The 57671-nt window shown below is 69.3% G+C and carries 42 protein-coding genes and 1 pseudogene (1 of these 43 running past the window's edge); 24 read left to right on the forward strand and 19 right to left on the reverse strand.

Annotated features, from left to right (window positions below):
* Window positions 1–123 precede the first annotated feature (123 nt).
* Window positions 124–552, reverse strand: a complete 429-nt coding sequence (locus ACG00X_RS13870) for an alpha/beta hydrolase family protein (RefSeq protein WP_394488780.1) — start codon at window positions 550–552, stop codon at window positions 124–126.
* Window positions 553–774: 222 nt separating this feature from the next.
* On the opposite strand from ACG00X_RS13870, the gene ACG00X_RS13875 reads away from it, so the two are divergent.
* The 3 genes from ACG00X_RS13875 to ACG00X_RS13885 all read left to right on the forward strand — a co-directional run bounded on the left by ACG00X_RS13875 (window position 775) and on the right by ACG00X_RS13885 (window position 5884).
* Complete coding sequence (locus ACG00X_RS13875; RefSeq protein WP_394488781.1) at window positions 775–3459, forward strand: TonB-dependent receptor; 2685 nt, start codon at window positions 775–777, stop codon at window positions 3457–3459.
* Window positions 3460–3744: 285 nt separating this feature from the next.
* The gene (locus tag ACG00X_RS13880; RefSeq protein WP_394488782.1) at window positions 3745–3987 is read left to right on the forward strand and encodes a hypothetical protein; all 243 of its coding nucleotides are present in this window, start codon (window positions 3745–3747) and stop codon (window positions 3985–3987) included.
* Window positions 3980–5884 (forward strand): AAA family ATPase, encoded by a 1905-nt coding sequence (locus ACG00X_RS13885; RefSeq protein ID WP_394488783.1) that lies wholly within the window; start codon window positions 3980–3982, stop codon window positions 5882–5884. The genes ACG00X_RS13880 and ACG00X_RS13885 overlap by 8 nt, the downstream gene beginning before the upstream one ends.
* A 45-nt stretch (window positions 5885–5929) precedes the next feature.
* Here ACG00X_RS13885 and ACG00X_RS13890 read toward each other — a convergent pair whose 3' ends face one another.
* The 6 genes from ACG00X_RS13890 to ACG00X_RS13915 form a co-directional block, all read right to left on the reverse strand.
* Complete coding sequence (locus ACG00X_RS13890) at window positions 5930–6763, reverse strand: metallophosphoesterase (RefSeq protein WP_394488784.1); 834 nt, start codon at window positions 6761–6763, stop codon at window positions 5930–5932.
* A 200-nt stretch (window positions 6764–6963) separates the two neighbouring features.
* Window positions 6964–7884, reverse strand: a complete 921-nt coding sequence (gene rocF / locus ACG00X_RS13895; protein ID WP_394488785.1) for an arginase — start codon at window positions 7882–7884, stop codon at window positions 6964–6966.
* Entirely contained in the window at window positions 7881–8759 is an 879-nt protein-coding gene (locus ACG00X_RS13900) for an LOG family protein (protein ID WP_394488786.1), read from the reverse strand. The genes rocF and ACG00X_RS13900 overlap by 4 nt, the downstream gene beginning before the upstream one ends.
* A gap of 33 nt (window positions 8760–8792) precedes the next feature.
* The gene (locus ACG00X_RS13905; RefSeq protein WP_394488787.1) at window positions 8793–9776 is read right to left on the reverse strand and encodes a GGDEF domain-containing response regulator; all 984 of its coding nucleotides are present in this window, start codon (window positions 9774–9776) and stop codon (window positions 8793–8795) included.
* 26 nt (window positions 9777–9802) lie between these two features.
* A complete protein-coding gene (locus ACG00X_RS13910) occupies window positions 9803–10561 on the reverse strand; it encodes a HesA/MoeB/ThiF family protein (protein WP_394488788.1) in 759 nt (252 codons plus the stop codon).
* Window positions 10558–11478, reverse strand: coding sequence for a LysR family transcriptional regulator (locus ACG00X_RS13915; RefSeq protein ID WP_394488789.1), 921 nt, complete (start codon window positions 11476–11478; stop codon window positions 10558–10560). Before ACG00X_RS13915 ends, ACG00X_RS13910 begins: the two co-directional genes overlap by 4 nt.
* A 72-nt stretch (window positions 11479–11550) precedes the next feature.
* Between ACG00X_RS13915 and ACG00X_RS13920 the strand changes: the two genes are divergently transcribed.
* The gene (locus ACG00X_RS13920; protein WP_394488790.1) at window positions 11551–12744 is read left to right on the forward strand and encodes an MFS transporter; all 1194 of its coding nucleotides are present in this window, start codon (window positions 11551–11553) and stop codon (window positions 12742–12744) included.
* A gap of 670 nt (window positions 12745–13414) precedes the next feature.
* Here ACG00X_RS13920 and ACG00X_RS13925 read toward each other — a convergent pair.
* A complete protein-coding gene (locus ACG00X_RS13925) occupies window positions 13415–14851 on the reverse strand; it encodes a S41 family peptidase (RefSeq protein WP_394488791.1) in 1437 nt (478 codons plus the stop codon).
* A 177-nt stretch (window positions 14852–15028) separates the two neighbouring features.
* Window positions 15029–16417: a metallophosphoesterase gene (locus ACG00X_RS13930; RefSeq protein ID WP_394488792.1), complete on the reverse strand. Its 1389-nt coding sequence runs from the start codon at window positions 16415–16417 to the stop codon at window positions 15029–15031.
* Window positions 16418–16511: 94 nt separating this feature from the next.
* Between ACG00X_RS13930 and pelA the strand changes: the two genes are divergently transcribed.
* Entirely contained in the window at window positions 16512–17816 is a 1305-nt protein-coding gene (gene pelA / locus ACG00X_RS13935; RefSeq protein ID WP_394488793.1) for a pectate lyase, read from the forward strand.
* On the opposite strand, the gene ACG00X_RS13940 is transcribed toward pelA, so the two are convergent.
* The 6 genes from ACG00X_RS13940 to ACG00X_RS13965 all read right to left on the reverse strand — a co-directional run bounded on the left by ACG00X_RS13940 (window position 17800) and on the right by ACG00X_RS13965 (window position 25094).
* Entirely contained in the window at window positions 17800–19164 is a 1365-nt protein-coding gene (locus tag ACG00X_RS13940; protein ID WP_394488794.1) for an MFS transporter, read from the reverse strand. The two genes, pelA and ACG00X_RS13940, sit on opposite strands and share 17 nt — an antisense overlap.
* 62 nt (window positions 19165–19226) lie before the next feature.
* On the reverse strand, window positions 19227–20666 hold the full coding sequence (locus tag ACG00X_RS13945; protein WP_394488795.1) for an aldehyde dehydrogenase family protein: 1440 nt from the start codon (window positions 20664–20666) through the stop codon (window positions 19227–19229).
* Between the two features lie 136 nt (window positions 20667–20802).
* Window positions 20803–22131: a glucarate dehydratase gene (gudD, locus tag ACG00X_RS13950; protein WP_394488796.1), complete on the reverse strand. Its 1329-nt coding sequence runs from the start codon at window positions 22129–22131 to the stop codon at window positions 20803–20805.
* Window positions 22132–22243: 112 nt separating this feature from the next.
* On the reverse strand, window positions 22244–23209 hold the full coding sequence (locus ACG00X_RS13955) for a Bug family tripartite tricarboxylate transporter substrate binding protein (RefSeq protein WP_394488797.1): 966 nt from the start codon (window positions 23207–23209) through the stop codon (window positions 22244–22246).
* Window positions 23210–23261: 52 nt separating this feature from the next.
* Window positions 23262–24173: a 5-dehydro-4-deoxyglucarate dehydratase gene (kdgD, locus tag ACG00X_RS13960; RefSeq protein ID WP_394488798.1), complete on the reverse strand. Its 912-nt coding sequence runs from the start codon at window positions 24171–24173 to the stop codon at window positions 23262–23264.
* Window positions 24174–24362: 189 nt separating this feature from the next.
* The gene (locus ACG00X_RS13965; RefSeq protein ID WP_394488799.1) at window positions 24363–25094 is read right to left on the reverse strand and encodes a FadR/GntR family transcriptional regulator; all 732 of its coding nucleotides are present in this window, start codon (window positions 25092–25094) and stop codon (window positions 24363–24365) included.
* Between the two features lie 156 nt (window positions 25095–25250).
* Between ACG00X_RS13965 and garD the strand changes: the two genes are divergently transcribed.
* Both garD and ACG00X_RS13975 read left to right on the forward strand, forming a co-directional pair.
* Window positions 25251–26801: a galactarate dehydratase gene (gene garD, locus ACG00X_RS13970; RefSeq protein ID WP_394488800.1), complete on the forward strand. Its 1551-nt coding sequence runs from the start codon at window positions 25251–25253 to the stop codon at window positions 26799–26801.
* Window positions 26802–27053: 252 nt separating this feature from the next.
* A complete protein-coding gene (locus ACG00X_RS13975; RefSeq protein WP_394488801.1) occupies window positions 27054–27863 on the forward strand; it encodes a glycosyl transferase in 810 nt (269 codons plus the stop codon).
* A gap of 6 nt (window positions 27864–27869) precedes the next feature.
* On the opposite strand, the gene ACG00X_RS13980 is transcribed toward ACG00X_RS13975, so the two are convergent.
* Complete coding sequence (locus ACG00X_RS13980) at window positions 27870–29240, reverse strand: ROK family transcriptional regulator (protein ID WP_394488802.1); 1371 nt, start codon at window positions 29238–29240, stop codon at window positions 27870–27872.
* A 98-nt stretch (window positions 29241–29338) separates the two neighbouring features.
* Between ACG00X_RS13980 and ACG00X_RS13985 the strand changes: the two genes are divergently transcribed.
* The 3 genes from ACG00X_RS13985 to ACG00X_RS13995 all read left to right on the forward strand — a co-directional run bounded on the left by ACG00X_RS13985 (window position 29339) and on the right by ACG00X_RS13995 (window position 37535).
* Window positions 29339–33100 carry a glycosyl hydrolase family 8 gene (locus tag ACG00X_RS13985; protein ID WP_394488803.1) on the forward strand — a complete coding sequence of 1254 codons (3762 nt, stop codon included), beginning with the start codon at window positions 29339–29341 and terminating at the stop codon, window positions 33098–33100.
* A 121-nt stretch (window positions 33101–33221) separates the two neighbouring features.
* Window positions 33222–35816, forward strand: coding sequence for a zinc-dependent metalloprotease (locus ACG00X_RS13990; protein WP_394488804.1), 2595 nt, complete (start codon window positions 33222–33224; stop codon window positions 35814–35816).
* 126 nt (window positions 35817–35942) lie between these two features.
* Entirely contained in the window at window positions 35943–37535 is a 1593-nt protein-coding gene (locus ACG00X_RS13995) for a TonB C-terminal domain-containing protein (RefSeq protein ID WP_394488805.1), read from the forward strand.
* A 362-nt stretch (window positions 37536–37897) separates the two neighbouring features.
* On the opposite strand, the pseudogene ACG00X_RS14000 reads toward ACG00X_RS13995, so the two are convergent.
* Both ACG00X_RS14000 and ACG00X_RS14005 read right to left on the reverse strand, forming a co-directional pair.
* Window positions 37898–38358, reverse strand: a pseudogene (locus tag ACG00X_RS14000) (IS3 family transposase); the annotation flags it as partial.
* Between the two features lie 92 nt (window positions 38359–38450).
* On the reverse strand, window positions 38451–40478 hold the full coding sequence (locus ACG00X_RS14005; RefSeq protein ID WP_394488806.1) for a DEAD/DEAH box helicase: 2028 nt from the start codon (window positions 40476–40478) through the stop codon (window positions 38451–38453).
* Between the two features lie 201 nt (window positions 40479–40679).
* Here ACG00X_RS14005 and ACG00X_RS14010 point away from each other — a divergent pair, with 201 nt between their 5' ends.
* Window positions 40680–42101 (forward strand): aminotransferase-like domain-containing protein, encoded by a 1422-nt coding sequence (locus ACG00X_RS14010; RefSeq protein WP_394488807.1) that lies wholly within the window; start codon window positions 40680–40682, stop codon window positions 42099–42101.
* Window positions 42102–42122: 21 nt separating this feature from the next.
* Here the strand turns inward: ACG00X_RS14010 and ACG00X_RS14015 are convergent, their stop codons facing one another.
* Complete coding sequence (locus ACG00X_RS14015; protein WP_394488808.1) at window positions 42123–43238, reverse strand: nitroreductase family protein; 1116 nt, start codon at window positions 43236–43238, stop codon at window positions 42123–42125.
* Between the two features lie 112 nt (window positions 43239–43350).
* Between ACG00X_RS14015 and ACG00X_RS14020 the strand changes: the two genes are divergently transcribed.
* The 13 genes from ACG00X_RS14020 to ACG00X_RS14080 all read left to right on the forward strand — a co-directional run.
* Complete coding sequence (locus tag ACG00X_RS14020; RefSeq protein ID WP_394488809.1) at window positions 43351–44232, forward strand: ThiF family adenylyltransferase; 882 nt, start codon at window positions 43351–43353, stop codon at window positions 44230–44232.
* 271 nt (window positions 44233–44503) lie between these two features.
* Window positions 44504–45112 (forward strand): XrtA/PEP-CTERM system exopolysaccharide export protein, encoded by a 609-nt coding sequence (locus tag ACG00X_RS14025; protein ID WP_394488970.1) that lies wholly within the window; start codon window positions 44504–44506, stop codon window positions 45110–45112.
* Window positions 45113–45175: 63 nt separating this feature from the next.
* On the forward strand, window positions 45176–46765 hold the full coding sequence (locus tag ACG00X_RS14030) for an XrtA system polysaccharide chain length determinant (protein ID WP_394488810.1): 1590 nt from the start codon (window positions 45176–45178) through the stop codon (window positions 46763–46765).
* 1 nt (window position 46766) lies between these two features.
* A complete protein-coding gene (locus ACG00X_RS14035; RefSeq protein ID WP_394488811.1) occupies window positions 46767–47747 on the forward strand; it encodes an XrtA-associated tyrosine autokinase in 981 nt (326 codons plus the stop codon).
* A 13-nt stretch (window positions 47748–47760) separates the two neighbouring features.
* Entirely contained in the window at window positions 47761–49284 is a 1524-nt protein-coding gene (locus tag ACG00X_RS14040) for a TIGR03016 family PEP-CTERM system-associated outer membrane protein (protein WP_394488812.1), read from the forward strand.
* A 26-nt stretch (window positions 49285–49310) separates the two neighbouring features.
* On the forward strand, window positions 49311–50408 hold the full coding sequence (locus tag ACG00X_RS14045) for an XrtA/PEP-CTERM system-associated ATPase (RefSeq protein WP_394488813.1): 1098 nt from the start codon (window positions 49311–49313) through the stop codon (window positions 50406–50408).
* A gap of 17 nt (window positions 50409–50425) precedes the next feature.
* A complete protein-coding gene (locus ACG00X_RS14050; protein WP_394488814.1) occupies window positions 50426–51319 on the forward strand; it encodes an XrtA system polysaccharide deacetylase in 894 nt (297 codons plus the stop codon).
* Window positions 51320–52369 carry a FemAB family XrtA/PEP-CTERM system-associated protein gene (locus ACG00X_RS14055; protein ID WP_394488815.1) on the forward strand — a complete coding sequence of 350 codons (1050 nt, stop codon included), beginning with the start codon at window positions 51320–51322 and terminating at the stop codon, window positions 52367–52369.
* A 7-nt stretch (window positions 52370–52376) separates the two neighbouring features.
* Window positions 52377–53576, forward strand: a complete 1200-nt coding sequence (locus tag ACG00X_RS14060; protein ID WP_394488816.1) for a TIGR03087 family PEP-CTERM/XrtA system glycosyltransferase — start codon at window positions 52377–52379, stop codon at window positions 53574–53576.
* On the forward strand, window positions 53570–55141 hold the full coding sequence (xrtA, locus tag ACG00X_RS14065; protein ID WP_394488817.1) for an exosortase A: 1572 nt from the start codon (window positions 53570–53572) through the stop codon (window positions 55139–55141). The genes ACG00X_RS14060 and xrtA overlap by 7 nt, the downstream gene beginning before the upstream one ends.
* Before the next feature lie 43 nt (window positions 55142–55184).
* A complete protein-coding gene (locus ACG00X_RS14070) occupies window positions 55185–56465 on the forward strand; it encodes a nucleotide sugar dehydrogenase (RefSeq protein ID WP_394488818.1) in 1281 nt (426 codons plus the stop codon).
* An 11-nt stretch (window positions 56466–56476) separates the two neighbouring features.
* A complete protein-coding gene (locus ACG00X_RS14075; protein ID WP_394488819.1) occupies window positions 56477–57607 on the forward strand; it encodes an acyltransferase family protein in 1131 nt (376 codons plus the stop codon).
* A protein-coding gene (locus ACG00X_RS14080) for a TIGR03088 family PEP-CTERM/XrtA system glycosyltransferase (RefSeq protein WP_394488820.1) crosses the window boundary here: on the forward strand, window positions 57604–57671 show its 5' end (the start). 1060 nt of this gene lie beyond the right edge of the window; 68 of the gene's 1128 nt are visible here — the first part of the coding sequence; its start codon is at window positions 57604–57606; its stop codon lies off the right edge, out of view. The genes ACG00X_RS14075 and ACG00X_RS14080 overlap by 4 nt, the downstream gene beginning before the upstream one ends.

Here is a 57671-nt window from a genome sequence, read left to right on the forward strand (position 1 = left end):
TTCCGCACCTCGGGCAACAGCGGCTGTATCCGCGACCACAGTGCTGCGCTGACTTCCTTCTTGACTGCCATCTTCCTCAGCGGTTCTTGAACTGAGGCAGATGATAAGTTTCGTTAGCGGCTCTTAGCAGGCCCGAAGCCTAATGCGCTGACTGTCGATGTCCGGGCGCGACCGCAGGTAGGTCACAGCGGCCATGATGTCGCGTGAGACGAGCGGCAGCGATTCGTCGAAGGTGCCGGTGGACGCGCCGAAGCCGCGCTTGTCGTAGCTGAGTGTTGCGATGCCTGCCGTGTGCAGCCGCTGTCGCAGCGCGCCATAACCGCCGCGCCCCCACGGTCCGGCGCCCACGGCGAGCACGACGACCGGCACCCGGGCGGCCACCGGCCCGGCGGCCTGGGGCAGCTCCAGCGTGGCGGCGATACGCACACCGGGCTCGGAGTCGTACGACACCTCCTGCGTCACGATGGCCCAGGCCAGCTGGCTCCACAGCCACAGCAAGGCCGCGATCCCCAGGCGGAGCGGGCTAACGCAGCAACGGGTCGCAGTGTGCATGGAGTCTCCGGGCGCGGCGAGTTTGCCGCATGGGGCGCGCATCATCGCCGCGCAGGCGCTGCTGCGGGGGCGGTGTTACCCCCGAGTCGGCACGACGGCGGCCAGGGGAGGGCGGCTTCAGAATGAGGCGCGTTTTTTGCTGAGTCGGGGAATCGCGCCATTCCCTAGTCCACCGATTTCACTGATCTGCTGGACTGGCATCCATCTCGAGGTGACCTCACTGTGACAACCGCCGCCCGCTCGCCCCTGTTGCCGCTTGCCGCCGCTCTGTTGTGCTGTTTCGCGCCCGCGCTATGGGCGCAGTCGGCCGCCGGGGACGGTGCGGCGGGCGAAGGCGGGGCGGAGAAGGCCTCGCTCGGGCGGGTCACCGTCACCGGCTCCAACCTGCGCCGCAGTGATGGCGAGACCCCCAGCCCGGTGCAGAAGCTCACTGCGGCCGACATCGCCCGCACGGGCTACAGCACGCTGGGCGAGGTGCTGCAGCATCTGTCGGCCAACAACATGGGCTCGCTGGGCCAGGCCACGCCGGGCGCTTTCGGTGCCGGTGGCAGCGGCATCTCGCTGCGCGGCATGACGGTGGGCGCCACGCTGGTGCTGATCGACGGGCACCGCATGGCGCCCTATCCGCTGCCGGACGACGGCCAGCGCGACTTCGTCGACATCGCTTCCATCCCGGTGGAGGCGGTGGAACGCGTGGAGGTGCTGAAGGATGGCGCGTCGGCCATCTACGGCTCCGACGCGATGGCCGGGGTCGTCAACGTCATCCTCAAGCGCAGCCACGAAGGCACGCTGTTGCAGGGCGAGATCGGCAGCGCGTCGCGCGGGGACGGGCGCATGGCCAAGGTGTCGGGCATCCGCGGCTTCGGCAACCTGGACCGCGATGGCGTCGCCGGCTATCTCGCGGCCGGCTTTCGGCGCCAGGGCGCCGTGCGCTTGAGCGACCGCGCGGCGCTGGGCGGGTCGGACTGGACGCGCTATGGCGGCGAGGACCTGGGCCTGGTGGCCAACCCCGAGCTGCAGGTGGCGCCCGAGACGCGCAGCTACAGCCTGCTGGGCAAGCTGACCGCGCTGCTGCCGCAGGACTGGACGCTGTCGGCGGCGGCCTCCGTGCTGGGCAGCCGCGCGACGCAGGTGGGGCTGCTGAATTGGGTATCGCCGGAGGGCGGCATCACGACCTTCGACTTCGGCCCCGGCCATCCCTCGCCGCTGCCCACCGCGTTGAACGGCACCAACGTCATCGACCCGGCCACCGGCGCCCCGGTGGACTACGAATTCGGCGAGCTGCCGGCGCAGCGCTCGCGCACGTCGACGCAGTCGCAGCGCGTGGTGGCCGAACTCTCCGGCGGCCTGGCCGGCTGGGACGTGCAGGCCGCGCTGGGGCTGACGCGCGTGGCCACGCAGCTGACGCTGAAGAACTTCGTCAGCCTGCCGGCATTGCAGGCGGCGCTGGACGGCGGGCGTTACGTCATCGGCGGCAGCAACAGCGCCGAGGCGCTGGCCAGCCTGACGCCCGAGGGCCGCTCGACGTCCACCAACACGCTGAACTTCCTGTCGCTGCGCGCCAGCCGCGACCTCGCCCGGCTCGACGGCGGCGCGCTGGCGCTGGGCCTGGGGCTGGACTACATGAAGCGCTCGCTGGATGAGCACTTTCCCGATGGCTTCGCCAGTGGCGCGCAGGCCAGCAACATCTACGCCTTCGGCGTCGGCAAGCAGACCATCACGGCGGCCTACGTCGAGCTGGCCGCGCCGTTGACCCGGCAGCTTGAAGTGGACGCCGCCGCGCGGGTGGACCATTACGACACCTACGGCTCCTCGGTGACGCCCAAGGTCGGCGTGAAGTACGTGCCCGTCAAGGCGCTGACATTGCGCGGCACCTATGCCGGCGGCTTTCGCGCGCCCAACCCGGTGGAGAGCGGCGTCTCGGGCTCCAGCGCCGGCTACCTGCCGCCACTGGTGGACACGGCGCTGTGCACCCTCGTGAAGCCCGGCCAGCCCTGCGACATCGGCGTGGGCGGCACGCAGCTGCAGCTGCCGGGCAAGGACCTGCGGCCCGAGAAATCGCGTTCGATGACGCTGGGCTTCGTGTTCGAGCCGTTGCCGGCGATGAACGTGTCGCTGGACTACTACGACATCAAGATCCGCAACCAGATCGTGTCCGTCGGGCTGTTCGGGCAGGGGCAGATCAACGACCCCGCCGCCTACGGCACCAAGCTCTACCGCGTGAACAGCCCGACCACGCCCAACGCCGCGCCCACCAGCGCCGACGACACCATCCTGTACGGCACCTATCCGTTCATCAACCTGGGTAGCGCCCGCACCAGCGGGTTGGACCTGGATCTGCGCCTGGCGCTGGACGGCGGGGCCTGGGGCCGCTTCACGCCGCAGCTGCAGTGGACGCACATGATCCGCTACACCATCGACCGCGGCCCGGGCCAGGTCTACGAGCTGGCCGGCACGCATGGCCCCAGCTTCGTCTCCACCAATACCGGCACGCCGCGTGAGCGCGGCGCGCTGTCGCTGAACTGGGCACGCGGCCCCGTCGAGCTGACCGGCACGCTGAACTACCTCAGCGGCCTGCGCGTGGAAGACGCCAGCTACAACCTGCCGGACTGCGCGTCTGCGCTCTCCACGGTGTTCCCGAACGGGCTGCCGGCAGGCGGCTCGCCGTTGTGCCGCGTGCCGTCGTTCACGACCGTCAACCTCAGCGGCAGCTGGCAGGTCGGCCCGGGCCTGAGCCTGCGGGCGGCGGTGACCAACGTGTTCGACCGCCGCGCGCCCGTTGACGCCTTCGCGTCGGGCTCCACGGGCGGGGGCGTGTCGTCGGGTGGTGCGCACTACAACCCGTCGCTGCATCAGGAGGGGGCCGTCGGCCGCTACCTGACGCTCGGGTTGAGCTACCGGTTCTGAGCGCCGCCGCGCCGGTGAGCGTTGGCGCGCGACAACGCGGCGCGCGCGTTGGGCTTGCGCGCGTTCGCTAACGCCCTCATCATTCGCGCCCTTGCTGAAGGCGCCCACGACAGCGCCCGCAAATCGGAGATCCCTGCTATGTCCTCCCTGTTCATATCGACCATCGACTGAACACGGTTCCCGAGCCCCGGCTGAACCGTGTCTGTTCCCAGATACGGCCTCAGACCGCGTGGCGTGCAAAGCCCCGCTGCCCATGAGCCGGGGCTTTTGCTTTTCGGAAACCGAATGAGTGACCAACTCCGTTCCCGCGCCCTCCAGGAGGGGCGGGTCAAGGCCTTGCGCCGCATGAAACAGCCGATGACCCTGGTGATCGAAGCCAGCGTCGGTGCGCGCGACCCTGTGGCCAGGGCGCTCGCCCATCGCGGCTCGCGCGGCGCCGGCCAACATATCCAGAGCCGCGGTGCCCAGCGCCGCGCTGACCGCATGGCGCTGCAGGCGCTGATGCGACGAAAGGATTGGGATGAGTGATTCCCAGACAAACCTGCGCGACCAGTTGGCGCAGAAAAACCAGCAGCTGCAGAACGTGGCCGCCCAGCTCAAGACCGAGCTGTTCGGCATCGACGCCATCATCGACCGCGCCATCGACGCCGTGCGGGCCTGGTATGTGCTGCCGGAGCTGGTGACGCGCCCGGTCATCGTCTGCCTGTGGGGCCTGACCGGCACCGGCAAGACCCAGCTCGTGCGGCGCCTGGCGCAGCTGCTGGGCTTCTACGATCGATTCGTGGAAGTGCAGATGGACGGCTTCTCCAACGGCGCGGGCTGGCGCGGCGCGCAGAGCATCTCGGGCATGCTGGCCGAGTCGGGCGTGCGCGAGGGCGAGCCGGGCATCCTCGCGCTGGACGAGTTCCAGCGTTTTCGCACCATCGACGTCAAGCGCAGCGAGCTGCGCGTCGAGCGCTACCAGGACGTCTGGGCCTTGTTGTCCGATGGCCGCCTGCCGCCGGCGCTCTCGCTGCTGGGTGACATCGAGGCCTCCATCGCCGAGGCGGCCTTTGACGCCGAGCGCGCCGACGCCGACGAGGTCAAGCGCCGCTTCAAGCTGCGGCCGTGGGAGGCGCAGGAGCTGCAGCGCAACCTCAAGCTCGATGAACCCTTGCTGGAGATCATGGCGTGGACGCCGGAGCAGATCCAGCAGCGGCTGCGCGCCTTCCGCGAGGAGGGCCAGCAGCAGTGGGACACCGACTACACCCGGCTGCTCGTCTTCGTCTGCGGCAACCTCGACGAGATGTACGAGGACCTCGCCACCAGCGTGGACGACTGCGACAGTGACGCCGACATCTTCCATGCGCTGACGGCCAAGCTCAGCGTCATCGATGTGAAGCAGGCGCTCAACAAGCGGTTCAAGCCCGAGCAGGTGGCGCGCCTGGGCAACGAGCACATCGTCTACCCGTCGCTGTCGCGGCAGGCCTATGAGCAGCTCATCGCGCAGGGCAGCGCCCGCTACGTGCGCGAGACCGAAGCCCGCTGCGGGCTGCGCTTCGAGCTGGCGGCCAGCGTGCGCGAGCAGATCTACGCCAACGCCGTGTTCCCCGCGCAAGGTACGCGCCCGCTGTTCTCGTCACTGCACGGCATCCTGGGCGCGGGCCTGGCCAAGGCGGCGCTATGGGCGCTGGCGCAGGGGGCCGACCCGGGCGACCTGGTGGGCCTGGCGGCCGATGGCCGCAGCCTCGTCGCCCACTGGCGCGGGCAGTCGCAGGCCATCGCCGTGCCGTTCGAGATCAGCCGGCTGCGCCAGCGCAACAACGCCGACTTCCGCGCGCTGCTGGCCGTGCACGAGGCCGGCCACGGGCTGGTGCACGCACTCCTGTTCGGGCGGGCGCCGCGGGAGATCAAGATCCACGTCGCGAGCTTCGAGGGGGGCTACAACACCTACACGTCGCGCAAGGTGTGGTCGCGCCAGAACCTGGAGGACGCCATCTGCACCAGCCTCGCCGGCCGGGCGGCGGAGCTGCTGGTGTTCGGGCCTGCGATGAGCTCCAGCGGCGCCGAGAGCGACTTGCGCAAGGCCACCGAGACGGCCGCGCGCATGTGGCGGCACACCGGGCACGGCGAACGCATCGGGCGCTGCGACGTGTCGTCCGAGAGCGGCGAACACCTGCTGACCGATGTCGAGGCCACCAACGCGCCCGTCGAGGCGCTGCTGCAGGCCGAGCACGGCCGCGCGACGCGCCTGCTGGCGGATCACCGTGATGCGCTGCTGGCGCTGGTGGACGAGCTCATGGCTCAAGGCCAGGTCACGCCGACGCGTTTCGCCCAGGTGACCGGACTGACGCTGGACCGGCCGGCGGAGGCGCTGGATGCCTATGCGCAGCGACTCGCCGAGTTCCGTGACGCCGACAACGCGGTGGCGCGGTTGAGGGCGTAGCCGGTGGCGTGGAAGGCGGCCAGCGCTGGGCTGGTCATGCGGGTGTCAGAGCTCAGGCAGGGGCGGATGATCGCCCGCGTGCGCCAGGTGGCTGACCAGCGGCAGCCCGGGCCCCCAGGCGTGGATCAACCAGCCCGCAGGCTCCTGCGTGATGGCCAGCGGGGCGTCGGTGGCCAGCTCCAGCGCCACCTGGTGTGCCGGTGACGGTGCGCTCAGCGCCGCCGCATGGGCCACCTGGCCGAGCGTGAGCCGGTGCAGATGGCCGCAGGCGACACGGCGCACGTGGGGGTGGCGGGCGATCAGCGCCTCGAAGCCGGCGAGGCCGTGCTGCAGCGACATGTGATCCATGACGGCCAGGCCCGTGGCATGCGGCGGGTGGTGCAGGGCCACGAGCGTGGGCACGTCGGGCCGCGCGGCGAGCAGGGCGTCGGCCTGGGAAAGGCGGGCCTCGTCGAAGCCACCCTCGGGGCGGCCCGGCAGCACGCTGTCCAGCACCACCAGGCGCAGCGGGCCGGGCAGGTCCAGCGCGTACTGGATGGCCGTCGCGCCGGGCTCGCCGCAGTGCACCTGGGGCAGCCCGGCGAAGGCGGCCTGCAGCGGCGCGCGCGCGTCGTGGTTGCCGGGGACGAGCGCCAGCGGCAGGCCGGCGTCGATCAGCGGCTGCAGCAGCTCGCGCAGTTGCGCGTACTCGGCCGGGTGGCCGGCGTCGACGAGGTCGCCGGTGATGAGCACGGCCACCGGCCGGGGGCGCAGCTGCAGCACGCGCTCGACGGCGTGGCGCAGGGCGGCGGCGGTGTCCACCCGGCCCGAGATCAGCCGGCCGGGGTGGGTGATGTGGGTGTCGCTGAGCTGGACCAGCAGATAGGGCGTCGCGTCCATGGGGCGCGACTCTAACGTCGTGTTCGCGGGTTTCGGCGCGCGGGAAGCGGGAAAACTTACTTCCTCATCAAGCGGCCCCTGCCGCCAGGGGCAGCAGGGCAAGCTCATTTCCTCATCAAGGTGCTCTTGCCGTCTGCGTCAGCAGGGCAAGCTCATTTCCTCATCAAGGTGCTCTTGCCGTCTGCGTCAGCAGGGCAAGCTCATTTCCTCATCAAGGTGCTCTTGCCAAACAGCGACTCGATGAGGTCCACCGCCACGAGGGCGGTCTTGTTGCGCTCGTCCAGCGCCGGGTTCAGCTCCATGACGTCCAGCGACGCCAGTCGGCCTGTGTCGTGGATCATCTCCATGCACAGATGGGCTTCGCGGTAGGTCGGGCCGCCCGGCACGGTGGTGCCGACGCCGGGCGCCATGACGGGGTCGAGGAAGTCGACGTCGAAGCTGACGTGCAGGTGGGTGTTGTCGTCCAGCGTCGCGAGCGCCAGCTCCATCGTGTGGCGCATGCCCATCTCGTCGATGAAGCGCATGTCGAAGACCTCCAGGTCCTGCTCATGCACGAAACGGCGCTCGCCTTCGTCCACGCTGCGGATGCCGATCTGGCGCACCCACTTCGCTTGAATGGCCGGCACATGGCCGCCGATCTCGATGAGCTCCTGGGGGCCGAAGCCGCACAGGCAGGCCACCGGCATGCCGTGGATGTTGCCGCTGGGGGTCAGCGCGCTGGTGTTGAAGTCGGCATGGGCGTCGAGCCACAGCACGCGCAGCTTCTTGCCGACATCGCGGCAATGGTGGGCCACGGCGGCGATGGAGCCCAGGCCCAGGCAGTGGTCGCCACCCAGCAGGATGGGCATGCGGCCGGTCTTGAGCTCGCTGTAGACGGCGTCATGCACGGCCCGGTTCCAGGCGACGACTTCGTCGAGGTGGCGGTAGCCATCCACCGGCGGCAGCCAGGGGTTGGACGGGCCGGCAAGGTTGCCGCGGTCCAGCACGTCGACGCCGCGGCCGCGCAGCGCTTCGCGCAGGCCGGCGACGCGGATGGCCTCGGGGCCCATGCCGGCGCCGCGCGCGCCAGCGCCGACGTCGGTGGGCGCGCCGATCAGGGAAACATTGCGCAGTGAGGTCATGGGGTATGGATGCTCGAAAGCTCAGGTTCGGATTCGAGCACGGCCCAGGCCTCTTCGGCCGTCTCGACGTAATGGAACAACTGCTCGTCGCCCGGGCTGATCATGCCGGTCTCCAGCAGCAGGTCGACGTTGATGACGCGCGTCCAGAAGTCGCGCCCGAACAGCAGGATGGGGCGGCGGCGGCTCTTGCCGGTCTGGATCAGCGTCAGCGTCTCGAAGAGTTCATCCAGCGTGCCGTAGCCGCCGGGGAAGCACACCAGCGCGATGGAGCGCATCAGGAAGTGCATCTTGCGCAGGCCGAAGTAGTGGAAGCGAAAGCACAGCTCCGGCGTGATGTAGGGGTTGGGGTACTGCTCGTGCGGCAGCACGATGTTCAGCCCCACGCTCTTGCCTCCCATCTCGTGGGCGCCGCGGTTGCCGGCCTCCATGATGCCGGGGCCGCCGCCGGTGGCGATGACCACGGGCCTTCCGCGCTCGGCACAGCCGGTGGTGACGATCTGCGCGAAGCGGCGTGCCTCCTCGTAGTAGCGGCTCATGGCCAGCTTGCTGCGCGCGATGCGCAGCTGGGCGGCGTCGCCGCTGGCTTCGGCCGCGGTGACGAGGGCCTGGGCGGCATCGGCCGACAGGATGCGCGCGCTGCCGAAGATGACGATGGTGGACGTGACGCCCTGTTCGTTCAGCAGCAGTTCGGGCTTCATCAGCTCGAGCTGCATGCGCACCGAGCGCATGTCCTGGCGCAGCAGGAAGGCTTCGTCCTTGAATGCCAGCTCGTAGGCGCTGCCGGGTGCGTCGTAAGTGGGGTGGGGGGTGAGCGATTCGCACTCGTCCCTGGCCGTCGGGAAGTTGCGGGTGGTGAGGTCGATGCGGCGGTTCATGGATGGACGGAGACGGACGGGCGTCGGGTGGCCCTAGAGATTGACGAAACGGTTGCGTCCCTGCGCTTTCGCACGATACAGCGCTTCATCGGCCAGCTTCAGCAGCACATCGGCGGTGACGTCGTCACCGGGCTCGCAGGTCGTGAAGCCGCCCGACAGCGTGATGTGCGGCGCCGTGGCGGAGTCGGGGTGCGGCAGCGCCGCGCTGGCGAAGACCCGCGTGATGGCGTTGGCCAGCGTGCGCGCGCCGGCACGCGGCGTGTCGGGCAGCACGAGGGCGAACTCCTCGCCACCGTAGCGGGCCACGGAGTCCAGCGGCCGGCGCGCGAGCTGGCGCAGCATGGCCGCCACCTGGCGCAGGCAGTCGTCGCCAGACTGGTGGCCCAGCGCGTCGTTGTAGCGCTTGAAGTGGTCGACGTCGCAGAGCATCACCGTCAGCGGCGTCTTGAGCCGCCGGCACAGCAGGATGGACTCCTGCAGCTGCTCGTTGAAGCCGCGGCGGTTCAGCAGCCCGGTCAGCGCGTCGTGCGCGGCCTGGCGTTGCAGCTCGACGTTGGCGCGCTGCAGCTCCTGCGACATCGCCTGCAGCTGGCGCTGCATGTTGCGCAGCCGTTGCATCGCGTGCAGCTTGGCTTCGAGCACGACCGGGTGGACGGGCTTGGTGAGGTAGTCGTCGCCGCCGCAGGAGATGCCGTCCGCGACGCTGGTCGCCTCCGACATCGCGGACAGGAAGATCACCGGTGTCCACTCGCCGGAGAGGGCCTCGCGCTGGCGCACCTGCCGGGCCAGCCAGTAGCCGTCGTGCTCGGGCATGACGACGTCGCTCAGGATGAGGTCGGGCTGGTGACGGTCGAACAGCTCCAGCGCCCAGGCGGCGCCGGAGGCTTCGATGATCTGGTGGCCGAGGCGGTCCAGGTGGTAGGCCAGGCTGCCCCGGACGCTTTCGTCGTCGTCCACGACCAGGATGCGCAGCGGCGGGACGGGCAGCGTGGGCTGCACGAGCAGAGGATCGGTCATCGGCAGGGACGGTGGACGCCAGGGCATCATGCGGGGTGGTGATGGCCGCATACGCTGCAGCCGGGGTCGCGCTGGAGGCCGATTTCGCTCCACTGCATGCGGCGGCCGTCCAGCATCAGCAGCCGGCCGGCGAGCGGCTCGCCGATGCCGGCCAGCAGCTTCAGCGCCTCGGCCGCCTGCAGGCTGCCGACGATGCCCACGAGCGGCGCGAACACGCCCATGGTCGAGCAAGCCACATCCTCGAAGCCGGATTCCGGTGGGAACAGGCAGGCATAACAGGGCTGCGTGCCGGTGCGGCTGTCGTAGACGCTGATCTGGCCGTCGAAGCCGATCGCCGCGCCCGACACCAGTGGCCGGGCGTGGCGCACACAGGCGGCGTTGACGAGGTGGCGCGTGGCGAAGTTGTCGGTGCAGTCGATGACGACGTCTGCCAGCGGCACTTCGGCATCGAGCAGCGCGGCGTCGGCCTGTTGTGGCAGCGCACGCACGCGCACGGCGGGGTTCAGGGCGGCCATGCGGGCGGCGGCCGAGGCGACCTTGGGCTGGCCCAGGCTGGCCATGTCGTGGGCGATCTGGCGCTGCAGGTTGGTCAGCGACACGGTGTCGTGATCGAGCAGCGTGATGGTGCCCACGCCGGCCGACGCAAGGTACAGCGCCACCGGCGAGCCCAGCCCGCCCGCGCCGATCACCAGCGCCCGGCTGTCGAGCAGCCGCTGCTGGCCCTCGATGCCGATTTCGTCCAGCAGCAGGTGGCGGGAGTAGCGCAACAGGTCGTCGTCGGTCATGGCGTCAGCATATCGGGCCACAGCGGTGCCGCCATGCTGCGGCGCATGGCTTCGATGAAGTAGCGCAGCCGCGCGGGCGGCGCCGGCGGGTTGGGGTAGAGCAGGCGCACCGGCAGCGCCTCGCCGCGCCAGCGCGGCAGCAGGTGCACCAGGCGGCCCTGGGCGATGTCGTCGCGCACGGCCCAGCCCGACAGCAGCGCCGCCCCCAGGCCCAGCCGGGCCGCCTCGCGCGTTGCGTAGAGGCTGTCGGTCGCGAAGACGGGGCGGATGGGGATGCGCGTGGCCTCGCCGTCGTCGCGGTGCAGGCGCAGCTCCTGGCGGTAGAAGGTCGCAATCGCCAGCCAGGGCAGCGCGGCGAGGTCATCGGGCGTTCTCACGCGGCGCCCGCGCAGCAGTGACGGTGCGGCCACCAGCACGCGGGGCACGCTGGCCAGCGGAATGGCCACGACGGCGCCCTCGGGCCGGCCGCCGACGCGGATGGCGCAGTCCAGCCCCTGCTCGACGAAGTTGGGCGACGCGTCGTTCAGCAGCCATTCCACGCGCAGGGCCGGTGCGGCCTGCAGCGCCTGCACGAGCGGCTCGATCAGATGCTCCTGGCCGAAGGCATGCGGCACCTGCACGCGCAGCAGGCCCTCCGGCAGGCCGGGTTCCGCACGCAGCGTTTCCTCGAAGCCCTCCCACTCGGCGGCCAGCGCCTTGGCGCGCTCGTAGGCGCGCTGGCCGGTGTCGGTCAGGCGCAGCGCATGGGTGGAGCGCTGCACGAGGGGCTGGCCCAGCTGGCGCTCCAGCGATTGCAGCCGGCGGCTGACGGTGGGCTGCGTGGTGCCCAGCTGCCGGGCCGCGGCCGACAGGCTGCCCGCCTCGACGATGCGAATGAAGGTCTGCATCAGCTGCAGCCGGTCGGCGGTCTTGCTCATGCGTGCAGCGTATGACAGTCCTGCGTGCTCTGCGTCTAGCGGGGTATTGGGCCCTTCGTCACACTGCCGCCCATGCAATCGACCCCCGCTCCCTCCGCCGCGCTGGCGCCCTCGCTCAGTCCCTCCCTCAGCCCCGCGCTGACCCTGCTGCTGGCCACGGCCACCGGCCTGGCCGTCGCATCCATCTACTACGTGCAGCCGCTGCTGGGCTTGCTGGCCTCGGAGTTCGGCGTGGGCAGTGCCACGGTGGGCCTGCTGCCCACGCTGACCCAACTCGGCTACGGTGCCGCCATCCTGCTGCTGTCGCCGCTGGGCGACCGCTTCGATCGCCGGCGCATCATCGTCACCAAGGCGGCCGCCCTGGTGGCTGCCTTGCTGTTCGCGGCCGCAGCGCCGGGCTTCGCGGCGCTGTGCGCTGCGAGCGTGGCCATCGGCCTGGCCGGCACGCTGGCCCAGGATCTCGTGCCCGCCGCGGCCACACTGGCCCCCGAGGCCCAGCGCGGCAAGCGGGTCGGGCAAGTCATGACGGGGCTGCTGCTGGGCATCCTGCTGTCGCGCGTGGCGTCCGGGGCCGTGGCGGCCGTGGCGGGCTGGCGCTGGGTGTATGGCGCCGCTGCCGTGGCCGTGGCGGCGCTGATCCCCTTGCTGTGGCGTGGCCTGCCGCGCTTCGTGCCGGCGACGCAGGCGGGCTATGGCTCGTTGCTGGCGTCCATGGGCGCGCTGTGGATGCGCCATGCGGCGCTGCGCCGTGCGGCGCTGGCGCAGGGGCTGTTGAGCGTGGCGTTCAGCGCGTTCTGGTCGACGCTGGCGCTGGTGCTGGCGGGGCCCGATTTCGGGCAGGGCAGCGCGGTGGCCGGCGCCTTCGGGCTGGCCGGTGCGGCGGGCGCGCTGGCGGCGCCGCTGGCCGGCGGCATCGCTGACCGGCGCGGGCCGCAGGCCGTCATCCGCATCGGCGCGCTGCTGGTGTTGGTGGCCTTCTGTGTCGAGGCGCTGGCGCCCGCATCGCTGTGGCTGCTCGTCGCGGTGGCCGTCGTGTTCGACCTCGGCGTGCAGGCTGCGCTGGTCTCGCACCAGAGCGTGATCTACGCGCTCGACGCGGCCTCGCGCAGCCGGCTGAACGCGGTGCTGGTCAGCGCCATGTTTGCGGGCATGGCCAGCGGGGCGGCGTTGGGTTCCGTGCTGCTGGCGCATCTGGGTTGGCGGGCGGTGCCGGTGCTGGGCGCGGTGGCTGCTTTGGGTGCCTTGGCGTTTACTCGTCGCCGGTGAATTGCTTCGGGTTGCTTGGGTTAGGAGCCTTTGTGACTCGATGCCGAGCTGCCGGGAGTCCGCCCCGGCGGGCGGGTAACTTTCTTCTGCGGCGCCAGAAGAAAGTCACCAAAGAAGAGGCGCCAACGCAATCCGCACTCGAGCGAGACAACGCGCTCGCGACGCTCGAACTGGGAAGCGCCCCGACGCGAACCGCTGCGCTCTCGCCCACCACTTGTCCAGCGCGGCAAGGCTCGGACCAGCACCCCGCTTAACGCGCGGCTGCACGCCGACGCTAGGCAGCCGAAATACCGAACAGCCGCGCCGCCGGCGGCGCTGCATGGGGCTGTTTTGATGAGCACGGCGTGCAGCCGCGCGTCGGACGGACAGGTGCGGCGACGGGGCGGACTCGTGAAAAGTCAGACGCGAGAGCGCAGCGGGTCGCTTCTGGGCGCCATCTGGCAGGCTGTTTTCGGGCGCCGCTGCGGCGCGGTGCCGCGATGGTATGCAGTTCAGCGCCTCTTCTTTGGTGACTTTCTTCTGGCAAGACAGAAGAAAGTCACCCCGCCGCCGGGCGGGACTCCCGGCAACACGGCACCGAGTAGAAAGGCTCCTCGCAAAAGCAACGACCAAAGAAAACGGGCCTCACGCAGAGGCCCGTTTCAAACTCGGTGTGCTCAGAGCTTCAGACTTACTCGGCCCTCTTCGCCTCGGCCTTGCGTTCCAGCGCGGCCTTGGAGGCGATGACGGGCTGGCCCTTGAGCTTGTTCAGCGCCTGCACCAGCGGGAAGTCTTCGGCGGAGCCGAATTCCGGCAGCGGCTTGGGTGGCTCGGCGCGCTTGGCGTACTCGGCTTCCAGCTTGGCGCGAGCCTCCTCGCGGGCCTTCTGACGGGCTTCGGTGTCGCCCTCGGGGCCGTTGTTCAGGTGCTTCTCGAGATCGGCCTCGCGGGTGCGCAGCGCGGCGAACACATTGCCCTCGGCGGTTTCGTCCACGGCCACGTCGGGCACGATGCCCTTGGCCTGGATGGAGCGCCCGCTGGGCGTGTAGTAGCGCGCCGTCGTGATCTTGATGGCGGTTTCCGGGCCGAGTTGCCGCACCGTCTGCACCGAGCCCTTGCCGAAGGTCTGGGAGCCCATGATGGTGGCGCGGTGGTGATCCTGCAGCGCACCGGCGACGATCTCGCTGGCGCTGGCCGAGCCTTCGTTGACCAGCACCACCAGCGGCACGCTCTTCAGCGCGGCCGGCAGCTTCCTGAGCGGATCGTCACCGCCACGGCGGCGGTAGTCGTCCGGCGTGGCCTTGTAGCTGGCCTTGGACTCGGGAATCTGGCCGTTGGTCGACACGACCTCGACGTCCTTGGGCAAGAAGGCGGCGGAGATGGCCACCGCGCCGTCCAGCAGGCCGCCCGGGTCGTTGCGCAGGTCCAGCACGAGGCCCTTGAGGTGGGGCTCCTGCTTGTAGATCTCTTCGAGCTTCTTCGCGAAGTCGTCGACCGTGCGGTCCTGGAACTGGCTCACGCGCAGCCAGGCGTAGCCGGGCTCGACGACCTTGGCGCGCACGCTCTGCACCTTGATCTCTTCGCGGGTGATCGTGACCGGGAAGCTGCGGTTCTCGGACTTGCGGTAGATCGTCAGCGACACCTTGGTGGCCGGTTCGCCGCGCATCTTCTTGACGGCCTGGTCGATGGACAGGCCGCGCACGGCGGTGTCGTCGATCTTGCTGATCAGGTCGCCGCTCTTCAGGCCGGCGCGGAAGGCGGGCGAGCCTTCGATGGGCGAGACGATCTTGACCAGACCGTCTTCCATGCCGATCTCGATGCCGACGCCGACGAATTTGCCGGAGGTGCCTTCGCGGAATTCCTTGAAGCTCTTCTTGTCGAAGAACTGCGAATGCGGGTCGAGCCCGGACACCATGCCGCCGATGGCGTCATTGATGAGTTTCTTCTCGTCGACCGGCTCGACATATTCGGCCTTGACGAGGCCGAATACCGCAGCGAGTTGCTGCATCTCGTCCAGCGGCAACGGGGACAGGCTGCTGCGGGCGTTGGCCTGCAGCTGCATCGTCGTCAGGGCACCTGCGACGGCACCGAGGGCAACCCAACCGGCGACTTTCAATTTGGAGCTCATGAGGCCGAGTCCTCTATCAACGTGATCCTGCAAATACGTCTTGACAGGTAAAGCTAGTGTAGCGAGGGGGTTTGTACCCCAAGGGCGATTTACCCCGCAGAAACCCTTCAAATTGAAGTCGCAGTGATGAATTGCGCGAGCGTTACGGCTGGGCGGCAATGTTGGTGGCGGTTCGTTTCAGCAGCGCAGCTTCTGCCCGGCCAGCACGCAGGTGGCCTGCGGCTGCCCCAGCGTGTCGAAGGCGTGCATCAGCCAGCCCTGGGGCGTTGCGGTCAGCAGCGCGAAGCCGAAGTCGGTATGGGTCTGGAAGGTCTCCAGCCGGGCGCCGGGCTGGGGTTCGGCGCGCAGCGCCGCGATGGCGTCGATTCGCCCGGAGGCGGCCGAGCCGCCGTTGCCGATGACGAAGCTGGCCGGCTGGTTGGTGGCAAAGCCCAGCGCCTCGTGGATGTGCAGGTGGCCGTGGACGGTGGCGATCACGCCGGGCGGCAGCAGCCGCGCGCCGAAGGCGTCCTGCAGCAAGGGCGTCAGGCCCGAGTGCGCCGGGCCGGGCTTGCCGCTGGCGCTGGGGCTGAAGGCCAGGCTCGGATGGTGGCTCACGAAGAGGCTCTGTGCGCTGTGGCCGGCCAGCGTGGCGACGGTGTCGAGCTGGCCGCGCCAGCGGATCCAGGCGGGGGAGCCGGTCGCTGGCGTGGTGCTGCCGATCTCCGAGGAGTCGAACACGATGAGCTGGCTGCGCGGCGACAGCGGCACCGCGAAGGGTTCGGTGAAGTCGCTGTCGTTGACACCGTCCTGCTCGGCCCGGCAGTCGCGCGCCGGCCCGGTGGCCGGGTCGAGGTAGCGCAGCCAGCCTTGGCCGGCGCGCGCGCAGCCTTCGTGGTTGCCGCGCACGAACACCCAGGGGGCGGCGGCCAGCAGCGCGCGCGCAGGCTGAAAGAAGTCGGCCTGCCAGGCGTCGTCGCCGTAGCCCCAGGGGCTGTTGGCGCAGGCGACGTGGGCCTGGCCGGCGGGCGTGTCGGGGCAGGGGCTTTCGCGGTAGTGGTAGTCGCCGACGTGGATGACCAGATCGGGCTTGTGCGCCAGCGCGCGGGCCAGCACGCGCGGGAAGGGCCAGCCGGCGGGGTCGTTGCAGGCCTGGAAGTCCTGCGCCGATGCCTTGAGCCGGCAGCCGGTGTCGCCCATGACGACGATGCGGCGGATCTCAGGTGCCGGCGCATTCAGCGTGATGGCGCCGACCTGCAGGCTCGCGGCCGTGTCCGGCCAGGGGGCTTCGCAGGCGCGCAGCACGAAGTGGGTGGGCTTGCGCTCGGGCTGCGCATTGCCGGCCGGCGCGGGCTCCTCGCCTGGCACGGCGCGCTCCAGCATCGCCGCCTCGCCGCCGCTCCAGCGCATGGCTGGGCAGCTGCCGCCCACCAGTGCCCGCACGACCCAGCCGGGACCGGCGACGGCCTGGACCCAGGCCTGCTGCACGCCCGTCGGCGGCGGCGCCGGCGGCGTTGCTGGCCGGATGGCGCAGCCCGTGACCGCCAGCAGGGCGGCGAGGCCGAGAAAACGCGCGTGATGAATCATGTGTCGATCAACTGTGTGAGCGCCGCCAGATTAGCGCGCTCTGGCCCGCGTCGAGCCGGTAGATTGCCGGCCACCGTCAACTTCACCGTGCGCCATGCCCGCTGCTCGCCGTCTCACCCTGCTTGCCCTGGCACTCTCGTCGTCGGTCTTCGCGGCGCAGATCGGCACCATTCCTCCGGCCGAGTCCTTGACCGCGCAGCGCGTGGCGGCGCTTGCGGCCGCCGAGCGTGAGCCGTGGGCCGCCTACCTTGCCCGATCCGACGCGCAGCGCGTGGCCGACCGTGCGGCACTGGCCGCCGAGCGCAAGGGCCTGGAGACGCTGCCGCCCACACCGGCGGGTGGCCACAGCGAAGGCAGCATGCCGCTGGACAAGCCGGCCGCCTGGTACGCCAGCGAGGCGGCGTTGCTCGTCGCGCGCAACATTCTGAGCTTCCAGACACCGGCCGGCGGCTGGGGCAAGAACCAGCCGCGCGATGCGGCATCGCGCGAGCGCGGCCAGGCCTACGTGGCGGACAACAACTCCAAGCGCGCGACGGCTGGTGACTACGACCTCGCGCACGACCCGCAGTGGAGCTACGTCGGCACCATCGACAACGACGCGACGATCACCGAGATCCGCTTCCTGGCCCGTGTCGCGGCCCAGTTCCCGGGCGAGGCCGGCGAGCCCTACCGCCAGGCGGCGCAACGCGGGCTGGCCTATCTGCTGGCGGCGCAGTTTCCGAACGGTGGCTGGCCGCAGGTGTGGCCGTTGCAGGGCGGTTATCACGATGCGATCACGATGAACGACGACGCCTTCGTCGAGGTGGCCGAGCTGATGGGCATGGTGGTGCGCGGCGATGCTGACCTGGGTTTCGTGTCGCCGGCGCTGAAGACCGGGGCGGCGGCGGCCGAGGCGAAGGCCTTGCAACTGCTGCTGGCCATGCAGATTCGCGTCAACGGCAAGCCGGCGCTGTGGGCCCAGCAGCATGACGCGCTGACGCTGGCGCCGCAGTCGGCGCGCAACTACGAGCCGCCGGCGCTGAGCAGCACTGAAAGCGCCCGCGCGCTGATGTACCTGATGAGCCTGCCCCACCCGTCGCCGGCCGTCGTGGCGGCCGTGAAAGGGGGTGTCGCGACGCTGAAGGCGCTGGCGGTGCGAGACCTGGCCTGGGGCAAGGTGGACGACGCCGAGGGGCGCCGCCTGGTCAAACGGCCCGGTGCGGGGCCGTTGTGGGCCCGCTACTACGACGCCGTCACGCTCAAGCCGATCTTCGGTGACCGCGACAAGAGCCTGCACGACGACGTCAACGAGCTGAGCCTGGAGCGCCGCAACGGCTACAACTGGTGGGGCAGCGGGCCGTCGAAGGCGCTGGCGGCCTACGACGCGTGGGCCGCCAAGTGGGTCAAAGACCCTTCCTGAGTTCGAAGCGCTTGATCTCGCCGACGACGAACAGGTAGCAGCACACGGCCACCAGCGCGTTGGCGGCGACGAACACCAGAGCCGCGTTGAACGAACCCGTGCCCTTGATCAGGTAGCCGATGACGATGGGCGTCGTGATGCCGGCGGTGTTGCCGAAGGTGTTGAACAGCGCCCCCGACAGGCCCGAGATCTCCTTGGGCGAGGTGTCGGACACGACGGCCCAGCCCAAAGCGCCCAGGCCCTTGCCGAAGAAGGCCAGCGACATGATGGCCACGACGACGGCGGCGCTGTCGACGTAGTTGCACAGGATCATGCTGGTGGACAGCAGCATGCCGATGACGATGGGCGTCTTGCGGGCGAAGGTCAGGCTCTTTCCGCGGCGCAGCAGGCCGTCCGAGATCAGCCCGCCCAGCACGCCGCCGGCGAAGCCGCAGATGGCCGGCAGGGCGGCGACGAAGCCGGCGTTCAGGATGGACATGCCGCGTTCCTTGACCAGGTAGACGGGGAACCAGGTCAGGAAGAAGTAGGTCAGCGTCGTGATGCAGTACTGGCCCACGTAGACGCCCATCAGCATGCGGTTGGAGAGCAGCTGCTTGATGTAGTTCAGCTTGGGCGAATTGGGCGCGAAGCTGCGGCTCTGCGTGCCGGGTTCGTCCATGTTGACGAGGGCACCGCCGGCAGCGAGGTAGTCCAGCTCGGCCTTGTTCACCGTGGGGTGGGTGCGTGGCGTGTAGATCGTCTTGAGCCACACCGCGCTGAGCACCACGCCCAGCAGCCCCATGACGACGAAGACCGCCGGCCAGCCGAAGCTGTGCGTGATCCAGCCCATCAGCGGCGCGAACAGCACGGTCGCGAAGTACTGCGCCGAGTTGAAGATGGCCGAGGCCGTGCCGCGCTCGTTGGCCGGGAACCAGCTCGCGACGATGCGGCCGTTGGCCGGGAAGGACGGCGCCTCCGCCGCACCGACGAGGAAGCGCAGCGCGAACAGCGTCGTGACGGCGGTGCCGACCGTGGCCGTCAGGAAGGTGATGCCGCCCTGCATCAGCGTGAAGAGGGACCACAGCAGGATGCTGGCCGCGTAGACCCGCTTGGAGCCGAAACGGTCCAGCAGCCAGCCACCGGGCAGCTGCGCGATGACGTAGGACCAGCCGAAGGCCGAGAAGATGTAGCCCATCGTCACGGCGTCGATGCCCAGCTCCTTGGACAGCGCCGGGCCGGCGATGGACAGCGTGGCGCGGTCGGCGTAGTTGATCGTCGTGACGACGAACAGCATCGCGAGGATGAGGTAGCGCTTTTTCGTGCGTGCGGCGCTGCCGGCCTGGGCCAGCGAGGCGGTGGTGGTGTTCATCAATGTCTCCGGGGAATGCGGCGGCGCCGCCTTCTGCTGGGCGGCTGCACCTGAAAGGGGAATCAGGCCTGGGTGTAGGCCGTCTTCACGGTGGTGTAGAACTCGGCGGCGTAGCGGCCTTGCTCGCGCGGGCCGTAGCTGCTGCCCTTGCGGCCGCCGAACGGCACGTGATAGTCGACACCCGCCGTCGGCAGGTTGACCATGACCATGCCGGCCTGCGAATGGCGCTTGAAGTGCGTGGCGTACTTCAGCGAGGTGGTCGCGATGCCGGCGGCCAGGCCGAACGGCGTGTCGTTGGCCAGGGCCAGCGCGTGCTCGTAGTCGCGGGCGCGGATGACGCTGACGACCGGGCCGAACACTTCCTCGCGGTTGATGCGCATCTCGGGCGTGGTCTCGGTGATCAGCGCGGGCGTCAGGTAGAAGCCTGGCGCGCCGGCCGCGTTCGTTTCGAGGCGCTCGCCGCCCTGGGCCAGCTTGCCGCCGTCGGCCTTGGCGATGCCGATGTAGTCGACGTCCTGGCCGAGCTGGTTGGCGTCGACGACGGGGCCGATGTCGGTGCCGGCCTTGCGGGCGTCGTCGATCTTCAGCGTCTTCATCTTGTCGACCATGGCGGCGATGAAGCGGTCATGGATGCCTTCGGTGACGATGAGGCGGCTGGAGGCGGTGCAGCGCTGACCGGTAGAGAAGAAACCGCTGTTGACGGCGGCACCCACGGCCACGCCCAGGTCGGCGTCGTCCAGCACGATCATGGGGTTCTTGCCGCCCATCTCGAGCTGGAACTTGGCCATGCGGCCCACGGCGGCGGCGGCCACCTTCTGGCCCGTGGCGACCGAGCCCGTGAAGCTGATGGCGCCCACGCGCGGGTCCTTCAGCAGCTTCTCGCCGACGACCGAGCCTCGGCCCATGACCAGGTTGAACACACCGGCGGGCAGGCCGGCACGCGACAGGATCTCGGCCAGCGCCCAGGCCGAGCCCGGCACCAGGTCAGCCGGCTTGAAGACGACGCAGTTGCCCCAGGCCAGCGCCGGCGCGATCTTCCAGGCCGGAATGGCGATGGGGAAGTTCCACGGCGTGATCAGGCCGACGACGCCCACGGCCTCGCGGGTGATCTCCACGCCCACGCCGGGGCGCACCGACGGCATGGTCTCGCCGCCCGGGCGCAGCGCCTCGCCGGCGAAGAACTTGAAGATGTTGCCGGCGCGCACGACTTCGCCGATGGCCTCGGGCAGGGTCTTGCCTTCCTCGCGGGCGAGCAGGTCGCCCAGCTCGGCGCGGCGCGCCAGGATCTCGGTGCCGACGGCGTCGAGGATGTCGAAGCGCTGTTGCGGCGTGGACAGGCTCCAGGCCGGGAACGCGGCGGTCGCGGCAGCGATGGCGAGATCGGCCTGCGCGGCGTCGGCCTGGGCGTATTCGCCGATCAGGTCACGCGTGTCCGACGGGTTGATGTTGCGGGTGACGGACGCGCCGTCCAGCCATTCGCCGTTGATGAGGTTCTTGTACATCGTTGACTCTCCGAGGTGTTCATTGATGGGCCGCATTGCGGCCCGATCGCTGCGGCGGCACCCGTGGCACTGGCGGGGGCCAGGCCACCGGGCGCTGCCCCGTGAGGGGCGCGCAGCGGGCAGGGTGGTTGGGTCGTTAGCGGTCCAGCGCGGGCCGCTTGGGGTTGAAGGTCCAGCCGGGGATGAGATATTGCATCGCGATCGCATCGTCGCGTGCGCCCAGGCCGTATTGCTTGTAGAGCGCGTGGGCCTTTTCGACCTCGGCCATGTCGAGCTCCACGCCCAGGCCCGGCTTCTTCGGCACCTGCACATGGCCGCCGACGATCTGCAGCGGGTCTTTCGTGAGGCGTTGGCCGTCCTGCCAGATCCAGTGCGTGTCGATGGCCGTGACCTTGCCGGGCGCGGCGGCGCCGACGTGCGTGAACATGGCCAGCGACACGTCGAAGTGGTTGTTGGAGTGCGAGCCCCAGGTCAGGCCCCAGTCGCGGCAGGTCTGCGCCACGCGCACGGAGCCGGCCATGGTCCAGAAGTGCGGGTCGGCCAGCGGGATGTCCACGCTCTGCAGCGACAGCGCATGCGTGAGCTGGCGCCAGTCGGTGGCGACCATGTTGGTGGCCGTGGGCAGGCCCGTGGCGCGACGGAACTCGGCCATCACCTCGCGGCCCGAGAAGCCGTCTTCGGCGCCGCAGGGGTCTTCGGCATAGGCGACGATGCCGCGCATCTGCCGGCCCAGGCGGATCGCGTCCTTCAGCAGCCAGCCGCCGTTGGGGTCCAGCGTCACGCGGGCCTCGGGGAAGCGTTCGTGCAGTGCGCGCACGGCCTCGACCTCCTCGTCGCCGCGCAGCACGCCGCCCTTCAGCTTGAAGTCGTTGAAGCCGTAGCGCTCGCGGGCCGCCTCGGCCAGGCGCACGACGGCCTCGGGGGTCAGCGCCACTTCATGGCGCAGGCGGAACCAGTCGTTGTCGGCGCCGGGGGCGCTGTCGTAGGGGAGGTCGGTCTTGTTGCGGTCACCCACGTAGAACAGGTAACCCAGCATCTCGACGGCGTCACGCTGCTGGCCTTCGCCGAGCAGCGCGGCCACCGGCACGCCCAGGTGCTGGCCGAGCAGGTCCAGCAGCGCCGATTCGATGGCCGTGACGGCGTGGATGGTGGTGCGCAGGTCGAAGGTCTGCAGCCCGCGGCCGCCGGCGTCGCGGTCGGCGAAGGTCTGCTGGATCTTCTGAAGCAGGCCCTGGTGGGCGCCGAGCGGCTGCCCCAGCACGAGCGGGCGCGCGTCTTCCAGCGTCTGGCGGATCTTCTCGCCGCCCGGCACCTCGCCGACGCCGGTGTTGCCGGCGCTGTCGGTCAGGATGAGCAGGTTGCGCGTGAAGAACGGCGCGTGCGCGCCGCTGAGGTTGAGCAGCATGCTGTCGCGCCCGGCAACGGGAATGACGCGCAGCTCTTTGATGACGGGGGTGGAGCTCATGTGGATCCAGTGCTCAGTGTCTTCCCCAGCAGCACCCATGGATCTGGCTTCGCCAGTCCATCGGGTGCGCCCCCTTGAGGGGGCCGGCGAAGCCGGTAGGGGGTGGGTTCATTCAGTCAGCGGTGATCTTGCGATCGGTGATGACCTTCTTCCAGCGGTCGAACTCGGCGGCCTGGAAGCTGGTGAACTGCTGGGGCGTGTTGGCCACGATCTCGAAGCCTTGTTCCAGCAGCTTGGGTTTCACGTCCGGCGCATTGAGCGCGGCGACGATGGCGCCGTGCAGCTTGGCCTTGATGTCGGCGGGCAGGCCTTTCGGCGCCGCCACGCCTTGCCAGGAGTAGACCTGCAAGCCCTTGATGCCGAGTTCGTCGGTCGTCGGCACGTCGGGCAACACCGGCGAGCGCTTGGCACTTGTGATGCCCAGCGCTCGCAGCTTGCCGGCCTTGATCTGCGGCAATGCGGTGTTGATGTTCATGAAGCTGGCGTCCACCTGGTTGCCCAGCAGGTCGGTCATGACCGGGCCGCCGCCCTTGTAGGGGATGTGCATGCCGCTGGTGCCCGTCTGCTGCCAGAAGAGCTCGGCGGTGATGTGGTCGCTCGAGCCATTGCCGCTGGACGCGAAGCTCATCTTGCCGGGTTCGGCTTTCAGCAGCGTCAGCACGTCGGCCAGCGTCTTGTGCGGCGACGCGGCCGGCACCACCAGCACGTTGGGCGCCTGCACGGCGACGGTGATGTAGTCCAGCTCCTTGGTGGGGTCGTAGCCGACGTTCTTCAGCAGGTGCGGGCCGATGACCAGCGGCCCCAGCGACGTGACGAGCACGGTGTAGCCATCCGGCGCCGAGCGCTTGGCCGCTGCCGTGCCGATGGTGCCGCCGGCGCCGCCCCGGTTGTCGACGACGAAACTGCCGCCCAGCGACTCCTGCAGCTTGGCGCCCAGCGTGCGCGCGATGGCGTCGCTGGAGCCGCCGGGCGGGAAGGGCACGAGCAAGGACACGGGCTTGGCCGTGGGCCAGGCTTGAGCCATCACGGCGCCGCTGGCGGCAAGGCCCAGCAGCAGGGAGGTCAGCAGTCGTTTCATCGATGTCTCCTGGTTTTATGTAGACGACGAGCCGGGCGGTCAGGGCGTTACGTTATTGCGGTCCCAGCTTGGCGAGCAGCGCGCCGAGTTGATCGACCTCTGCCGGCAGCAGGTCCGACAGCGGCGGGCGCACCGGGCCTGCGCTGTGGCCCACCAGCGTGGCGCCTGCCTTCACGATCGACACGGCATAGCCTTCGGCCTTGTTGCGGATGGCGATGTAGGGCAGGAAGAAGTCGCGGATCAGGCGATCGGTCGTCGCGGTGTCGTTGGCGGCGTGCGCGTTGTAGAACTCCATCGCGGTCTTCGGGATGAAGTTGAAGACGGCGGACGAGTACACCGGGCAGCCCATGGCCTTGTAGGCACCGGCGAACACCTCAGCCGTCGGCAGGCCGCCCAGGTAGGCGAAGCGCTCGCCCAGCGTCTGGCGGATGGCGACGAACTTCTCGATGTCGCCCAGGCCGTCCTTGAAGCCGATCAGGTTGGGGCAGCGGTCGGCCAGCACTTGCAGCGAGGCGGGCGTCAGCTTGCAGGCGCCGCGGTTGTAGACGACCACGCCGAACTTGACGCTCTTGCAGACGGCCTCGACGTGGGCGATCAGGCCTTCCTGGCTGGCTTCGGTCAGGTAGTGCGGCAGCAGCAGGATGCCTTGGGCGCCCAGGCGCTCGGCCTCTTGCGCGTACTGGATGGCGACGCGCGTGCCGCCACCGGCGCCGGCGAGGATGGGCGTGCGGCCACGGCAGGTGTCCAGGGCGACCTTGATGACGTCGCTGTATTCGCCCGGCTCCAGCGAGAAGAACTCGCCCGTGCCGCCGGCGGCGAACAGCGCCGAGGCGCCGTAAGGCTGCAGCCATTCCAGGCGGTCTGCGTAGGCTTTGGGCGCGAAGTTGAGTTGCGCGTCGAAATCGGTCAGGGGGAAGGACAGCAGGCCGGACTCGAGGACGGCTTTGAGTTCTTGGGGCGACATGGACAGGTCTCCGTGAGTGTTGCGTGAGGGGACTCGATGGCCGAGTGGGTTCTCGAGACTAGTTGTAGGTCATCGTACAACTGTCGTCAAATCGGAGCGACTTGGGGGAAACCCGGAAGGCTTGGGGCTGGCGATGGCATGCCCCAGGTGAGCGCGGTCTCGGCGCCGGCGAGGGGGCGCCGCCCCGGCTCAGCCCGCCTCGGCCTGCGCGCGGCGGCGGCGTTCGCGGCTGTTGCTCAGGTGCGTGCGCATGGCGGCGCGCGCCGATTCGGCATCCTGGCTCGCGATGGCGTCCAGGATGCTTTCGTGTTCGGCATTCACGCGTCGCATATAGGCCAGCCGCTCGGCGCTCAGCGCGGCGGGCTCGGCGCTCTCCAGGCGCGCCCGCGGGATGATCTGGGCGCCCAGCGTGTTCATCAGCTCGGTGAAATGGCTGTTCTGCGTGGCGCGGGCGATCTCCAGGTGGAACTGGAAGTCGGCGGCGACCGAGTCCTCGCCGTTCTCCACGGCGGCGATGACGGCGTCCAGCGTGCGCCGCAGCGCGGCCAGGTTCTCGTCGCTGCGGCGCAGCGCGGCCAGGCCAGCGGCTTCGGTCTCCAGGCCGATGCGCAGCTCCAGCACGGCGATCACGTCCTGCAGCGTGCTGAACTGCTCCGGCGTGATCTTGAACGACGGGCCGTCGCCCGGGCCGATGACGAAGGTGCCGATGCCGTGGCGCGTTTCCACCAGCGACGCGGCCTGCAGCTTGGAGATGGCCTCGCGCACGACGGTGCGGCTGACGTCGAACTCCGCCATGATGGCTGCCTCGGTGGGCAGCTTGTCGCCCGCCCGCAACTGGCCCGCGCGGATGCGGTCTCCGAGCGAATCGACCAGTTCGAGAGCCAACGTGCGTGGCCGGCGGCGGGTGACAGGAGCGTGCATGCGCGGGTTTTCCCGGGGTTTTGAAGTGGGCGAGCGATCTAAAGTGATGTAAGTTGTACGACAACTAGACGACGTACAACAAGCCCATTTCGCACTTTAGCTACAGCCACGCCGGTTATGACTGCTGTTTCCCCCCGTCCCCCGCTGACCATCCGCATGCGTGCCGAGGACAACGTCGCCATCGTCGCCAACGATGGCGGATTGCCGGAAGGCACGCTGCTGCCAGCCGGCGTGCCCGGCGCGGGCCTCGTGCTGCGGGAGAAGGTGCCCCAGGGGCACAAGGTTGCGCTGGTGGACATCCCCGAGGGCGCCGTGGTGCTGCGCTATGCGGTGCCCATCGGCTACGCGCTCAAGCCCATTCCCGCCGGCAGCTGGGTGCACGAGCGGCTGCTGCAGATGCCGGCCGCACGTGAACTCGAAGGGCTGCCCATCGCGACGGTCAGGCCGCCCGAGGCCGACCCGCTGACCGGCTACACCTTCGAGGGCTACCGCAACAAGGACGGCTCGGTCGGCACGCGCAACATCCTGGCCATCACGACCACGGTGCAGTGCGTGGCCGGCGTCGTCGCGCAAGCCGTGGCGCGCATCAAGGCCGAGCTGCTGCCGCTCTACCCCAACGTCGACGACGTCATCGGCCTGGAGCACAGCTACGGCTGCGGCGTGGCCATCGACGCGCCCGATGCCGTCATTCCCATCCGCACGCTCAAGAACATCTCGCTGAATCCCAACTTCGGCGGCGAGGTCATGGTGGTCAGCCTGGGCTGCGAGAAGCTGCAGCCCAGCCGGCTGCTGCCGCCGGGCAGCTTCCCTATTGTTGACGAGCGGGGCGCCGAGGCCGGCCCCGAGACCGTCTGCCTGCAGGACGACGCGCACGTGGGCTTCATGTCCATGCTCGACGACATCCTGCAGACCGCCAAGCCCCACCTCGAACGCCTGAACGCCCGCAAGCGCGAGACCGTGCCGGCGAGCGAGCTGGTCGTCGGCGTGCAGTGCGGCGGCAGTGACGCGTTCTCGGGCGTGACGGCCAACCCGGCCGTGGGCTTCTGCGCCGACCTGCTGGTGCGGGCCGGCGCCACCATCATGTTCAGCGAGAACACCGAGGTGCGCGACGCCGTGGAGCAGCTCACCAGCCGTGCCGCCAGCTCGGAAGTGGCCGACGCGATCATCCGCGAGCTGGGCTGGTACGACCGCTACCTCGACCGCGGCCGCGTCGACCGTGCCGCCAACACGACGCCCGGCAACAAGGCCGGCGGCCTGTCCAACATCGCCGAGAAGGCGATGGGCTCCATCATCAAGAGCGGCAGCTCGGCCATCAGCCACGTGCTGTCGCCCGGCGACAAGCTGCGGCGCGACCAGCGTGGCCTCGTCTACGCGGCCACGCCCGCCAGCGACTTCATCTGCGGCACGCTGCAGCTGGCCGCCGGCATGAACCTGCACATCTTCACCACGGGCCGCGGCACGCCCTACGGCCTGGCCGAATGCCCGGTCGTGAAGGTCGCCACCCGCACGGACCTGGCCCGCCGCTGGCACGACCTGATGGACGTCAACGCCGGCCTCATCGCCGACGGCGAAGCCACCATCGAGGAGACGGGCTGGGCGATGTTCCGCCTGCTGCTGGACGTGGCCAGCGGCCGCCGCAAGACCTGGGCCGAGCACTGGAAGCTGCACAACGCACTCGTGCTGTTCAACCCGGCGCCGGTGACCTGAGCGTGGCGGCGGCCGGCGTCTGAAAAAGCCGCGGCCGCACGCGCGGCATGCCCGCGTGGGATACTGCCGCCGGCATCCGGTGACGGCGGCATGCGTTCAGATGAGCCCTGCAAAATCCTGTCGATCCGGATGATTCCAACCGCCGGCACAGCGCCGGGCAAGGGCGTTTTTCGCCATGCCCGGCAGGCCGGTTGCGGTTGAATTCAAGACACGAGACGCGGTGGCGCTCGAAGGGAACAACAGAGAGCGCGCATGAAGCAAATCGTCTGCGTCAAATGGGGCACGGGCTACGGCCCCGAGTACGTCAACCGCCTCTACGGCATGGTGTCGCGGCACATCACGGGGCCGTTCCGCGTGGTCTGCCTGACCGATGACCGCGCCGGCATCCGGGCCGAAGTGGAATGCTTCGACCTGCCGGAGCTCGGCGTGCCGCACCCCGAGCGCACGGCGGGCAAATGGCGCAAGCAGGTGCTGTGGGGCGAGACCGTGCCGGGCCTGGAAGGCGTGGCGCTGTTCATCGACCTGGACTCGGTGATCGTCGGGTCGCTGGACCCCTATTTCGAGTTCGGCAACGAGGACGATGTCATCTGTGCGCGCAACTGGGCGCGGCCGCTGGCGCGTCTGGGCCAGACCTCGGTGTTTCGTTTCAAGGTGGGTGCCAACGCCCATCTGCTGAAGAACTTTCGCGCCGACCCGCAGGGCGTGGCCGACAAGTACGGCTTCGAGCAGCATTACGTGACGGCGAGTGTGACGGGTGGCATCAAGTTCTGGCCCGAAAGCTGGACGCGCCACTTCCGCCTGCACTGCATGCCCGCGTTCCCGCTGAACTACTTCGTGACGGCGCATTGCCCCAAGGACGCGCTCATCGTCACCTTCCCCGGCGGGCCCAACCCCGACGATGTGCTGATGGGCTGCTGGAACAAGAACGTCCCGCCGTATCGCACACGGCTGCAGCATCTGATGGCGCTGTTCAGCGGGCCGCGCGTCGACGAGAAGCGCTGGCGGCATCTGCGCCGTTATGTGCTGCCGGTGCCTTGGATCGCCGAGGCCTGGAAAGACTGACGCCCGTCAAGCCGCCGACGGCTGCGTGAGCCTGTGGCTGGCCCCGGCGCCGGCAGCGGCGCCCATGGCGATGGCATCGGCCCCGAAGCGCGACACCCGCAGCTGCGGGCCGGCCAGGGGCTCGGTTCGGGGGCGGCTCTGCAGCACGGCCATGGCCGGTGCCAGCAGGGCGTCACCCAGTTCGATGACCGGGCCGCCCAGCACGATGCAGGCGGGGTCGTAGGCGGCCGCCAGGTTCTGCAGCACCACACCCAGGTACCGGCCGGCGCTGGCCACGGCCTGGGTGGCCTGCCCGTCGCCAGCCGCCACGCGGCGCTGCAGCGCGGCCAGCGCGCCCGAAAGCGTGGGCACTGCGATCGCCTGGCCAGCCGCGTGCAGCACGGCTTGCGCGCCGATGAACGCCTCGACGCAGCCCTGGCGCCCGCAGGAGCATCGCGGCCCGGCCGCCCCTTGCAGCACCATGTGCCCCACCTCGCCGGCCAGGCCGCGGGCGCCGGTCAGCAGGCGGCCGCCCACGACGACACCCGCGCCCACGCCCAGGCCGACCAGCGCAAAGATCAGCGGATCGGCCCCGGGCGACGGATTGAATTCGGCCTCGCCCAGCGCGGCGGCATCGGCATCGTTCTGGATGAAGACCGGCACGCCGGCAAGCGCCGTCCCCCGCAGCGCCGTACGCAGCAGCGTGGCGAAGGGCAGGTCGTGCCAACCCAGGTGGTGGGCGTAGATGAGCCGGCCGCTGGCCGCGTCCACGCCGCCGGGCAGGCCCACACCCACACCGATGATGCGTTGCGCCTCGCCCAGCGTATCGGCGGCGTCCACCAGCAGCCCGGCCAGCGTCTCGACGCAGGCGCTCGCGCCACGGCCGCTGTCGTAGCCGGCCGCGTGGCTGGCGCGCAGGTCGCCCGTCAGCGAGGTCAGCACGACACGCACGACGCCCAGGCCCACCTCGGCGCCCAGTAGCAGCAGCCGGTCGGGGTCGACGAACAGCGGCGTCGGGCGGCGGCCGAGGTCGCCGGTCGCGACGACGTCTCGCGCCACCAGCCAGCCCTCGTCGATCAGCTCTCGCGTTAGCGCACTGACGGTGGATTTGGTCAGGCCCAGCGCGGCGGCCAGCTCCGCGCGGCACAAGCCGGGGCGCAGGCGCAGCTGGCGGATCAAGGCCCTGCGATTGCCGCGCTTGAGCTGGGCCTGGCCGCTGTCGCTGCCGGCTTTCATCAGGCTGGCCGTCGTCAGCATGTTCAACGTGCCCGGTCGCGCCGGGCTTGGGCGGTGTGGACGGCGCGGCGTGGCGTGGGCTTCATGGGGCTGGTGCGGCAACGGCGGCAGCGCGGCTGAGGAAGGCTGGGTGATGGTGTTGATGGTATCGCTATCAGCCATCGGCGCTGTCTGTGCACGCATGGTGGTTTACCAGGGCGCCGGCATGAATGCGCTGTCCATACACTCGCGCTGATTGCGCAACCATCAATGTGGTGACCATGGGTTCAGATGCCGGAAGCGTGCGGTGGCCGTTGGTGGCGCGCGTGGCCTTGCGGGGGCTCGTGCTGGGCCTGGCGTTCTTCGTGTCGGCCGCAGCGGCCTGCGACGCCCCGGTGGCCGTCTGCCTGCGGGACGCGCCCGGCAGCCTGGGCCTCGTGCGTGCGGGGCAGCCGGCGGCCGTCGTCGTCGAGGACGGCGCCGATCCGGCGCTGCAGCATGCCGGCCGCAGCTTCGTGGCCGATCTGCAGCGCGTGGCGGGCCGGCCCGCGGTGCTGTTGCGGGGCGTCGAGGCGGCGCCGCGCGAGCTGGTGCTCATCGCGCAGCTGGGGCGCAGCGCGCTGCTGGACAGCCTGGTGACCCGCGGGCGGCTGCCGGCGGCGGACTTGCGCGGCCGCTGGGAGGCGTTCCGGCAGATCGTCGTTGAGCGGCCGTTCGACGGCGTGGAGCGCGCCTTGGTGATCGTCGGCGCGGACCGGCGCGGCGCCGTGTTCGGCACTTACGACCTGTCTGCGCGCATCGGCGTGAGCCCCTGGCATTGGTGGGCCGACGTGCCGGTGCAGCGGCGGGCCGACGTGTTCGTGACCTCCGGTGCACGCACGGACCAGCCCGGGGTGAAGTACCGCGGCATCTTCATCAATGACGAGGCGCCGGCCTTCAGCACCTGGGCCCAGGCGAAGTTCGGGGGCGCCAACGCGGGCCTGTATGCCCATGTCTTCGAGTTGCTGCTGCGGCACAAGGGCAATTACCTGTGGCCGGCGATGTGGCCGCCGCGCGCCTTCAACGCCGACGACCCGGCGGCCCGGGTGCTGGCCGATGAGATGGGCGTCGTCATGGGCACGTCGCACCACGAGCCGATGACGCGGGCGCACGACGAGTGGCGGCGCTTCAAGGGCGGAGCGTGGGACTACACGAAGAACGCCGCCCAGCTGCGCGAGTTCTGGCGCGGCGGCATCGAGCGCAACATGGGCCGGCCGGACGGCAGCGCCTTCGACACCCTCATCACCGTGGGCATGCGCGGCGATGGTGACGAGCCCATGAGCGACAGCACGGCCACCGCGCTGCTGCAAGGCATCGTCAACGACCAGCGCCAGATCATTGCCGACGTCACCGGCCGCCCCGCCGAGCAGACGCCGCAGATGTGGGCGCTCTACAAGGAAGTGCAGGACTACTACGACTTGGGGCTGAAGGTGCCCGACGACGTGCTGCTGCTGTTCTGCGACGACAACTGGGGCCAGATCCGCCGGCTGCCAGAGCCAGGGGCCAAGCGCCCCGGTGGCTATGGCGTGTACTACCACTTCGACTACGTCGGCGGCCCGCGCAACTACAAGTGGCTCAACACCAACCAGATCGAGAAGACCTGGCAGCAGATGGACCTGGCGCACCGCCACGGTGCCGATGCGCTGTGGATCGTCAACGTCGGCGACATCAAGCCGATGGAGTTCCCGATCAGCTTCTTCCTCGACATGGCCTGGGCACCCGAGCGCATGACGCCGGCAGCGCTGGCGGCCTACCCGGCGAACTGGGCGGCGGCCACCTTCGGCCCGCCGCAGGCGGCCGAGATCGGCGCCATCCTCACGCGCTACAGCCAGTACGCCGCGCGGCGCAAGCCCGAGCTGCTGGACGAGCGCAGCTTCGCCCTCGGTGAGGCGCAGCCGGGCCTGCTGCGCGGCGGCGAGTTCGGCCTGCGCGTGGCCGAGTGGGACGCGCTGGTGGCGCGGGTCGCGAAGGTCAAAGCCGCGTTGAAGCCCGAGCAACTGGATGCCTATTTCCAGCTCGTCGAACACCCGGTGCTGGCGCTGGCCACGCTGTACCGGCTGTACGAAGCCGTGGCCTGGAACCGGCGGCTGGCCGCTGCCGGGGACGTGCGGGCGAATGTCTTCGCCGACCGCGCCGAGGCTGCGTTCGCCCGCGACCAGGCGCTGACCGACCAATACCACGCCATCGCCGGCGGCAAGTGGCGCGGCATGATGCTGCAGACCCACATCGGCTACACCGGCTGGCAGCAGCCCGAGCGCAACGTGATGCCGGCGCTGCAGCGTGTGCCGGGGCCGGCGCCGGACGCGGCCACGGTGTTGCAGCAGCTGGCGCGTGGTGCGATGACGTCCGTCGACGCTGCCGTCACGCTGCCGGCCCCGCAGTTCAGCCGGGCCGTGAACGGCCGGGGGCTGACGTGGGCTGCCATCCCGCACCTCGGCCAAGGGGAGGGCGCCGTGCTGGCGCTGCCGCAGGGGCAGCCGGCCACCACGCTGGCCGATGGCGTGCGGCTGGTGTATGACCTCGACCTGCCGCAGGGCGGCGACATCGACATCGGCCTGCACCTGGTGCCGACGCTGGCCACGGGGGGTGGCGGCGGCCTGCGCGTGGCGGTGGGGCTGGACGACCGGCCGCCGCAGGTGCTGCGCCTGTCGTTGCAGCCCACGGCCGGGCCTGAGCGGCGGCCGGAGGAGGCCGCCTGGGCGCGGGCCGTCATCGCCAACCAGGCCCGTCTCGTCGCGCGCGAAGCCGGCGTGGCGCCTGGCCGCCATGTGCTCAGCGTCTGGCGGCTGGACGACAACGTCGTGCTGCAGAAGCTGGTGATCGAGCCTGTCACCCGTGCCGCGCCGGATACGGCGGCGGCGCCCACCGGCCGCTACCGCAACCTGTTGCGCGAGCTGCGCCCCGACATCAGCGAGGCCGACATCGACCGCAAGCTGGCCGATTACTGGCAGTCCCTGTTCGACGGCGATGCCGAGCATCGCGTGGTGCATGCCGGCGCACCGACGGCCGATGGCCCGGCGTCCTATGTGCTGGATGTGGGCAACGGCGATGTGCGCAGCGAAGGCATGTCCTACGCCATGATGGTGGCCGTGCAGATGGGCCGTCAGGCCGAGTTCGACGCGCTGTGGAACTGGGCCGCCACGCACATGCGCTACGCCACGGGGCCGCGCGCCGGCTACTTCCGCTGGCAGTGCCTTCCCAGTGGTTGCGACAAGGACACGGTGCCCGCGTCCGACGGCGAGGCCTACTTCGCCACCGCGCTGCTGATGGCCGCATCGCGCTGGGGCAGCCGCGCGGGCCTGTATGACTACGACACCCAGGCCCAGGTCTTGCTCGCGGCCATGCTGCACCAGCCGTCGGTGGACGGTGCCAGCGGCGTGCGGCCCATGTTCTCGCCCGAGCACGGCCAGGTCGTCTTCGTGCCGGTGGGCGATGCCGCCGGGTTCACCGACCCGTCCTACCACCTGCCGGCCTTCTACGAGCTCTGGTCGCGGCGCGCCGCCCGTGCGGCCGACCGGCAGCGTTGGCGCGAGATTGCCGAGATCAGCCGCGCCTACTTCAGCAAGGCCGCGCATCCGCGCACCGGGCTCACGCCCGATTACGCCGGGTTCGACGGCCGCCCGCACGCGCACGAGGGGCATGAGGACTTTCGCTACGACGCCTTCCGCACGGCGGTGAACTGGAGCGTCGACCAGGCCTGGTGGGGCCGCAACCCGGCCGCCGCCGGGCTGAGCCAGCGGCTGCTGCGCTTTTTCGCCGGGCAGCAGATGCAGCCCTACCCGCACCTCTACACGCTGGACGGACGGCCGTTGACGGACGAGCCTTCCAAGGGCCTGATGGCCAGCAATGCCGTGGCTGCACTGCTGGTGGACGAGGCGCTGGCGCGGCGCTTCGTCGAGGACCTCTGGGCGCTGGCGCCGCCGGGCGGGCGGTGGCGCTACTACGACGGATGGCTGCAGTTCATGGGCCTGCTGCACGTGACGGGCCGGTTCAAGGCCTGGTGAATTTCCCCCTCAAAGGGGGTGTCGTCCTGCAAACGATCAGGCGCCCGTGCGGCGCAGGGCGCCGACCTCCCTAACATCGCGACGCGCGACGCAATGCGCGCCCAACCACGGGAGATTCGATTTGAACAACGAGATCCGCAGCTGGCTCCGGTGGCCGCCGCTCGTGCTGGCCATCGCGGCTGGCCCGGTGCTGGCGCAAACGCCGCCCGCCATGCCGGCTTCGGCACCCCAGGCCGCCGCTGCAGCCTCCGGCCCCGCCGGGTCGGTGCGGTCACCCCTGACCCCGCCGGACGCCAGCGAGCCCAAGCCCTACGACAAGGTCATCACCGCCGAGGCCCGCACGCAGGCCGGGCTGTTCACGGTGCACAACATCAAGAACAAGCTGTACTTCGAGATCCCCAAGGCCATGCTGGAGCAGCCGCTGCTGATGGTGGCCACCGCCACGGCGGTGCCGGCCGGGCTGCAGCATGCCGGGCTGATGCTCAACCAGGACGTGCTGCGCTTCGTGCTGCACCAGAACCGCGTGCTGCTGCAGCTGGTGACGCACGCCGCCGTGACGGCGCCCGGCAACGTGCTGGCCGACGCCGTCGGCCAGTCGCAGCGCGATGCCATCCTGGCCGTCTTCCCCGTGGAGGCCTTCAGCAAGAGCGGTGCGCCGGTCATCGAGGTGTCGCGGCTGTTCAGCTCGGAGATCGGCGACTTTTCTGCCCGCACCATGGTGCGCGGCGGGCTGGACGCCAGCCGCAGCTATGTCGAGAAGACCAAGGCCTTTGCCGGCAGCCTGCGGGTGGATGCCGTGCAGACCTACACGGTCTCGCCCCAGCCGCTGATCGCCGCCATGCCGGGCCTGCCGGTCGCGGCGCCGATGCAGCCGTCGCGCAGCGTGTCGCTCAACATCGCCTACAACATCGTGCAGCTGCCCGAGCGGCCCATGATGCCGAGGCTGTTCGACGACCGCGTGGGCTTCCTGAGCATCGGCCGCGTGGACTTCGGCGCGGGGCTGCAGGAAGCGCGCCCCGAGCGCCTCATCACGCGCTGGCGGCTGGAGAAGAAGGAGCCCGAGGCCGCGCTGAGCGAGCCGGTCAAGCCCATCGTCTGGTATGTCGACAAGGCCACGCCGACGGCGCTGGTGCCCTATGTCATCAAGGGCGTGGAGGCCTGGAACGCGGCCTTTGAGGCCGCCGGCTTCAAGAACGCCGTGCAGGCGAGGCCCTACCCGACGCCGGAGCAGGACCCCGAGTTCGACCCCGAGGACGTGCGCTACAACATCGTCCGCTGGGTGCCGTCGCCGGTGGCCAACGCCTATGGCCCGCACCTGGCCGACCCGCGCAGCGGCGAGATCCTGAACGCCGACGTCGTGCTGTTCCACAACATCCTGCAGTTGCAGCAGGACTGGTATCTGACCCAGGTCGGCCCGCTGGACCCGCGCGCCCGCAAGCTGCCGCTACCCGATGACCTGGTGGGCGAGCTGGTGGCCTTCGTCGTCTCGCACGAGGTGGGGCATTCGCTGGGCTTCCCGCACAACATGAAGGCCAGCTCGCTGTACCCGGTGGAGAAGCTGCGTGACCCGCAATGGCTCAAGACCATGGGGCACACGCCTTCGCTGATGGACTACAGCCGCTTCAACTACGTCGCGCAGCCCGAGGACGGCGTGGACCCGGCGCTGCTCATCCCGCGCATCGGGCCGTACGACGTCTTCGCGCTGCGCTGGGGCTACACGCCCATCCCCGAGGCCAAGACGCCGCAGGACGAGCGCGCGCAGCTCAACCTGTGGGCCCGCGAGCAGGAGAGCAAGCCCTGGCTGCGCTTCAGCGCACCGCGCGCCGAAGGCGGCGACGTGGGCCAGAACGCCGAGGCCGTGGGTGACGCCGACGCCGTGGCCGCCTCCGGCCTGGGCATGCGCAACCTGCAGCGCGTGATGAAGATGCTGCCCGGCGCCGTGCCGCAGGACGGCGGCGACGACCAGCTGCTCGCGCGGCTGTACCAGGGCACCTGGCTGCAGTGGGCGCGGGAGATGTCGCACGTCATCGCCATCGTCGGCGGCTACGAGGTGCAGAACCGCCATAACGACCAGCCCGGCGCCATTGCCCAACCGGTGCCGCGTGAGCGGCAGGCCAAGGCCATGCGCTTCCTGGCCGAGCAGATGCTGGCCCCGCCGACCTGGCTGCTGGACACCACCATCACGCAGCGCCTGGGCCCGGTCGAGGCCACGCTGCCGCAGACCATGAACCAGCGTGCTCTGCTGCGTTATCTACTGGCACCGGCGCGCACGCAGCGCCTGATGGCGCAGGAGAACCGCCTCGGCGCGCGTGCCTACCGGCTGACCGATCTGTTCGGCGACCTGCGCCGGGGCGTGTTCCCCGAGCTGGGCAGCGACGCCGCCATCCCGAGCTGGAGGCGCGGCCTGCAGCGCCACTATGTGGACACGCTGGCCGAGCGCATCGCCGTGCCCGACCCGATGCGGCTCGACGAGAGCGAGCCCGGCGTGCGCGCCGAGCTGCGCGAGTTGCAGCGCACGCTCGGCCCGGCGGCGTCGCGTGGCGACTTCACGCGCCAGGCTCACCTGCGCGCGCTCGTGGACGTCATCGACAAGGCGCTGAACCCACGCACCGCCTCGGCAGGCGCCGGGCTCACGGCCACGGTCGTGCGCCCGGCGGGCTGGTTTGACGGTGACGACCTGCCTTGCTGGCGTGACACGGGTTTGGGTCTTGACTGAGTTTTCGCCCCGGCGGGTCAGCGGCGCGTTTCGGCGCCTGCCGTCCGCCGCCGCGCCATCAGCCGCCACGGACAATGGCGGCATGAGCCGCGCGCGAGTGAGCATGAACACAGCCAGGGCCGCCGCGTGCTGGTGACGGCCACGCCCCTGCACGCGCGCAGCCCGCGCCTGCCGGTCGCGCTGTTGCTGTCGCTCGCGGCGCATGCGCTGGTGTTGAGCGTCACCTTCGGCGCCTATGGCCTGCATCTGCCGGGCCTGAGCCTGCCGTGGCAGGCCGTGCCGGCCGCCACGCCCGACCTGCAGGTGGTGCTGCAGCCGGCAGCGCAGCCCGAGGCGCCGCCGCTGCCTGGTGAACCGGCCGCAGCCGTGGTGCAAGCGCATGCCCCGGTGGACGACGCGCCCCCCGAGCCCGCCGCTGCCGGCGGGCCGCCGCTCATCACCGTGGAGCGCCCCGTGGCCGAATGGGCCGTGCCGGCGGCCTCGGCGCCCGTGCCGGCCACGCTGGCCGCCTTGCCTGGTGCGTCGGCACCGGTGGTCGAGCGCCTGCGCCCCACCGCCGAGGCTGTCGCCCCGCGCGCAGCGGCGCCCGCGCGCGACCTGGCCGAGCTCGACCGCGCGCGCGAATCGATGGCCTCGGCCGCGCCGGTGGCGACGCTGGAGGCCGCGTCAGCGCCGGCCGTGGAGGCCTTGCGGCGGCCGGGCGAATCGCTGCGCCTGCGCACCGAACGCGATCGTGCTGACGCGCTGGCCCAGGTCGAGAGCGGCCGCCAGTCGCTCGCGCAGGCGGCCGCCGTCGCCACGCTGTCGGCCGCGTCGGCGCCGGCGCTGCAGTCCTTGCGCCGCGCCAGCGACACGCTGCGCCCCCGGGCCGATGTCGACCGCAGCGCCGAGCTGGCCCAGCTCGACCGCGGGCGCCAGGAAGCGCAGCAGCGCGCCGGCCAGCTGCAGGCCCTGCGCGAGGCCGCCGAGCGGCAGGAGGCGCAGAGACAGGAGCAAGCGCGGCAGGAACAGGCGCGCCAGGCGCTGGCCCTGCAAGAGCAGGCCCGGCAGGCCGCCGCATCGCAGGAGGCGGCGCGACAACAGGCTGCACAGGCCGCCGCGCAGGCTGCCGAGCAGGCCCGGGTGGCGCAGGCCGAGGCGGCCCGCCTGGATGCCGAGCGCCGCGAGGCGGCGCGTCAGGCGGTGCTGCGGCAGGAGGGCTTGCGGTTGGAAGCGGCCCGGCTCGCGGCGGCCCAGGCGCAGGCCGAGAACGATCAGCGCGAGGCCCGGCGGCGCGCCATCGGCCGCCAGCTCGACGAGGAGGCCGCCCAACGCGACGCCCAGCGCTCCGCACGTGACGCGGAGCGCCAGCGCCCGGACTGGGCACCCGCGCGGCGCGGCCGGCTCTACAGCCGCGTCGACGCCAACGCCGAGCTGACCCAATACGGCGAGCTGTGGGCCCGCAAGATCCAGCTCAACCCCACCTTCGAGCTGGTGCGCGCCGTCGCCGCGCAACCCCACACGGACCCCATCGTCACCGTGGCCGTGCGCAGCAACGGCTCGGTGGAGGCCATCACCTTCGTGCGCTCCAGCGGCGTGCCAGCCTTGGACGACGCCATCCGCCGCGTCGTGCGGAGTCAGGAGAACTACCCGGCTTTTTCACCGGCGCTGCTGCAAGACTTCGACGTGGTCGAGATCCGCCGCACCTGGCATTTCGATTCGGCGGTGAGGTTGTATTGAGCGTTGGCAGGGCGGCGGCTGCGTAAGGCTGATCTGAGTCGCTCGGTGTTGATGTCCAGAGCGGCGGCGGTGCTCGTCACCGGGCATTCGATGTTCCAGGAGACGTCCGACCGCTCTACCCCTGAAAGGGAACATTGGCCAGGCTCGATACTTGGCATTTGCCCCCTCTCCCAGCATTGACTTTGCCCCCGAAAACCGTCTCCCTTGCTGAGTGATTCAATGCAAGCAAGGAGAGTGGGAATGACGAAGCCGAAGGCGGCGCCGAGGGCGCGCTATACGATGGAGTTCAAGCAGGAGGCCGTGCGCCTGGTCGAGGGCGGTCAGAGTGACCTTGCCCCTGAATTCCGTATCCCATAGCTGGACTACGCGTTGACTTGCCGGCGTTGGCCGGCGAGCCAGTTTTCTTCGAACTGCATCGGGCTGACGTAGGCCAGCGTCGAGTGCAGCCGAGTTCGGTTGTACCAGAGCATCCAGGCCACGACTTCGTCCATGGCCTGGCGCCTGCTCTTGAAGCGCTGCCCGTGCAGCCGCTCCACCTTCAGCGAACCGAACAAGGTCTCGCTGCAGGCGTTGTCCCAGCAGTTGCCTCGCCGGCTCATCGAGGCGGTGATGCCGTATTCGGTGAGCACGTCGCGGAAGTCCTTGCTGGCGTACTGGCTGCCCCGGTCGCTGTGGAAGATCAGGCCCGCGTCCTTGGCCGGATGGCGCTTGAACCAGGCCATGCGCAGCGCGTCGATGACCAACTCGCGTGTCATGTCATGTCTTGCCTCAGCGACCAGCCCACCACCTGACGACTGAACAGGTCGATTACCACGGCCAGGAACGGCCGCGCGAGGCACTCGTTCAACTTGACAGTCTCAACTTTGGCCGGAGTGGAAGATCGAGATCGTCGTGACGGCCGCCGTCTGAGGCGGTTCAGCCGGTGCCGGCCGCGCGCCGGCGCCAGAACTCGGCGTCGATCAGCTGCTCCGCGCCCGTGCGCGCGTTGACCAGCCAGAACTGCCGGCTGTCGGGGCTGACGCGCACCACCTCGCCCTCGTGCCGCCCCGCGCTGACGCGCTTGCCGAGCGTGTTGGCGGGGAAGCCCGGCTGCCGGGCGAGTTCCAGCAGCGGCGTCGCGGCCCGCGTATCGCCCGCCAGCCGCAGCCGCTGCAGCAGTGGCGCCAGCAGTGGGCCGGCGGCATCGGCCGGCGACACGAACAGCACCAGCTTGGCCTGCGCGCGGCTCAGCGCGACGTTGAGCAGCCGCTGCGCCGCCTCGCCGTGCAGGAAGGGCTGGCTGCCGTCGGCCGGGTCGAACAGCACCACCGGCGCCTCGCTGCCCTGGGCGCGGTGCACGGTGCTGACGCGCAATTGCTCCGGCAGGCCGTGTGCGCGCAGCCGCTGGCGGATCAGCGCGCGCTGGGCGCGAAACGGTGTCAGCACGATGAGTTCGTCAGGCTGCCAGTTGCCGCTGGCCAAGGCCTGCGCCAGCAGCTCGGCGATCGCCTCGGCCGACTCGCGCCGCACCGGCCCGCGCTCGGCCGCCACCCAGCCGCCGTCGGTCTTCACGCGGTGCACATGCACATGCGTCTCGGCGGGGATGTCGCCCAGCGCGCGCTGCCGCGCCGCCAGCCAGTCGGGCGATGCCTGGGCGTCGGCCGCCACGCGCAGGGTGCCGTCGTAGAACAGCTGGCTGACCAGCTCGACGATGGGCGGCGCCATGCGGGATTGCTCGTCCAGCAGCGCGACGCCAGGCCCGCCTGACATCGGGTGGCGGGGCATCTCGGCAAATGGCGAGCGGCCCAGCCAGCGGCGCGCGAGGCGGTCGTCGCTGCGCTGCACGGGCGAGAGCTGCTGCGGGTCGCCGGCGAACAGCCGTGCGCGGCCCAGCGGCATCAGCACCAGCGCGTGGGCCAGGCTGACCTGGCTGGCTTCGTCGAACACGACCAGGTCGAACGGCGGCTCGCCGTCGTCGGCCAGCTGGCGCAGCGTCTTGAGCGTGAAGACGGCGCGCGTGGTCGTCATGCTGGCCAGGCGGCAGCGCCGCAGTACCTGCAGCGACGCGGTGCGCAGCTCGTCCCGCAGCGTGGCGACCCGGTCGGCCCAGGCCTTCAGTGCCGCGGCGTCTCGCGCCGAGGGCCGGGCGGCCTCCGCGCGGGCCAGGCGGGCGATGAGGTCGCGGTCCTGCGTGGGCAGCAGGTGCTCGCGGCCTTCGTAGGCGGCGGCGTCGAAGCGCGTGCCCAGCCGCTGCACGGCCGCGCGCAGCGGCTCGCGCCGGCCTTTCTGCAGTGCCTTGTCGACGGCCAGCGTGGCCAGGTCCACGGCCTGATTGGTGGTGGACAGCAGCAGCACGCGCGCGGCGGGGTGGCGCTCCAGGTACTCGGCCAGCAGCACGCCCAGCGTCGTCGTCTTGCCCGTGCCGGGTGGCCCCCACAGAAAGCCGCTGCTGTGGCCCACCAGCGCCAGTGCCGCACGCTGGGCCGGGCGCAGCCAGCGGAAGGGCTCGCCGGTCAGCGCCGTGCCGCCGCGCAACGGCCGCGGCGTTGACAGATCGGGCAGTGCGGCCAGCGCCTGTTCGGCCCAAGGGGTGTCCCACCAGGCATCGGCCACGGCGCTGAGGAAGCGCGTGGGGTACAGCCGGATCAAGTGCCCGGCCGGCGGTGGCGGGCTGCTGGCGTTTTGCAGCACGAGCTGGTCTTCCTCGGCGAGCACGGCCAGCACGCTGGCGCCGCCCTTGGACGGCGCACCCCACCAGGCGGCAGCGCCGTCCAGGCTGTCGTCCAGCAGCGCCTGCGCCGACGCGGCACCGGGCCGCTGCCCCTCGGCGAACACATAGCCGGGCTCCAGCGTGACGCGCCACAGGCTGCCGTCACGCTCGGCGTGCAGCACCTTGAAGTCGTAGTACTCGGGCGTGGCCGACAGCTCGGCATTCAGGGCCGCGCGGACGTCGGCGAGGCTCATGGCGGGGGAGGGAAATCGGAAACCGGGAAGGGGCGCGACTTTAAGCGCAGGCCGTTTCGGCGGAGGCGCCTGCCACGGGATGGCCCTGCGCCGATCCGACGAGGCCGGCCTCGGCATACGAGATCTGGCCGCGGCGCTGCACCGGTACAGTGGCGCGGACTTCAAGAAATCGGCACATCAGATGCCTGAACTGCTGCACGCATGAAACGCTACGAAGCCCTCGCCGAGGAGATCGCCGAGTCGATCGCCACTGGGCAGCTGCGGCCGGGCGATCGGGTGCCGTCCGTGCGCGAGGCCAGCCGCAACCGCGGCGTGAGCCCGTCCACGGTCTTCGAGGCGTATTACCTGCTCGAAGCCCGGGGCCTGCTGCAGGCACGGCCGCGGTCGGGCTATTTCGTGAGCCGCACCATGGCGCGGCAGGCGGAGCCGCAGTGCTCGCAAACGGCCACGCGGGATCAAGCCGTCGAGGTGTCGGAGCTCGTGTTCCAGGTGCTGGGCCACGCGAGGAATCGCAGTCTCGTGCCGATGGGCTCGGCGTTCCCGAGCCCGGCGCTGTTTCCGCTGCCGCGGCTGGCGCTGGCCACCGGCAAGGCGCTGCGGCGGCTCGACCCCTGGCGCACGGTCGAAGACCTCACACCCGGCAGTGCGGCGCTGCGCCGCCAGATCGCGCTGCGCTACCTGGGCATGGGCGCGAGCGTTGATGCCGACGAGCTCGTCATCACGAACGGCGCGATGGAGGCCTTGAACCTGTGCCTGGAGAGCGTGACGCAACCGGGCGACCTCGTGGCGGTCGAGTCGCCCACGTTCTACGCGGCGCTGCAGGCGCTGGAGCGCCGCGGCCTGCGTGCCGTCGAGATCGCCACGCATCCGCGCACGGGGATCGCCGTCGACGCGCTGGCCGCCGTGATGGCCCAGCATCCGGTCAAGGCCTGCTGGTTGATGCCCAACTTCCAGAATCCGCTCGGCAGCCTGATGCCGGACAGCGCCAAGCAGGCGCTGGTCGAGCTGCTGGCGCGGCACGAGGTGCCGCTGATCGAGGACGACGTCTACGGCGAGCTCCACTTTGGTGGCCACAAGCCCAGGCCCGCGAAAGCCTGGGACCGGCAGGGCCTGGTGATGCACTGCAGCTCTTTCTCCAAGACGCTGGCGCCCGGCTACCGCGTCGGTTGGGTGGCCGCCGGCCGCTTCGTGCGCGACGTGACGCAGCGCAAGTTCATGAGTTCGGTCTCGGCGCCGCTGCCGTCGCAGGAAGGCTTGAGCGAGTACCTGCAGCACGGCGGTTATGACCGCCATCTGCGCCAGTTGCGCGCCACGCTGGCGCAGCACCAGCAGGCGGTGTTGGGCGCCATCGCCAGGCACTTTCCCGCCGGCACGCGCGTGACGCAGCCCGAAGGCGGGTATTTCCTGTGGGTGGAACTGCCCGAGCAGGTCGACGCCCTGGCCTTGCATCGCTTGGCGCTGTCGCAAGGCATCAGCTTGGCGCCGGGGCAGCTGTTCTCGGCGGACCGACGCTTTCGCCACCACGTTCGCATCAACTACGGCCACCCGGACCATCCCGGCTTCCAGCAGGCACTGGAGACGGTGGGCACGATCGCCAAGGCGTTGGCGAGCGTCGTGAACTGAGCGTTAGCCGCCGTGCCGGGGCTATGTACCTCTTGCCGGCATGCTCGACGGGCTGCTGCCGGCCGGCTGGATGATGAGGTCTGCAAGCGGGCGCCTGAGCGACCGGGCGCTGGGCGCGTTGCCGCTGCCGACCCGGCCCATGAACACCGTGTTCTCGGCGGCCTCACGTCCCACCAGGCTCGTGAACCGTTGGGCCAGCCGGTCCGCCATCTGGTGCAGGCCCGGCGTGGCGGAAAAAGGCCTTTGCTCGCAGGCATACCGCCTGAACACGAGCGGTGTGATTTCTGGCTGGAGCTGCAGGCCGAGGTGCGTGGCGGTGAGCCAGAAGCGCTGCGTCGCCCGCCCGGCGGCGACGTAGTCGTCGAGCGTGCGCGCCGGTGACCTGGCCTTCAGCAGGAAGTGTGCCGCGCAGGCGATGCCCGGAATGAAATCGAGCTGGATCCGTGGGGCCCAGGTACCGGCCAGAAAGCGGTTGAAGCGCTCGACGCGACGCCAGTCCTGCATCACAAATCGCATCAGGCGCGTCGTCATGGGGTCGGTGCCCAGTGCCTGATCGGGCACTCGGTCGGTGCTGAACTGGGCGTTCCACTCGATGATGTCTTTGTGGACCCGGTAGGCCTCGGGCATCGTGAGGCGGATCTTTGCCGAGTGGAACAGCAGCTTGGCGACCCTGAGCCGTTCGCTGGTGCGTTCGATCCAGGTGACGGTGTAGTTCGGGCCGATGGCTGCGGCGAGCGCCTGTTGCTGCTGGGCCGTCAGCGGCAGCGTCTTGAGGGGCCTGCGTTGTACCGAGCGTGTTTTGACGCTGCTGAGCAGTGGATCGGCGGCCACGCTCGGGTCTTTGACAAACCGGAGATCGAACACCGGCCGCTCGTCCGGCGACTCGGCGCGGCGCTGGACCTGCACGCGCAATTGATGGTGACTGGCCGCAATGGCGGCGGTTTCCACCAACGCCCCGATGGCAATCTGGCTGGGGTGGCCGTCCAGGTCATAGACACAGTGCTGCCGCGTGTCGAATCCGTGCACGGCCACGTGGCTGGCGCTCAGAATTTCAAAGCGCCAGGGTTGGGTGTTATCACCGCTGGGAGCCCACCGGGCAAAGTCTAGAATTTGCAGTATGGTGGCTTGCGAATCCATGGCTTGCGACCTCTCTTGCATTTGAGGGGAGTCACCAGACGGCGACTGGATGGCGGTTGGTGCAGCGTTTGCTGGTACTTCCAGCGGATTTTGCCGACTCAAGGGGGCGAATGTGAACCAAGCTTCGACGTTTGACTACGAACGGGCATTTTCCAGGAATGTCGGCTGGGTGACTTCGGCCGAGCAGGAAAAACTCAGGTCTTCGCGCGTGGCCATCGCCGGTCTCGGCGGCGTGGGGGGCGCGCACCTGTTGACGCTTTGTCGCCTGGGCGTGGCCAACTTCAATATTGCCGACTTCGACGAATTCGGTGTCCACAACATGAACCGGCAGGTTGGCGCGTTCATGTCCACGATGGACCGCCCCAAAGCGGCGGTGCTGGCCGAGATGGCGCGTGACATCAATCCGGAAGCGGACGTTCGCGTATTTTCTGAAGGCGTGACGGCTGCCAATATCGACGATTTTCTTCGCGATGTTGATGTGTATGTCGACGGTATCGACTTTTTTGCGCTGCCGGCTCGCCGCATGCTGTTCAAAGCCTGCCAGGAGCGCGGAATTCACGCACTGACGGCTGCGCCGTTGGGGATGGGGGTAGCGCTGCTTTATTTTCGGCCCGGCGGGATGAGTTTCGAAGACTACTTCCGGGTTGAAGGGCGCAGCGAAAACGAGCAGTACGCGAGATTCATCGCCGGTTTGTCGCCCGCCATGTTGCAGCGGGATTATCTGGTGGCGCCCAAGGCGGTGAATTTCCAGGAAAGGCGTGGCCCGTCGACGATGATGGCCTGCGACTTGTGCGCCGGCGTCATGGGTGTATCGGTGCTGAAGGTGCTGTTGGGGCGTGGAAAATTGAAAGCGGCGCCGTGGGGGATGCACTTTGACGCGTTTCATCAGCGACTGAAATTTACATGGCGACCATTTGGTAACGCAAATCCCATTCAGCAACTCATGTTGGTGCTGATCCGGCCGCTGCTAGAAGGGCGCGCGAAACCGCGCTGAAATCGATCCGGCGTCTGCCCCGGGATGGGGTGAATGGGGGTGAAATTGCACGTACGCCGTGGGCTCGTACCCCCCCTGATTCCGCGTCCGGCCGGTTGTCCTCCCTATGGCATCATGCGCGCGCCCATTGCGGCGTGGCGAGATGGCTCGCGTTATGCGCCCTGATCAACAGATCCACAAAGGACATGCCTTGGATACCACCCATGCTTCAACTCGTAGCGACGCGCAGGCCCTGCGGTCCGGTGGCGTTCTTGAATCCTGCCGCCGCGCCATGCGAGCAAAACTGATTGGCGCTGTCGCCGCTTTTGGTGCCGTTCTGCTGGCGGGGTGCGCAGGCTCGAGCCTTCCTGCCGCGCCAGCGAGCGTCGGCGCGGGTGATTACAGCTATGTGATCGGTGCCGGCGACAACCTCAGCATCCAGGTCTGGCGCAATCCGGAGTTGTCGATGTCGGTTCCGGTCCGGCCCGACGGCAAGATCTCAGCGCCGCTGGTGGACGAGATGCTGGTTCAGGGCAAGACCTCGGTGGAGGTTGCGCGCGAGGTCGAGAAGCAGCTCAGCAAATACGTTCGCGATCCGGTCGTCACCGTGATCGTCACGTCGTTCGTCGGGCCGTTCAGCGAGCAGATCCGCGTCGTCGGCGAGGCGGCCAAGCCCCAATTCCTGCCGTTCCGCCAGAAGATGACCGTGCTCGACGTGATGATCGCCGTCGGCGGCCTCACTGACTTTGCGGCCGGCAACAGCGCGACCATTCTGCGCACCGCCGAAGGCAACAAGCAGTATTCCGTGCGTCTCAAGGACCTGATCAAGCGCGGTGACGTGTCAGCCAATGTCGAGATGCGGCCTGGCGACATCCTCATCATTCCGCAGAGCCTGTTCTGACGCCGGATGGCTTCGGCCGGTGGCTGAAACATCACGCGTTTGCATTAACCGAGATCGTTTTCGATGGAATTGCTGATTGCCCAGCTGCTGGTGATTGTCCGGCGCATGTGGAAGTACCGCTGGGTCGGCCTCATCGTGGCCTGGGTGACCGGCGTGATCGGCGCCGTCGTGGTGTTCGTGTTGCCTGACCGTTATGAGGCCAGCGCGCGTATCTACGTCGATACGCAGTCCATCCTGAAGCCGTTGATGTCCGGCTTGGCAGTGCAGCCCAATGTGGAGCAGCAGGTCACCATGCTGAGCCGCACGTTGATCAGCCGGCCCAATGTCGAGAAGCTCGTGCGCATGGCCGATCTGGACTTGAAGAACCAGTCCAAGGCCCAGCAGGAAGCGACGATCGAGTCGGTGACCAGCAACCTGTCCATCCAGAGCAGCGGTCGCGGCGACAACCTCTATGTGCTGGGTTATCGGGACAGCGATCCGGAAACCGCCAAGCGGGTGGTGCAGTCGCTGGTGTCGATCTTCGTGGAGTCCAGCCTGGGCCAGACCCGGCAGGGCACGTCGACGGCCACGACCTTCATCAACGAGCAGATCAAGACCTACGAGGCCAAGCTCGAAGAGGCCGAGACGCGGCTCAAGGAGTTCCGGCTGAAGAATCTGTCGATGGCCGGTGAGGGCAAGGACTCCGCCTCGCATATCGCGGAGATCGGTGCGCAGCTGGAACGTGCGAGGCTGGAATACCGCGAGGCCTTGAACGCGCGCGACGCCGCGAAGGCGCAGCTGGACGCGGAAAGAGCGCGTGGCGGTGCCCAGACGACGACGCAGAGCCTGATGCAGGAGGCGAACGCGAACATCGCAACGCCTGAACTCGATGCGCGACTCGCCGATCTGCGGCGCAATCTCGATGGATTGCTGCAGCGCTATACCGAGCAGCACCCGGACATCATTGCGGCGCGCAAGCTCATCAAGGATCTCGAAGACCAGCGCAAGCGTGAGATCGCGGATCTGCGCAAGGCTGCGGCCGCGATGCCGACGGTGAGCGTGGCGCAGGGTGGCGGCAGCATGGCCACGCAGGAGTTGGTGCGCATCCTGGCCACGACGGAAGTGCAGGTTGCTTCCTTGCGCGCCCGTGTGGACGAGTATTCGTCGCGTTACAGCCAGGCCATGGTGGCGCTGAAGACGGCCCCCCAGGTGGAGGCGGAAGCGGCGCAGCTGAACCGGGACTACGCGATCAACAAGAAGAACTACGAGGATCTCGTGCAGCGGCGCGAGCAGGCGGCTATTTCGGGCGAACTGGACGTGGCGTCGGGCGTTGCGGACTTCCGTGTCATCGATCCGCCGCGCGCCAACCCGAAGCCCGTGGCGCCCAACCGGTTGCTGCTGCTGGCCGGAGCCATGGCGGCGGCGTTGGGCATCGGGTTGTTCACGACGTTTGCGGCGAGTCAGTTGCGCCCGGTGTTTCATGATGCCAACGACCTGCGGGCGCGGGTGGAACTGCCCATCCTGGGTGTCGTGACCAGGCTCGTGACGGATGCCGATCGGGCCCGTATGCGCGTGGATTTGGTGCGCTTTGCGGCCGGGGCCGGTGGGCTGCTGGTGATGTTCGCCATCGCCTTGACGGTCTTGGCGGTACAACTGAGCCGGCAGGTGGTCTGACATGACGAGCTTGATCGAACAAGCCGCACAGCGGCTCGAACAATTGCGCCAGGCGGGCGTGGTGTTGCCTGGCGACGCGCCGGGTGTGCCGGAGCCGCAACCTGCTGCGACTCCAGCGGTCACGGTGGCTCCAGCGGCTGCACCCGTCGTGGCGGCAGCGCCCGCCGCCGTGGGCATTTCGCTGGCCGAGGATGGTCAGCATCCGTCGTCCAAGCGCGTCGAACTCGACGTCGTGGCGCTGGCCGCGCAAGGCTTCCTGATGCCCGACACGCCGCGGTCGCAGACGGGTGACCAGTACCGCGTCATCAAGCGGCCGCTGATCAAGAACGCGATGGGCAAGGGCGCGGCCACCATCAACCACGCCAACCTGCTGATGGTGACCAGCGCACTGGCCGGCGAGGGCAAGAGCTTCACGTCCATCAACCTGGCGCTCAGCATTGCCGCGGAGCTGGACAACACCGTGATGCTCGTCGACGCCGACGTGGCGCGGCCATCGGTGCTGCGCATGCTCGGGCTGCCGCAGGGGCCCGGCCTGCTCGACGTGCTGGAAGATCGCGTGGACATGTCGGAGGTGCTGCTGCGCACCAACGTCGAGAAGCTGACGTTGCTGCCGAGCGGCACGCCGCATCCGCGAGCGACGGAGCTGCTGGCCAGCGACGCGATGCGGCAGTTGCTGGATGACATGGCCAATCGCTACCCGGACCGCATCATCATCTTCGATTCGCCGCCGCTGCTGCTGACGACGGAATCGCGTGTGCTGGCCTCGCACATGGGCCAGATCATCATCGTTGTGCATGCCGAGAAGACACCGCAGAGCGCGGTGCAGCAGGCGCTGGCGGCCATCGAGACCTGCCCGGTGAAGATGATGCTGCTGAACCAGGCCAGTCCGAACGCTGCCGGTGGCTATGGCTACGGGTATGGCTACGGTTACGGATATGGCTACGGCTACGGTTACGGCAGCAATGACCCGGCGCAGCGCTGAGCCGCGTCGCCTGGTGCTCGCACTCGCGGCCTGCGCCGCGGTGGCGCAGACCCAGGCTCAGACCCGGACCCAGCAGGAGGGCGGCAGCGGCCAATCGGGCGTGCTCGTGCAGACCAGCGTCAGCGTCATGGAGACCTGGACGGACAACCTGCGGCTGAGCGACGTCAACAAGGACGCCGCGCTGATCACCACGGTGTCGCCGGGCCTGCGTGTCGTCAGCAACTCGGGTGCGGTGCGCGGTAGCCTGGACTACGCGCTCAACGGCATCGTGTACGTCAAGTCCGATCAGCCGTCGCGTGTGCAGAACTCGCTGTCCGCCAACGGCCAGGCCGAGCTGATCAGCCGCACGCTCTTTGTGGATGTGCGGGCCAGCATCGGGCAGCAGAACGCGTCGGCCTTTGGCCTGCAAAGTGCGCCGACCCTGGGCTCGCGCGGGGCCGTGGACAGCCTGGCCAATCCCAACCAGCATGAGACCGGCACGCTCTCGGTGTCGCCGTCGTTGCGCGGTCGGCTGGCGGGCGTGGCCACCTACGAACTGCGCGGGGATTTCGCGCGCACCGAGGCGCGTGGCACCAGCCTGGGCGACAGCCGCAGCCAGGGCGGCTCGCTGCGCATCAACCAGGCCAACCCCGGCGTCACCGGCTGGTGGCTGCTGGGCAGCACGCAGAAGGTCAGATCGACCAGCGTTGCGTCCAACCGCAACGACACGGTGAAGATCGGTGTGGACTACCACCCCGACCCGGACTGGAATTTCACCCTCAACGGTGGGCGTGAGCGCACGGACTTTCTCGGCGGTAGCAGCCAGCAAGGCAACACGGGCGGTGTGGCGTCGCAGTGGACACCCACGCCGCGCACGCAGCTGGCGGCCGACTGGCAGTATCACAACTACGGCAACAGCCACAACCTGAGCTTCGTGCACCGCCTGGCGCGCTCGGTGTGGCGACTGTCGGACACGACGTCGACGACGCTTGGCAATACCGGCGCAACTGGCGGTGCCGGCACCTACTACGAGCTGTACTACCTGTTGTTCGCGTCGGTGGAACCCGACCTCGTCAAGCGGGACGCCGTGGTGCGTAGCTACCTGCAATCGCAAGGGCTGTCGCCGGATGCCGCCGTCGCCGGCGGTTTCCTCTCGGCGGGCCCCAGCCGGTTGCGCAGCCAGCAGCTCGCCATCACGCTGCAAGGCGTGCGCAGCACGCTGTCGGCGCTGGTCAGCCGCACCGTCACGAGCCGGCTGGGCGACAACCTGAACCAGGGCACGCTGGCCAGCACGGCGCGGGTGGAGCAGCGCTCCTACTCGCTGACGGCCAGCCACCAGCTGACGCCGCTGTCGGGGCTCTCGCTGTCGGTGGCGCGTCAGGAGTCGATCGGCGACCTGGGTAGCCAGTCGACGCACCTGACCAGCCTGCTGGCCTCTTGGAATGCGCGGCTGGCTGAACGCCTGAGCCTGATGGTCGGCGGCCGGCATAGCCGCTTCGACAGCATCACCCCTTACACCGAGAATGCGGTCTACGCGAGCCTGACCCAACAGTTCTGAGATGCAACGACTCGGGCGCCCCTGACATGTACGAAGCCTTTTACGGCCTGAGCAGCAAACCCTTTCAGCTCAGCCCGGACCCCAACTTCTATTACGGCAGCAAGCAGCATCGCCGGGCCAAGGCCTACCTCGACTACGGTGTGTTGCGCAACGACGGCTTCATCGTCATCACCGGCGAGATTGGCGCGGGCAAGACGACGCTGCTGCGCGGCTTGCTCGACAGCCTGAACCGCAGCAACGTCGTCATCGGCAACGTCGTGACGACGCAGCTCGATGCGGAGGACACGCTGCGCATGGTCGGTGCGGCGTTCGGCGTGCGCGTGAAGGATGCGTCGAAGTCCGAGCTGCTCATGACGCTGGAGGCCTTCTTCGTCAGCCAGGTCACGCAAGGCAAGCGTTGCCTGCTCATCGTCGATGAGGCGCAAAACCTGACGGCGCGTGCGGTGGAGGAGTTGCGCATGCTGTCCAACTTCCAGTTCGCCAACCAGTCGCTGCTGCAGACCTTCCTCGTCGGTCAGCCGGAGTTCCGCAACATCCTGCAGAAGCCCGAGATGGAGCAGTTCCGCCAGCGCGTCGCGGCGACCTGCCACATCGGCCCGCTGGACGAAGACGAGACGCAGCGCTACATGGAGCACCGCCTGAAGTGTGCGGGCTCCACCGGCAAGCCCACCTTCGACCACGACGCCTTTCCGGCCATCCACAAGGCCAGCAACGGCATCCCGCGGCGCATCAACAGGTTGTGCGACCGGTTGCTGCTGCTGGGGTTCATGCAGGGGCGCAGCCACCTGACGCTGGCCGACGTGAAAGAGGTATTGCGGGACATCGCCCAGGAGAGCGAGACGCCCCAGCCTAGCGAGGCCAACCCGCTGGACGGCGCGGCTTCGCGCCCGGCTGACAGCCGGCCGGCGCCGCTGGACGTCAGCCTCGGGCCCCTGGACCTCGCGCGGCTGAAGCTGGGCGTGGCCGACGTGGATGGCTTGTCCGCCGATCTCGCGGCACTGAGCGCCGACCACAACGCCGATCGACTGCAGCGGCTGGAGCGCAGCATGATGAGGCTGGAGCGCATCAACCTGCAGACGCTGACGCTGCTGCAGCGCCTGATCGACGCCGTCAAGCAGCACTGACGCTGACCGAGCCCGCCATGTTGATGCCCACCAAGAACCCGGCGCTGCGCAATGCGATGAGCATTGACGTGGAGGACTATTTCCAGGTCTCGGCCTTCGCGCCCTACATCCGCCGCGAGGACTGGAGCGGCCTGGAATGCCGGGTCGAACGCAACATCGACACCATCCTCGCGCTGCTGGCGGACAAGCAGGTCAAGGCCACCTTCTTCACGCTGGGCTGGATCGCCGAGCGCTACCCGCAGGTCGTCCGGTCCATCGTGGCCGGCGGCCACGAACTGGCCAGCCACGGCTACGGCCATGAGCGTGCCAGCGATCTGACGCCCGAGGCCTTTCTGGCCGATATCGGCAGCGCCAAGCGCCTGCTGGAAGACCTGGGCGGCGTGCCGGTCGTGGGCTACCGGGCGCCGAGCTTCTCCATCGGCAAGGGCAACCTGTGGGCCTTCGACGTGCTGCGCGAGGCGGGCTACCGCTATTCCAGCAGCGTCTACCCGATCGCCCACGACCACTACGGCATGCCGGATTCGCCGCGCTTCGCCTACCCGGTGCGTGACGGGCTGCTGGAGATCCCGGTGACGACGTTGCGCGTGGGCTCGCGCAACCTGCCCAGCAGCGGCGGTGGCTACTTTCGGCTGCTGCCGTATGCGCTGTCGCGCTGGATGATCCGCCGCGTCAACGAGGTCGACGGCGAATCGGCCGTCTTCTATTTCCACCCCTGGGAAATCGACCCGGAGCAGCCCCGCGTGGCCGGCATCGATGCCAAGGCGCGCTTTCGCCATTACGTCAACATCGCGCGCACCCAGGGCCGCATCGCCCGCTTGCTGGAGGATTTCCGCTGGGGGCGCATGGACGAGATCTTCCTCGGCCGCGACGCCAGCGCGCGCGCTGCCGAGGCGACGGCGAGCCCGGCCTGAATGAACGCTTCTCTACGCATTGCGCGGCTGGCCGCGCAGGACTTGGCCCTGTCTGCCCGCTGGGATGCCTTCGTGCAGGCCCACCCGCAGGCTACGTTCTTCCATCGCAGCGGCTGGCTGCGCGTCATCGAGAAGAGCTTCGGCCACCGCGGGTTCTTCCTGTATGCCGAGCGTGACGGTGCCATCGAAGGCGTGCTGCCGCTCGTCGAGGTGAAGAGCCGGCTGTTCGGCCACTCGGTGTCGAGCCTGCCGTTCGCGGTCTATGGCGGCGTGGTGGCGCACAGCGACGAAGCGGCGGCTGCGCTGGAAGCCGAGGCAGAGAGCCTTGCGCGAGGGCAGGGCGCCGACCACCTCGAGTACCGCAACCTGGGCGCGACCCGTCACGCCGACTGGCCGCGCCAGGATCTCTACGTGACCTTTCGCAAGGAGATCCTGCCGGACGAGGAGGCCAACATGCTGGCCATTCCGCGAAAAGCGCGGGCCATGGTGCGCAAAGGCATCAAGAACGCGTTGACGGCCGATGTCGATGCGGGCGTCGACCGGTTCTTCGACCTGTATGCCGACAACGTGCATCGCCACGGCACGCCGGCCATGCCGAAGAAGTATTTCCAGGCGCTGCTCGACGAGTTCGGCGCCGACGCCGAGGTGCTGACGGTGAGTGGCCCCGACGGCCGGCCGCTGTCCTCGGTGCTGAGCTTCTACTTCCGCGACGAGGTGTTGCCCTACTACGCCGGCGACGACGAGGCCGCGCGAGACCTCGCGGCCAACGACTTCAAGTATTGGGAGCTGCTGCGACGGGCCTGCGCGCGCGGCCTCAAGGTGTTCGACTACGGCCGCAGCAAGCAGGGCACGGGCTCGTACGCGTTCAAGAAGAACTGGGGTTTCGAGCCGCAGCCGCTGTCCTACGAGTACCGCTTGTTCAAGCGTGATGCGGTGCCCCAGAACAACCCGAACAACCCCAAGTACCAGCTCATGATCAAGGCCTGGCGCAAGCTGCCCATCGGCGTGGCGAACTGGCTGGGGCCCTTCATCGTCAAGAACCTGGGTTGAGGATCGCGTGAAGATCCTCTACCTCGTCCACCGCCTGCCTTACCCGCCCAACAAGGGTGACAAGGTGCGGTCCTACCACCTGCTCAGGCATCTGGCGGCGCGGCACGAGGTTCACCTGGGCAGCTTCATCGACGACCCGGACGACGAGCAGCATCTGCCGCGCGTGCGTGAGCTGTGTGCCGGCCTGCATGTGGCGCGGCTGAATCCGCGCGCCGCCAAGTTGCTGAGCCTGCGCGGACTGCTCACCGGCGAGCCGCTGAGCCTGCCCTACTACCGCGATGCGGGCCTGCAGGCCTGGGTGGATGCCTCGGCGGCGCGCGTGGGTTTCGACGCCGTCATCGTCTTCAGCAGCGTGATGGCCCAGTACACGCGCGGCCTGGCCGGCGTGAGGACGCTGGTGGACTTCGTCGACGTGGACTCCGCCAAATGGCGCGACTATGCGCCCGAGCATGCCTGGCCCATGTCCTGGTTGTACCGGCGCGAGTTCAGCCGGCTGCTGGCCTACGAGCAGCGCGTGGCCCGCGCGGCGCAGTGCAGCTTCTTCGTGACGGAGAACGAGGTGGCGCTGTTCCGCGAGCTCAGCCCGGGCGCGCCGCTGCGGCTGGCGGCGCTGGGCAATGGCGTCGACGCCGACTTCTTTGCGCCCCAGCCGCAGCGTGCTGGCCCCTTTGCAGAGGGGGAGCTGCCGCTGGTCTTCACGGGCGCGATGGACTACTGGCCCAACGTCGACGCGGTCAGCTGGTTTGTTCAGGACATGCTGCCAGCCCTGCGCGAGCGCTTCCCGGCGCTGCGCTTTCACATCGTCGGCCGCAGCCCGACGCCAGCCGTTCGAGCGCTGGCGGGCGATGCCGTCAACGTCACGGGCACCGTGCCTGACGTTCGCCCCTATCTGCAGCATGCGGCGGCTGTCGTCGCGCCGCTGCGGCTGGCGCGCGGCCTGCAGAACAAGGTGCTGGAGGCCATGGCGATGGCCCGACCGGTCGTGGCGGCCGGCAGCTGTGTGCGTGCGATCACGAACGTCGACCAGCCCGGCCTCGTGGCAGCCGACGACGCGGCCGGCTACGTGGCGCAGTTGTCGGCGCTGCTCGCACACCGCGATGCCGCTGACGCGGCGGGCCGATCGGCGCGAGATTTCGTGCTCGGGGCCTACAGCTGGGAGGCCCATCTGGCGAGCCTGGATCGTCATCTGGAGGCAACTGCATGCTGACCCTGCCACCTCAGTGGCGCCTGCCCTTGCTGGCGCTGCTCGCAGTCTGGGTGTTGCTGGCCGTGATCTACGCGGACACCGGCGGGGCGATGGTCGGCATCTGGAACCGCTCCGAGACCTTCGCCCATGCCTGGGTGGTGCCGCCGCTGTCGGGCTGGATGGTGTGGCGCCTACGTGCCGACCTGGCCGTGCTGACGCCGCGGCCCGCACCGCGCTGGCTGTGGCTGATCGTGCCGATCGGCTTGCTCTGGCTGCTGGGCGACCTGGCCGTGGCCAATGCTGCGACGCAGTTCGCCTTTGTCGGCATGGCCGTGCTCATGGTGCCGGCGTTGCTGGGCACCGAGGTGGCGCGCCGCATCGCCTTCCCGCTCGGCTTCCTGTTCTTCTCCGTGCCCTTTGGCGATTTCCTGACGCCCTGGCTGGTCGATCGCACGGCAGATTTCACCGTGCTGGCGCTGCGTGCAACGGGCATTCCGGTGTTCCGCGAGGGGACCGAGTTCGTCATCCCGACCGGCTCCTGGTCCGTCGTGCAGGCCTGCAGCGGCATTCGCTACCTGATGGCGTCGGTCATGGTGGGCACGCTGTTCGCGTACCTGAACTACCGCTCCTACGCGCGCCGCTGGGCCTTCGTGGGTGTCGCCATCGTCACGCCGTTGGTCGCCAACTGGTTGCGCGCCTACATGATCGTCATGCTGGGCCACCTGTCCGGCAACAAGCTGGCCGTCGGCGTCGACCACATCATCTACGGCTGGGTGTTCTTCGGCATCATCATGCTGGCCATGTTCATGATCGGCGCACGCTGGTCGGAGCCCGACCCCGCTGCCGAACCGGCCCCCGCCGGCGCGGCGATGGACGGTGTCGCGCTGCAGCGCTGGGCATTGGCGTGGCTGGGGACGGCCGTGTTGCTGGCGGCGCCAGTGCTGCTGCGCACGCAGGCAGAACACGCGGTCATCCGCGGGGAGCCGGTGGTGGCCGCGCCGACTCTGCCCGGCTGGCATTGGCAGAGCGAACCGATGGTGAGCTGGCGCCCCTTCTTCCAGAGCCCGGCGGCGGTGCTCCACGGCCGCTACGAGCCCGAATCCGGTGGCCCGGCGATCGGCCTCTACCTGGGCTATTACCGCGACCAGAAGTACGGCCGGCAACTGGTCACGTCGGTGAACAAGTTCGTCGACGACGAGGCCGAGAAGGACTGGTCGCAGACGGCATCTGGACGGACGCTGCTGGCCACACCCGATGGCGAGATGCCGTGGCGGACCGCTGAATTGCGCGGCCAGGCGCTTGCGCAGGTCAGCGGCGACGGCAGCCGCGCGCCGCGCCTGCGCGTCTGGCAGGTGTACTGGATCAACGGCCGCCCCTTCGTCAGCGACTGGCAGGCCAAGCTGTACGGCGCGCTGCAGCGGATGCTGGGGCATGGCGACGATGCGGCCGTCGTGCTGGTCTACGTCGACAAGGCCGCGGCGGGCGCCGAAGACGCGCTGCTCAAGGACTTTCTGCGCACGCATTGGGGCGCGCTGGACACCGCTTTGCGTGGTGTCCGGGATCGCGATGCGGCACGTCAGCAGTGACAATCACGCGCCTCCCAAGAATCACAGCAACGAGAAGCGACCCATGAACACGCTCGCAGTCATCGGCCTCGGCTACGTGGGCCTGCCCCTGGTGGTGGAGTTCGGCAAGCAGATCCGCACTATCGGTTTCGACATCGCGACGCACAAGGTCGAGGCCTGCCAGCGCGGCACCGACCCCAGCCGTGAGCTGAGCGACGAGGAGGTGCAGGCCGCCACGCTGGCCGTCTACACCGACGACCCGAAGATGCTGGCCGAGGCCGACGTCATCATCGTCGCCGTGCCCACGCCGGTGGACGAGGCCCACATCCCCGACTTCCGTCCGCTGATCGGCTCCAGCACGAGCGTGGGCCGCCACATGAAAAAGGGCGCCATCGTCGTCTATGAGAGCACCGTGTACCCGGGCGCGACCGAGGAGGTGTGCATCCCGGTGCTCGAGCGCGAGTCGGGCCTGAAGTGGAAGCAGGACTTCTTCGTCGGCTACAGCCCCGAGCGCATCAACCCGGGCGACAAGGAACACACGCTGACCAAGATCCTGAAGATCGTCTCCGGCGACACGCCCGAGACGCTCGACAAGGTCGCCCAGGTCTACGAGAAGATCATCGTCCCCGGCGTGCACCGCGCGTCCAGCATCAAGGCCGCCGAGGCCGCCAAGGTCATCGAGAACACGCAGCGCGACCTCAACATCGCGCTGATGAACGAGTTGGCCATCATCTTCGACAAGCTGGGCATCGACACCTCCGAGGTGCTGGAAGCCGCCGGCACGAAGTGGAACTTCCTGAAGTTCAAGCCGGGCCTGGTGGGTGGTCACTGCATCGGCGTGGACCCGTACTACCTCACGCACAAGGCCGACATGCTGGGCTACCACCCGCAGGTCATCCTGGCGGGCCGTCGAATCAACGACGGCATGGGCAAGTTCATCGCCGAGCAGACCATCAAGCAGATGATCGCCAGCGGCAGCCACATCAAGGGCGCGCGCGTCAACGTGCTCGGGTTGACCTTCAAGGAGAACTGCGGCGACCTGCGCAACTCCAAGGTCATCGACATCATCAACGAGTTGAAGACCTATGGCGTGGAGGTGTTCGTCACCGACGCGCAGGCCGAAGCCGACGAAGCCATGCACGAGTACGGCGTGCGCCTGATGCCCTTCGACGAGCTGCCGCGCGCCGACGCCATCGTCGCCGCCGTCTCTCACCGCGAGTACGCGGCGCTGTCTGTCGAGGACGTCGGTAAGAAGCTGGTCAAAGGCGGGGCTTTCATCGATGTGAAGGCCGCCTTTGACGCGGGCGCGCTGCAGGACGCGGGCTTCCTGGTGTGGCGGCTCTGAACGAGCCCACCGTGTCGCCGCTGCGCCGCTGGTTTGAAGCGCGGCTGGAACTGGGGCGTGAATTGGGCGCGGCGACGCTGCGGCCGATGGAAGGGCTGCGCGGCGTCGCGGTGCTGCTGGTGTTCCTGGTGCACTACGCCACGCTGGTATCGCCCTGGGTGCCTGCGCATGGCCCGGCGAGCGTGATCCTGGACGCCGTGCACGCCATCGGCAACGTCGGGGTCGATCTGTTCTTCGTGCTCAGCGGCTTCCTGATCTATGGCGGCCTGATCGTGGCTGAGCGGCCGTTTCTTGACTACCTGTGGCGGCGGGTGCGGCGCATCTACCCGGCCTTCCTGGCGGTGTTCGCGCTCTATCTGGTGCTGTCCATCGGCCTTGGGCGGACGGAGAACTTGCCGCGTGAGCCCGGCGCGGCGACGCTCTACGTGCTGTGGAATCTGTTGCTGCTGCCCGGCCTGACGCCCATCAAGCCGCTGATCGCCGTGGCCTGGTCGTTGAGCTACGAGTTCTGTTTCTACCTGCTGGCTCCACTGGTGATCGCGCTGACCGGCCTGCGCCAGCGCAGCCGCCGATGGCGCGTGGGCTTCATCGTGCTGATGACTGTGCTGGCGCTTGCGGGCTTTGCCATCTGGGGCGGGCCGGTGCGGATGACGATGTTCCTCGCGGGCATGTTGCTGCACGAATGGCTGAGCGGTGAGAACCCGCCGGGCTGCTCTGCCGTCGTGGGCCTTGCTGCCGGGCTGCTGGCGCTGGCCGTGCCCTTGGTGCCGATGCCGGGCCCGGCGTTGCAGGCGCTGCGTGTCGGGCTGATCTACGCGGGCTTCTTCTGCCTGTGCCTGGCGGCCTTCCAGCGGCCCGGCAACGCACTGGGGCGATGCCTGGCCTGGACGCCGTTGCGCTGGATGGGCAATGTCAGCTATTCCTATTACCTGCTCCACGGCCTGGCGCTGCAGGCCTTCTTCAGTGTGGCGCAGCGCTTCATATCGCCGGGCCACGATGGACTTGCCTTGGCCTTGCTGTTGCCGGCCTGGCTGGCCACGCTGCCGCCCTGCCTGATGCTGTTCCTGCTCATCGAGCGGCCGCTGTCGCTGGCCCCTAAATCCGCCACTGCGCGCAGCCCGGCGGCTGCCCTGAAGTCGTGAGCCAGGATCCGCGCCCGCTCGTCGTCCACCTGCTGCACCGTTTCGACACGGGCGGGCTGGAGAA

This window comes from Pelomonas nitida (assembly GCF_043555975.1).
In the GTDB taxonomy this organism is placed as follows: Bacteria; Pseudomonadota; Gammaproteobacteria; order Burkholderiales; family Burkholderiaceae_C; genus Pelomonas; species Pelomonas nitida.

Bases quoted from the DNA above. Each gene is read 5' to 3' on its own strand.
- ACG00X_RS13870 (WP_394488780.1), bottom strand. From the start codon at position 552: ATGCACACTGCGACCCGTTGCTGCGTTAGCCCGCTCCGCCTGGGGATC.
- ACG00X_RS13880 (WP_394488782.1), top strand. From the start codon at position 3,745: ATGAGTGACCAACTCCGTTCCCGCGCCCTCCAGGAGGGGCGGGTCAAG.
- ACG00X_RS13885 (WP_394488783.1), top strand. From the start codon at position 3,980: ATGAGTGATTCCCAGACAAACCTGCGCGACCAGTTGGCGCAGAAAAAC.
- ACG00X_RS13890 (WP_394488784.1), bottom strand. From the start codon at position 6,763: ATGGACGCGACGCCCTATCTGCTGGTCCAGCTCAGCGACACCCACATC.
- rocF (WP_394488785.1), bottom strand. From the start codon at position 7,884: ATGACCTCACTGCGCAATGTTTCCCTGATCGGCGCGCCCACCGACGTC.
- ACG00X_RS13900 (WP_394488786.1), bottom strand. From the start codon at position 8,759: ATGAACCGCCGCATCGACCTCACCACCCGCAACTTCCCGACGGCCAGG.
- ACG00X_RS13905 (WP_394488787.1), bottom strand. From the start codon at position 9,776: ATGACCGATCCTCTGCTCGTGCAGCCCACGCTGCCCGTCCCGCCGCTG.
- ACG00X_RS13910 (WP_394488788.1), bottom strand. From the start codon at position 10,561: ATGACCGACGACGACCTGTTGCGCTACTCCCGCCACCTGCTGCTGGAC.
- ACG00X_RS13915 (WP_394488789.1), bottom strand. From the start codon at position 11,478: ATGAGCAAGACCGCCGACCGGCTGCAGCTGATGCAGACCTTCATTCGC.
- ACG00X_RS13920 (WP_394488790.1), top strand. From the start codon at position 11,551: ATGCAATCGACCCCCGCTCCCTCCGCCGCGCTGGCGCCCTCGCTCAGT.
- ACG00X_RS13925 (WP_394488791.1), bottom strand. From the start codon at position 14,851: ATGAGCTCCAAATTGAAAGTCGCCGGTTGGGTTGCCCTCGGTGCCGTC.
- ACG00X_RS13930 (WP_394488792.1), bottom strand. From the start codon at position 16,417: ATGATTCATCACGCGCGTTTTCTCGGCCTCGCCGCCCTGCTGGCGGTC.
- pelA (WP_394488793.1), top strand. From the start codon at position 16,512: ATGCCCGCTGCTCGCCGTCTCACCCTGCTTGCCCTGGCACTCTCGTCG.
- ACG00X_RS13940 (WP_394488794.1), bottom strand. From the start codon at position 19,164: ATGAACACCACCACCGCCTCGCTGGCCCAGGCCGGCAGCGCCGCACGC.
- ACG00X_RS13945 (WP_394488795.1), bottom strand. From the start codon at position 20,666: ATGTACAAGAACCTCATCAACGGCGAATGGCTGGACGGCGCGTCCGTC.
- gudD (WP_394488796.1), bottom strand. From the start codon at position 22,131: ATGAGCTCCACCCCCGTCATCAAAGAGCTGCGCGTCATTCCCGTTGCC.
- ACG00X_RS13955 (WP_394488797.1), bottom strand. From the start codon at position 23,209: ATGAAACGACTGCTGACCTCCCTGCTGCTGGGCCTTGCCGCCAGCGGC.
- kdgD (WP_394488798.1), bottom strand. From the start codon at position 24,173: ATGTCGCCCCAAGAACTCAAAGCCGTCCTCGAGTCCGGCCTGCTGTCC.
- ACG00X_RS13965 (WP_394488799.1), bottom strand. From the start codon at position 25,094: ATGCACGCTCCTGTCACCCGCCGCCGGCCACGCACGTTGGCTCTCGAA.
- garD (WP_394488800.1), top strand. From the start codon at position 25,251: ATGCGTGCCGAGGACAACGTCGCCATCGTCGCCAACGATGGCGGATTG.
- ACG00X_RS13975 (WP_394488801.1), top strand. From the start codon at position 27,054: ATGAAGCAAATCGTCTGCGTCAAATGGGGCACGGGCTACGGCCCCGAG.
- ACG00X_RS13980 (WP_394488802.1), bottom strand. From the start codon at position 29,240: ATGGCTGATAGCGATACCATCAACACCATCACCCAGCCTTCCTCAGCC.
- ACG00X_RS13985 (WP_394488803.1), top strand. From the start codon at position 29,339: ATGGGTTCAGATGCCGGAAGCGTGCGGTGGCCGTTGGTGGCGCGCGTG.
- ACG00X_RS14005 (WP_394488806.1), bottom strand. From the start codon at position 40,478: ATGAGCCTCGCCGACGTCCGCGCGGCCCTGAATGCCGAGCTGTCGGCC.
- ACG00X_RS14010 (WP_394488807.1), top strand. From the start codon at position 40,680: ATGAAACGCTACGAAGCCCTCGCCGAGGAGATCGCCGAGTCGATCGCC.
- ACG00X_RS14015 (WP_394488808.1), bottom strand. From the start codon at position 43,238: ATGGATTCGCAAGCCACCATACTGCAAATTCTAGACTTTGCCCGGTGG.
- ACG00X_RS14025 (WP_394488970.1), top strand. From the start codon at position 44,504: ATGCGAGCAAAACTGATTGGCGCTGTCGCCGCTTTTGGTGCCGTTCTG.
- ACG00X_RS14030 (WP_394488810.1), top strand. From the start codon at position 45,176: ATGGAATTGCTGATTGCCCAGCTGCTGGTGATTGTCCGGCGCATGTGG.
- ACG00X_RS14035 (WP_394488811.1), top strand. From the start codon at position 46,767: ATGACGAGCTTGATCGAACAAGCCGCACAGCGGCTCGAACAATTGCGC.
- ACG00X_RS14045 (WP_394488813.1), top strand. From the start codon at position 49,311: ATGTACGAAGCCTTTTACGGCCTGAGCAGCAAACCCTTTCAGCTCAGC.
- ACG00X_RS14050 (WP_394488814.1), top strand. From the start codon at position 50,426: ATGTTGATGCCCACCAAGAACCCGGCGCTGCGCAATGCGATGAGCATT.
- ACG00X_RS14055 (WP_394488815.1), top strand. From the start codon at position 51,320: ATGAACGCTTCTCTACGCATTGCGCGGCTGGCCGCGCAGGACTTGGCC.
- xrtA (WP_394488817.1), top strand. From the start codon at position 53,570: ATGCTGACCCTGCCACCTCAGTGGCGCCTGCCCTTGCTGGCGCTGCTC.
- ACG00X_RS14070 (WP_394488818.1), top strand. From the start codon at position 55,185: ATGAACACGCTCGCAGTCATCGGCCTCGGCTACGTGGGCCTGCCCCTG.